The organism is Streptomyces sp. NPDC058459 (genome assembly GCF_042721685.1).
GTDB lineage: Bacteria > Actinomycetota > Actinomycetes > Streptomycetales > Streptomycetaceae > Streptomyces.
In genome coordinates, this window is record NZ_JBHXLV010000020.1 from 1 (window position 1) to 47,690 (window position 47,690).

The window sequence follows — 47,690 nt, forward strand, 5'->3', positions numbered from 1 at the left end:
AAAAAAAACAACAAATCAACTCGCACGAACACACTAATATAAAAAAAAGAAAAACACAAAAAAATATAAAAAAAAAAAATAAAAAAAAAAAACACACCGCCGGCCGCGCTGGTCCCTGAGGTGCTCCGCGATCGGCTTCAGGGACTTGTCGAGGTCCTGGAGGGTGTCGGCGGTGAGGAGGTCGATGAAGTGGCGGCGTACCGAGGCCACGTGGTGCGGGGCGACCTTCCGCATCGTCTCGAGACCGTGCTCGGTCAGGACGGCGAAGAGGCCGCGCCGGTCCGACTCGCAGTTCTCCCGGCGGACCAGGTCCGCGCTCTCCATGCGCGTGATCTGATGCGAGAGGCGGCTCTTGGACTGCATGGTGGCGCCCGCGAGGTCGCTCATCCGCATCCGCATGTCCTCGGACTCGGACAGATTGACGAGGATCTCGTAGTCGTTCATCGTCAGCCCGAACGGCTGTAGATCCTTTTCGAGCTGGTACGTCAACAGCCTGTTGACCTCCAGGTGGGTGCGCCAGGCGCACTGCTCCGCTTCGGTCAGCCAGTGCGTGGCCGTCTCGGTCTCCATGAATGAAGTCTACCTAAGAAGTTGAATGGCGAACTACTCTGGGTGATGTGACGGTGCGCACGCGTTCGACGTCACACTCCGCAGACTACCGCTCACAGCCCGAAGCGACGCTGGAGGTCTCCCAGCTGTCCGGGAAGGCGCGGTACCCCGGAAGCCCCCGTTCCGGGCCCCACCGGCCCTGCCGCGCCCCCTCCCGGTACCCCCGGCTCGGACGGGACGGCCCCCGTGGACGGGTCGGCCATCAGCGTCTCGCTGGACTGGAGCAGCACCGTCCCCGCACCCGTGAACTCGAACTGGTGCTCCTCCCCGGAGGCCCCGCCGATCCCCGTCATCGCACGTAGACCGCCCATCACGCCCGTGAGGTACGCGTGGTCGTAGTGATGGCAGGGGGACGGGCAGTCGGCCCAGCCGACCAGCGCCTGCGGGTCCACCCGGATCGGCGGCTCCATGAAGACCACCGGGCCGTTCGAGGCGGCGACGAACTTCCCGGTTCCGATCAGCGTCAGAAAGCCGGGCACGATCGACTGTTTGAGTGCGAGACTTGGCTGAAAAGCGATCAAGTTGCCCGCGCGAACGGTCAGGTTGCCGTCCTCCAGGTCGTACGAATTCACATCGAAGGCCCGGTCGGCGAGGAGCATCTTGCCCGTGCCCTCCGCCACCACCCAGTCGCTCGCGTGCAGTGGCGAATGGAACGACGTGCGCACCAGCCGGTCCAGCCGGCCGTGCCCGATGCCGTTGAAGTCGACCGACCCGTAGTAGGCGATCATCTTCCCCTTCTGCAGGAACCACTGGGAGCCCTTCAGCTCCACGCAGAAGGTGTACGGGTTCACGTTGTCGTCGGCGGGGAGCGTCACCGGGTCGAAGACCACCGGACCGGCCGCCGGGCCGCCCGCGCTCGCGTAACCGCTCACAGCTTCTCCTCCGACGCCTGGACGTACACCGTGCCGCTGCCGCTCAGCTCCAGCTGGAACGCCTCGCCGGAGCCGCGCCCCACCATGTCGCGCCAGCCCAGCGCGGTGGACAGCTTGTTGCGCACGTCGCCGTGGTGGGCGACGTACGCCTGCGGGTCCACGTGGACCGGGCGCTGCGGGGTGACGGGCAGCTCGAAGACCCCGCCGTGCGCCATCACCGCGACCGCGCCATGGCCCTGCAGGGTGGTGGTGAACAGGCCCTGACCGGTCGCCTGGCCGCGCACCAGGCCCATGACCCCGCCCTGCGAGCCGAGGAACATGGTGCCCTGCCGCAGCGAGCCCTCGAAGGCGAGCAGCCGGTCCGCCTCCACGTACAGGGTGTCACCGGTGAGGGTGATGACATGGACGTGATGGCCGCCGTGCCCGAACAGGACCGTGCCGCTGCCCTCCACCGTCATCAGCGGAGCCGCCTCCCCGGCGACCCGGCGCCCGAGCATCGACATCACCCCGCCCTGCCCGCTCTGGAGGTTCGGGGTGAAGGACACCTCGCCGGTGTACGCCAGCATCGCCCCGCGCTGACTGAACAGCCGCTGCCCCGGCGCCACCCGGGCCTCGACCATCTTGGAGTTGATCTCCCGCAGGCTCATCTCACACATCCCCCGCGATCGTGTTCCGCTCGCTGGGCTGCACATAGACCAGCCCGTCGCCCTCGAAGCGGATCTGGAACGCCTCCCCGCCGCCCTCGCCCAGGAAGGTGCGGAAGCTGACGCCGGACTGGAAGGACTGCCGGACATTCCCCTGGTGCGCGATGTAGGCGCCCGGATCGACGGTCAGCGGATACTGCGGGCTCACCCGTAGCACCACCGCAGGACCGTCGGAGAGGATCGCCGCCTGGCCGGTGCCCTCCACGGTCGTGGTGAACAGCCCGTTGCCCTGCGAGGCGCCGCGCAGCCCGGTGAACGTCGTACCGGTGCGCAGCCCCGCATCGGTCACCAGCAGGTTGCTCGACTCCACGTGCAGCGTCTCGCCGCGCAGGGCGACGAGATTGATCTCCGACGCCCGGTCCGCGAACCAGCAGGTCCCCTGTCCTCTCACCTCCATCACCGTCAGCTGCTCGCCGGTGATCCGCCGCGTCACCATCCCGCGCAGCCCCTCACCGCCGCCGCTCAGCTTCTTGAAGGCCATCTGCCCGTCGTACGCGACCATCGAGCCGTTCTTGGCCTTCACGGCGTCCCCGGTCACGTCGACGGCGAGGACCTTGCTTCCCTGGAGTCGGAACATCGCCACCCTGTGAAAGTAGCCGCACGCCGGGGGGAGAGAACAGGGCCCCCGGGTGGAGAACGACCCTGAGTACACCCCTGGCGGCGTTGTTTGCCACAATGGGGGGACGCTTGTGCTTCTGTTCACAAAGAAGGTGACCCGTGGACCTCAAGACCGCATCCGCCCTCCGCCGCCTCCGCCTGGTCTCGGCGCCGGAAGCCGTGTCCTTCCTCGTCCTGCTGCTGTGCTCGGTGCTGAAGCGGACCACGGACTTCGACGCGGTCCCCGTGATGGGCGCGGTCCACGGCGTGCTCTTCGTCCTCTACGTGGTCTTCTGGGTGTTCGCCTGGCTCCGGACCAGGTGGAGCTTCGGCACCGCCGCCCTCTACCTCGTCCTCTCGGTGCTGCCCACCGGCGGCTTCTTCGCCGAGCGCAGGCTGCGCCGCGAGTCCGAGACCGCCGTCATCGCGGCCCGCGCCCGCCAGGAAGGAACCGTGAACGCATGATCGTCGCCTTCTCCGTGACGCCCCTCGGCGTCGGCGAGGACGTGGGGGAGTACGTCGCCGACGCCGTCCGCGTGGTCCGCGAGTCCGGCCTGCCGAACCGCACCGACGCCATGTTCACCTCGGTCGAGGGGGAGTGGGACCAGGTCATGGACGTCGTCCAGCGGGCCGTGGCCGCCGTCGAGGCCCGCGCGCCGCGCGTCTCCCTGGTCCTCAAGGCCGACATCCGCCCCGGCGTCACCGACGGCCTCACCGCCAAGGTCGAGACCGTGGAACGGCACCTGGGTTCCTGACCAGGGCCTGTTCTGGAAGTGCATCACCGGCGAGCGTGACGTTCGGCCGCGGCGTGCCACCAGCAGGGCGCAGGGAGTGCTGCAACCCGGGTGGTCGGCTGGTCGGCTGGTCGAGGTGCAGTCCATGGCGTCGCAGCGCGACGGCGTAGATATGGACGTCGAACCCGCCATGCCACCGACCGTCGGCACCCACACCACCACGACGAGCCGGCACCGCCAGGCGGTGCCGGCTCCTCGTGGCCGGGGGCGTCGTGCGGAACGGTCAGGTGCTTCGCCGCTCGCGGGGGCGGCGCTTGATGTGGGCGGCGGTCTCGTAGCCGTCCATCCCTGGCATCCGCACGTCCAGGCCGCGACAGCCGCCCGGGTTCCGTCGGTGGGTGCCGTGGGTGGGCCGACGCTCAGGTGACCAGTCAGGCCGCGACATGCTTCCCGGCGGTCAGGCCGCCGTCGATCACGAACTCCGCTCCGGTGCTGTAAGAGGCATCATCGCTGAGCAGGAACGCGATGAGTGCCGAGACCTCTGCCGGGGCGCCGCCCCGTCCCAGCGGCACGCTGTTCAGGACGGCCGGGAGCGCGGCTGCGGCGTCAGGGGCCTCGAGCATCGGCGTGTAGATCACTCCCGGGTGAACGGAGTTGACGCGGATGCCCTGCGGTGCGAGTTCGAGGGCCGCCGACTTCGTCATCCCGCGCACCGCCCATTTGGCCGCGACGTAGGGCAGGACTCCGGGCTGGCCCATCAAGCCGTCGACGGACGAGATGTTGACGATCGAGTCGCCCTGGCCCATGTGCGGGGCGGCCGCGCGCATCCCCAGGAAGACGCCGTCCTGGTTGATCGCGATCTGGCGCCGGTACGCCTCGTACGTGATCTCGCTCATCGGTGCGACCTCGGTCACGCCGGCGTTGTTGACCAGGCCGTTCAGCCCCCCGAACGTCTTGACGGTCAGTGCCACGGCGGCGTCCCACGAGTCTTCGGACGTGACGTCCAGCGAGGTGTAGAGAGCACGCTTCCCGAGTTCCTTCGCCAGCTCCGTGCCCTCTCGGTCCAGGACGTCGGTGAGGACCACGTGGGCGCCCTCCTGGATCAGGCGTCTCGCGTGCGCCTCTCCCTGACCGCGGGCGGCGCCGGTGATCAGGATGGTTCGGCCGTTCAGACGGGTCATGGTCGTCTCCTCAAGGCTTGGGGCGGCCCGGGAGGGCCGGATGCGGGTGGGGCGTGCTCGCCCTCGGGGTCGGCCGGGTCACAGCGTCGGATAGTCGACGAGGCCCTCGGGGCCGTTGGTGTAGAACGTCTCCCGCCTGGGGGCGTTGAGCGGCGCCCTGGCGGCGAAACGGGTCGGCAGATCGGGGTTGGCGAGGAAGGCGCGGCCGTAGACGACCGCGTCGAGCAGCCCGTCGGCCACGGCCTGCTCGCCGTCCTCGCGGGTGAAGCCGCCTGCCGCGAGCAGGGTGCCCGCGTAGTGCTCGCGCACCCATTCGAGCGTGATGCTCTCGTCGGCGCCTGCGGCACGGTCCTCTTCGGTGACCCGGTTGACCTGAAGGTAGGCGAGGTCGATGTCGGCGAGGCGTCCGAGGAGGTAGGCGAACTCCTCCCGGCCGGTCGGGTCGGGGCGCCCGTCCACCGGCCAGACCGGCGAGATCTTCAGGCCGGTGCGGTCGCTGCCGATCTCGGCGGCCACCTCCGCGATCGATTCCAGCAGCAGGCGGACCCGTGCGGGGGCCGAGCCGCCGTACTCGTCGGTCCGGCGGTTGGTCGACGAGCGCAGGAAGCGGTCCATCAGATTGCCGGTCCCCGCGTGCACCTCCACGGCGTCGAAGCCGAGTGCGCGGGCGCGCCGGGCCGCGGTGCCGAAGTCCTTCGCGACCGCCCTGATCTCCTCCGCGGTGAGCTGCTCCGGGCGCAGTTCGTGCTTGATCACCCAGTTCCGCCCCTTACCGGCGCCGTCCTCCTCGCTGCGTGCACGGACGACGTGCCACAGCTGCAGCGCGATGCGTCCGCCCTCGGCGTGGACGGCCTCCACGACCTTGCGCCACGCCGGCTCGTGGCTCTCGTCGAAGAACCCGACCATGGGGCCGTAGCCGGCGCCGAACGGGGTGGCTGCCGCGGCCTCGGTGACGATCAGCCCGGCGGTCGAGCGCTGCGCGTAGTACTCCGCCACCGCCGGCAGCGGGACGTTGTTCTCGTCGGCGCGCATGCGCGTCATCGGCGCCATGACGATGCGGTTGGGGAGCTCGAGCGCGCCGAGCTTCACAGGGGCGAGCAGGTGGTCGTTGCTGGCGGGTATGTTGTCCGCTGCGTTAATGTGCATGAGTACAAGATACGTATCCACCGAAGAAATGCAAGAATTACTCTTATGTATTCTCGGTCACACAAGGACCCCGCATGATCGACTTGAGATTCCCCACGACTCTGTTCACGATGCAGCTGATCGCCGACGCCGCCGAGTCGGGCAGGCCGACCGTGAGCTCGACCGAGCTGGCGTCGAAGCTGGACAACAACCCGAGCTTCGTGCGCGCCCTGGCCGCACCGCTCGTGCGTGACGGGCTGCTGACGTCGGTGCGCGGACGCAGTGGAGGGCTGGGGCTGGCACGGCCGGCGTCGGACATCACGCTGCGCGACATCTACCGTTCCGCGGTCGCGGACAAGCGCATCTGGGACCAGCGTGACGAGATGCCGCACGTCTGCGAGGTCACCGCCAAGGCGTGCCGCTACTTCGAGGCGCTCACCGACGAGATCGAGAACGCAGTCGTCGTGATGCTGGGGGACAAGACGCTGACCGACAGCCTGGCCGACCTCAGGAAACTCCCGTCTGTGCCCAACTGACGGGCGGCGGCGGAAGAATGATCGCGGTCAGGGTTCGCGCAGGCCTATCTGTGCCCGCTGCTGCTCCTGGCGGTGGCCTCGGCCGCGCTGTTCAGGACGCCGACGCGGGGTGCGCCCGCCGCCCGGCGCTGTGTCCGCACCCCGCTCGCCCTCACCGGCACACCCCGGCCGCTGGACCGCCTCCCGTCAGCCCCCTGAGGCCAGCGCCATCCCCAACGGCGTCCGCTCGTACAGCACTTGGTGCCCGTACCGGCGGGCGGTCAGCAGGCCGCTCTCGCGCAGGACCGACAGGTGGGACGAGACCGAGGACGGGGCGAGGCCGAGGCGGTGGGCCAGGGCCGTGGTGGACGCCGGGTCGTCCAGCGCCGCCAGCACCGCCGCGCGGCCCCGGCCCAGCAGCCGTACCAGCGCCTCGGGTGTCCTCGCGCCAGGCTCGGCCCACAGGCCGCCGACACCGCGCGCCGGATAGACGAGGGTCGGCTGCCACGGCGGGTCGAAGCCGGTGATCACGTCCGGCCAGCAGAACACGCTCGGCATCAGCACCAGGCCCCGCCCGCCGAGCCGGCGCTCGTACACCCCGCCCGGCAGGGTCAGCGTGCGGCCGTCCCAGCTCAGCCGGGCGTCCAGCTCGGGCAGCAGGGTGCCGAGCCCGACCTCGGCGAAGCGGCGCGAGTGAAAGGCCACGTCCGCCTCCAGCAGCGCCCGCAGCCGGGGCCACTCCGGCTCCACCAGCACCCGCCAGGCCACCTCCAGGGCGTCCGCCAGCTCCCGCACCATCCCCACCGGGTCCGCCAGCCACGCCCGGCCCCGCTCGGAGGTGAGCGCGCCCGGGGTGCAGGCCAGCGAGCGGGCGGTGTCCTCGCGGGCCGCCGCCGGATCGGCCGCCCGTACCGCCGCGATCTCCTCCTCGAAGGTGGCCGCCGGGCCGATCGGGGGCGCCCCGAGCCAGTCCGGGGAGTGGCCCCGCCGGGGCATCAGCAGCCACAGCGGAGCGAGGTCGAGCCCGGCCGCCGCCGTACGGATACGGCGCAGCCACGGCACGTGATAGCCCTGCCGGTCCGGGCGGCGCAGCGTGCGCACCGCGTCCTGCGTCTCCCACAGCGGGGACACCGCGAACCGGCAGTTCAGGAAGTCGTCCTCGCCGAAGTGCAGGTGCGAGGCCATGGACGCTCCTCCTCCTCTTCCCGCTGGACATTCGGCCGGAGCCGAAACTCTACGCCGCCCGGCACGGCCCCCGGCAGGCTGCCCGTCATGTCCGCACCGCCCAAGGCCCCGGCGCCCGCCCGCACCGGGTACCGCCACGTCCTCTCTGTCCCCGAGTTCCGCGCCGTCTTCGCCGCCCATGTGCTGTCGCTGCTCGGGATGGTCGTCAGCGAGATCGCGCTGTCCGTCCTCGTCTACGACCTCACCGGCTCGCCCCTGATGAGCGCGCTGGCCTTCGCGGCCGGCTTCCTGCCCTACGCCCTCGGCGGCACCCTGCTCGCCCCGGTCGCCGACCGCTTCCCCGCCCGGCGGGTGCTGGTGGTCTGTGACCTGGTGTGCGCGGCGGGCGTGGCGGCGATGGTGACGCCGGGGGCGGGCGTCGGCGTGCTGCTCGGGCTGCGCTGCTGTGTCGCCGTCGTCTCCCCGGTGTTCTCCGGCACCCGGATGGCGACCCTCGCGGACGTCCTCGGTGACGGTGACGCCTTCGTGCTCGGCCGGTCCCTGATCCGGATCGTCTCGCAGAGCGCGCTGCTCGTCGGGTACGGGCTCGGCGGCCTGCTGCTGACCGTCGTCAGCCCACGGCACGCGCTGCTGATCACGGTCGGCACGTTCCTCTCCTCGGCCGTGCTCCTGCGGTTCGGCACCCGGCACCGGCCGGCCCGGCTGCGGCCCGGTCGGAAGCAGGGCGGCGGAATCCTCGCGCTGCTGCGGAACCGGCGGGTGCTGGTGCTGCTGCTCATGTTCTGGGTGCCCTCGATGTTCCTCGTCTTCCCCGAGGCGCTCGCCGCGCCCTACTCCCACGAGCTGGGCGCGGGCTCCACCGGCCTCGGTCTGCTGATGTGCGCGCTGCCCGTCGGCACGGTCGCCGGTGAGCTGTTCGCCGGCGCGCGGCTCGGGCAGGCCACGCGTGAGCGGATCGTGCTGCCGCTGCTCTGCCTCGCCGTACTGCCCTACCTCGGCTACGCCCTGCGTCCCGGACTCTGGCCGTCCCTGCTGCTCCTGGCGCTCGCCGGGACGTGCTCGGCGTACACCCTCGGGCTCGACCAGTGGTTCGTACGGGCGGTGCCCGAGGAGCTGCGGGGGCGGGCGATGACGCTGCTGAGCGCCGGGCTGATGACGATCCAGGGGGTGGGGATGGCGCTGGCGGGCGCGATGGCCGAGTTCATGGGGGTGCGGTCGGCCGTCACGGCGGCGGGGGTCGCGGGCACGGTGTGCTGTGCCGCGCTCGCCGTGGCGTGCCGGGTGACCGAAAGCCGAGACGGGGCTGCCCGCGATATGACCGGCCGGTAGGGTCTGACGACGTGCCCAAGCCTCTCAGTCTCCCCTTCGACCCCATCGCCCGTGCCGACGAGCTCTGGAAGCAGCGCTGGGGAAGCGTGCCCTCGATGGGCGCGATCACCTCGATCATGCGGGCCCAGCAGATCCTGCTGGCCGAGGTCGACGCGGTGGTCAAGCCGTACGGGCTGACCTTCGCTCGCTACGAGGCGCTGGTGCTGCTCACCTTCTCCAAGGAGGGGGAGCTGCCCATGTCCAAGATCGGCGAGCGGCTGATGGTCCACCCCACCTCGGTGACCAACACGGTGGACCGCCTGGTCAGGGCCGGCCTGGTCGCCAAGCGCCCCAACCCCAGGGACGGCCGCGGCACCCTCGCCGTCATCACCGCCAAGGGCCGCGAGGTCGTCGACGCCGCCACCCGCGACCTCATGGCCATGGACTTCGGCCTCGGCGCCTACGACGCGGAGAGCTGCGGCGACATCTTCACCGTGCTGAGGCCGCTGCGCGTGGCGGCGGGGGATTTCGAGGACGCCTGAGCGGCGGGGTCCTCCTGGGGGTGACCCTGGGGCAAGATCTCCCGGAAAACGTGGTTACGCTCATACGCATGAAGAAGAGCGTCCTGACCCGCTACCGGGTGATGTCCTACGTCACCGGTGTGCTGCTGGTCCTGCTGACCCTGGGTGTGATCGCCAAGTACCTGCTCCACATGGACGGTGCCGACGACTTCACACGGATCGTCGGCATCGCCCACGGCTGGCTGTACGTGGTCTATCTGGTCTTCGCCTTCGACCTGGGCTCCAAGGCGAAGTGGCCGGTCGGCAAGCAGCTCTGGGTGCTGATCGCGGGCACGATCCCGACCGCCGCGATCTTCGTCGAGCGGAAGATCAGCCGCGAGCTGGAGGCCAAGGTCGCGCAGCCTGCTCCGGCCGCCGTCAAGGCGTGACCTGAACCGCCGTACACCCGTACGGTGGTTTCCCATCGACATTTACTAGGACGTCCAAGTAAATTCGAGGGTATGGACGCTCACGCGATCGAAGAAGGCCGCCGACGGTGGCAGGACCGGTATGACGGGGCGCGCAAGCGCGACGCGGATTTCAGCACACTGTCCGGCGATGCCGTGGAGCCGGTGTACGGGCCCCGCGCGGGGGACGTGTACGAGGGGTTCGAGCGGATCGGGTGGCCGGGGGAGTACCCGTACACGCGCGGGCTGCACGCGACCGGGTACCGGGGGCGTACCTGGACCATCCGCCAGTTCGCCGGCTTCGGCAACGCGCAGCAGACCAACGAGCGGTACAAGATGATCCTCGCGGCGGGCGGCGGGGGGCTGTCGGTGGCGTTCGACATGCCGACGCTGATGGGCCGCGACTCCGACGAGTCGCGCTCGCTCGGCGAGGTCGGGCACTGCGGCGTGGCCATCGACTCGGCCGCCGACATGGAGATCCTGTTCGGGGACATCCCGCTCGGTGACGTCACCACCTCGATGACGATCAGCGGCCCCGCCGTCCCCGTGTTCTGCATGTACCTGGTCGCCGCCGAGCGCCAGGGCGTGGACCCGGCGGTGCTGAACGGCACGCTCCAGACCGACATATTCAAGGAGTACATCGCCCAGAAGGAGTGGCTCTTCCAGCCCGAGCCCCATCTGCGCCTGATCGGCGACCTGATGGAGCACTGCGCGGCCGGCATCCCCGCCTACAAGCCGCTCTCCGTCTCCGGCTACCACATCCGTGAGGCCGGGGCCACGGCCGCGCAGGAGCTGGCGTACACCCTCGCGGACGGCTTCGGGTACGTGGAGCTTGGCCTGTCCCGCGGGCTGGACGTGGACGTCTTCGCGCCCGGCCTCAGCTTCTTCTTCGACGCCCACGTGGACTTCTTCGAGGAGATCGCCAAGTTCCGCGCCGCCCGCCGCATCTGGGCCCGCTGGATGCGGGAGGTGTACGGCGCGAAGACCGACAAGGCGCAGTGGCTGCGCTTCCACACCCAGACCGCCGGGGTCTCGCTGACCGCGCAGCAGCCGTACAACAACGTGGTCCGCACCGCCGTGGAGGCGCTCGCGGCCGTGCTCGGCGGCACCAACTCGCTGCACACCAACGCCCTGGACGAGACCCTCGCGCTGCCCAGCGAGCAGGCCGCGGAGATCGCGCTGCGCACGCAGCAGGTGCTGATGGAGGAGACCGGCGTCGCCAACGTCGCGGACCCGCTGGGCGGTTCCTGGTACATCGAGCAGCTCACCGACCGGATCGAGGCGGACGCCGAGAAGATCTTCGAGCAGATCAAGGAGCGGGGCCTGCGGGCCCACCCCGACGGGCGGCACCCCATCGGCCCCGTCACCTCCGGCATCCTGCGCGGCATCGAGGACGGCTGGTTCACCGGCGAGATCGCCGAGTCCGCCTTCCGTTACCAGCAGTCCCTGGAGAAGGGCGAGAAGCGGGTCGTCGGCGTCAACGTCGCCACCGGCTCCGTCACCGGCGACCTGGAGATCCTCCGGGTCAGCCACGAGGTCGAGCGCGAACAGGTCCGCGCCCTGGCCGCCCGCAAGGCCGCCCGCGACGACACAGCCGTACGCGAGGCCCTGGACGCCATGCTGGCCGCCGCCCGCTCCGGGACCAACATGATCGAGCCGATGCTCGAAGCGGTCCGTGCGGAGGCGACCCTCGGCGAGATCTGCGGGGTGCTGCGCGACGAGTGGGGGGTGTACACCGAGCCGGCCGGCTTCTGACCCGGCATCCGGAGACGATCGAGTCGGCCTGCCGGTCGAGGGGGCCTCGTTCGCGGAACTCCTGGTGGAGGAAGGGCTTCACCGGGTCTGACACCGGCCCGGCGGGCGACGCGGGGGCGGGGCGGAACGGGATTCCGCCCCTGCGTGTCAGGTCGCCGCGGACGCGGCCAGACCGTTCAGGAGGAGGTGGGAGAAGCCCCGGGCCCACTCCTCGTCCGCCGGTTTGCCGCTGACCAGGGTGCGGTGGACCACCGCGCCCGCCGCCATGTCGAAGATCAGGTCGACCGTGCGCGCGGACTCCTCCGGGTCGGCCTCCGGCGGGAGTTCGCCCCGCTCCTGGGCCCGCGCCCGCCCCGTCAGCACCAGCCGCTTCTGCCGCTCCACGATCGAGGTCCGCACCCGCTCCCGCAGCGCGTCGTCACGCGTGGACTCCGCGACCACGCCCATCAGCCCGCACCTGGCCTCCGGACGCTCCAGGATCGCCGCGAACTGGAGCACCACGCCCTCGATGTCGGCGGCCAGCGAGCCCCGGTCGGGCAGTGCCAGCTCGTCGAAGAGTTCTGCCACCGCGTCCACCACCAGCTCGTGCTTGCCCGACCACCGGCGGTAGAGCGTCGTCTTCGCCACCCCGGCCCGCACGGCCACGTCGGACAACGTCAGCCCGGACCAGCCCAGTTCCACCAGGGCCTCCCGCGTGGCGGCCAGGATCGCGGCGTCCGCGGCGGCGCTGCGCGGGCGCCCGGTACGGCTGGCGGGGGTGCGGCTCTGCATGAAAGGACCCTAGCCGGGTACCTCGCCAAGTGGTGAGAGAGATCACCGGGAACCGCTGTCGCCGAAGCCCTCACAGCTATTACGCTACGACTCGTAGCGAAAGCCCGTGACGGACGTACACGGGCTTTCGGCCACTGGCGCGGGTGGGGACCCGGCGCCGGCCGCGATCACCGACCACGATCGTTTTTTTCCTTCATGCGCCGGAACGGGGGAGGATGGACGCATGCAGCCACGCAACATGTCCATGAGCGGCGTCGTCGACCTCGCCGCGGTGAAGGCGGCCCAGGAGGCCAAGGCCAAGGCGGAGCAGGCGCGCGCCGAAGCCGCCCGCCATGGCGGCGCCGGCGCGGTGTCGCCGGCCGACCTCGTCATCGATGTCGATGAGGCGGGCTTCGAGCAAGAAGTCCTCCAGCGCTCCGCCGAAGTCCCGGTCGTCATCGACTTCTGGGCCGAATGGTGTCAGCCCTGCAAGCAGCTCAGCCCGGTGCTGGAGCGGCTGGCCGTCGAGTACGGCGGGCGCTTCCTGCTCGCCAAGATCGACGTCGACGCCAACCAGCTGCTGATGCAGCAGTTCGGGGTCCAGGGAATCCCGGCCGTCTTCGCGGTCGTCGCGGGGCAGGCGCTGCCGCTCTTCCAGGGCGCGGCCGACGAGCAGCAGATCAGGGAGACCCTCGACCAGCTGGTCCAGGTCGCCGAGCAGCGCTTCGGCCTGACCGGTCTGACCGTCGACCCGGACGCGGCTCCGGGTGCCGCCCCCGCGGCCGAAGCGCCGGCGGGGCCGTACGACGCCCTGCTGGCGGCCGCGGTGGATGCGCTGGACGCCGGCGACCTGGGCGGTGCCGTGCAGGCGTACAAGAACGTGCTCAGCGACGACCCTGCCAACACCGAGGCCAAGTTCGGTCTCGCACAGGCCGAGTTGCTCCAGCGGGTGCAGAACCTCGACCCGCAGAGGGTGCGCGGGGACGCGGCCGAGAAGCCCGGTGACGCCGACGCCCAGATCGCCGCCGCCGACCTGGATCTGGTGGGCGGTCATGTCGAGGACGCCTTCGGCCGCCTCATCGAGACCGTGCGCCGTACCGCCGGTGACGACCGGGACGCGGTGCGCCGCCGGCTGCTGGAGCTGTTCGAGGTCGTGGGAGCCGACGACCCGAGGGTGGTGGCCGCGCGCAGGGCGCTTGCGCGAGCGCTGTTCTGACTCCGAGTCGGACGACGGGACGCGTGGTGCCGGGCTCGCCGGATGGCCGGTCTGATGCCTCAGCGATCACGCTTTACCAAAACTTGGTAAACCTACCCGCTGTTACTACGAGTAAGTCAAAGCCGTTGGTCTGTCCGGCTTCGCCCGGGGAACAACGGCTTTGCTCTGCCCAGTGGTCGCACGGTCCGTCGCCCTCCGAGACCGCTGGGTCGTTGTTCGGTTATCGCGCCGTTACTAGCCGGTAACGGCGCCCCTTGTGCGGGCGGCCAGAATGCACCACGATCGGCCACGCTCGGTCCACTTCCGTACCCCGGCAGCCGGCCGGGAAGCGGGAGACTCTGGGTCCCCACCGAGCAGAGCCGGCGGCAGTGGCGCCGGCTCTGGGACAGGGGGGTCTTCACCCTCCCGGTGAAGCCTGTCCCGAAGGTTGTGCGTGATGTGCGTCAGGCATGACCAGTGGTTGTCGCTCGGGGGTGAACGCCGGTCGTGCGGGCGCGGATTCGCTCCGCCGGACGCCTGGCGCTCCCCTTCCCGAGGACGTAGCACTTCTCCCATCCCTGCCCGGCCGAGCCGCCCGTTGGGGCGATCCCGGGACAGGAGATGTACGTCCGAGAAGGAGGAAATATGGAGTCCCAGGTGCGTGGCGGGACCAGATGGAAGCGCTTCGCCGTGGTCATGGTGCCCAGCGTCGCTGCCGCGGCATGTGTCGGTATGGGTCTGGCGCAGGGTGCCCTCGCGGCGTCCTTCAGCGTCTCCGGCCAGGAGTTCAAGGTCGGCGCCCAGCATCTGCACGGTGACGGCTTCGCCCAGTACGGCGGCATCGACAGCGGCTACACGACGACCGAGGGCAAGGCCAAGACGATCCACCCGGTCGCGATCTCGTCGTTCAAGACGGCCGAGATCACGAAGATGTGCCAGTCGGTCAAGACGGAGATCCCTCTCATAGGGAAGACGGTCTACCTCCGGCTGGACGCCGGTCCGGACGACAATCACAAGGTCACGGCGGAGAACCTCTACATCGACGTCGCTCAGCTCGACGCCACCGCGGAGTTCCACAACATCGACATCGGTGTTGCCGTCAAGGACAAGACTCGTGGCCCGGACGTCAAGGACCAGACCACCCTGCCGGGCGGCTTCGCCCAGCAGGCGGAGTCGGCCGACCTCTACGACGTCGAGCAGACGGCGTGGGCGACCACGGCGGGCACCTTCACGCTCAACGGCCTGAAGATGCGCCTCGGCTTCGACCCGAAGATGGAATGTTACTGACGGCTCCGGCCCTCAGGTCACTCCCAGCCGGCTGAACCGTGGCCGGGAGGGGCGGGGAAGCGCGAGCTTCCCCGCCTTCCGTTCCGCCTCTCCATCCCCGTCCGGTGCCAGGCACCGGGCCCCCGCACCGCAGACTCACACCTTCCGGCTTCTCCACCCGTACGGCCTAGCCGGTATGAACTACCACCGGACCCAGGGAGCTGTTTTCCATGAGTGCCGAGACTCCGGTCCAGAGCGTCGCGACTTTCACCCGGCTGCGCCTGCGATTCCGTGACTGGCGGGGTGGCCGGCCGTTCTGGGCGGGTCTGTTCACCTTGCTCGGCGGACTGCCGATCGCCTACTTCCCCTACGCCACGCTGAAACTGGGCACCATGGCGGTCGCCATGGCGACGACCGCCGGCGCGGGTTCGCTGATCATCGGGATTCTTCTGGTCACCCTTGGCCTGACCATGTGGTTCCAGAAGGCCACCCGGATCTTCGCGGGCGTCGCGGCGATCCTGCTGGCGCTGGTGTCCCTGGTGGTCTCCAACATCGGTGGCTTCGTCGTGGGCTTCGTACTGGCGCTGCTCGGCGGCGCGTTGTCCATCGCCTGGGCACCGGCCAGGAAGGCTGCCCCGGTCACCGGGGACGCCCCGGCCGACACCGGCACGGGATACGTCCCGGCTCCGCTCGCGGGCGACGAGCACGCCCCGCTGTCCGGGGGCGTGCCCGCGCAGAGTGCCCGGACCGACGACTCCAACGGGGGGTACCGTGCAGGCTGACGAGGCCCGCGGTCAGATCGCGGCGGCGACGCCGGAGCGGGAGAGAACCGGCCCGCGTCACGCCGCGCCGCGCAAGCCGCTGCTGAACCGGCTGCACGTGCCCGCCGGCAAGGCCATAGCCATGGCGGCGATGCCGACAGCCGTGCTCATGGGCATGGGGTTCACGCCCACGCTGGCCGCCGCCCGTGACCAGCCCTCCAACGCGAAGCTGGCGGACGAGTACAAGGACTGCGTGGCCGCCCTCGGCGGCGACCAGGCCGAGGACTCCGCCGGCCCGTCGCCGTCCGCGAGCGAGTCCGAGAACGCCAAGGACGACGGCGCCAAGGGCGACAAGGCCACCGACGCCAAGGGCGCCCAGGACGACAAGGGCGCCGGCTCCGACAGCGTCAAGGACGGGAACGCCTCTCCGCCGGATTCAGGTTCCGGCGACGAGGCCGCCCCCGAGCCCGCGCCCGCCTCCTCCGAGCCGGCGGCCGTGACCTCCGCGAAGCCTTATGCCGCCACCGAGTCACCCTCGGCGAGTGCGAAGGACTCCGGGGGCGGCGTGCTCGGCTCAGTCGGGGACGCGATCGGCGATGTGCTGACCGGCGCCGAGAAGTCCCCCACGCCGACCCCGACGCCGACTGCGACCTCGACGCCGACACCGACCGCGACCTCGACGCCGGCTCCGGCACCGGCACCGTCCGAGTCCGAGGCCGCTCCCGAACCGGCGCCCACCGCCTCCTCGTCGTCGGCGCCCGCCGCTCCCGGCGACGCGGGCCAGGGCGACGCGGGCAGGGGCGGGGGCAGGTCCGCCGGCAAGCAGGGCGTAGGGGCCGACGAACCGTCGGACGAGGCCACGCAGAGCCCCGAGGCGTCCGCCTCCGCCTCCGCGTCCGCCACGCCCAGCCCCTCCGCCAGCGCCTCCGCCGATCCGGAGAACTGCGAGAAGGCCACCGACGCCGTCGGCGGCGTGGACAACAAGGTGCTGCTCCCGGACGACCCCTGGTTCCTCAGAGCCAGTTCGCTGAAGCTCCACCAAGCCGACTACAAGGGCATCGTCGAGGTAAGGACCTCCAGCGGCAGGACCAAGAGGGTGCTGAAGTACGTCATCTCGGGCGGTAGCGAGATCGGCGATCTGCACCAGACGGTCACGGACAAGGCCAGCGGCAAGACGTACCACGTCCAGGCCGGCAAGGGCACGACGTCCACGATCAAGGGCGGCCCCACGGTGATGTACACCGAGAGCATCTCGGGGAAGCTGCTCGGTCTGTTCCCGCTGACCTTCACCCCGGACAGCCCGCCGCCGCTGAACCCGCCCGAAATCCTCTTCACCGATGTGACGGTCCGCCAGGCCGGTCAGTTCGGCGGCACGCTGAGCATCCCCCACCTCCACCAGTACATCGACTGAACCGGAACCATGAGCCCGTCCGGGAGCCACACAGCACCGTGGCCCGGTCCCCCTCAAGCGGAGGGAGACCGGGCCACGGTCATGTCGGGCGGAACGTCAGTTGCGGTCGCCGCCGCCCACGTGGTGCACCCGGACCATGTTGGTGGTGCCGGAAACCCCGGGGGGCGAACCGGCGGTGATGACGACCGTGTCGCCGTCGTTGAAACGGCCCAGCTTGGCCAGCTCCTGGTCGACCATGTCCACCATCTCGTCCGTGGTGTTCACGAACGGCACCACGTGCGACTCCACGCCCCAGCTCAGCGTGAGCTGGTTGCGGGTGCCCTCGTCCGTGGTGAAGGCCAGGATCGCCTGAGCCGCGCGGTAGCGGGAGAGCCGGCGCGCGGTGTCACCGGACTTGGTGAACGCGATCAGGCCCTTGCCGCCCAGGAAGTCGGCGATCTCGGCCGCCGCACGGGCCACCGAACCACCCTGCGTACGCGGCTTCTTGCCCGGCACCAGCGGCTGGAGGCCCTTGGAGAGCAGCTCCTCCTCGGCCGCCTTGACGATCTTCGACATCGTCTTGACGGTCTCCACCGGGTACGCGCCCACGCTGGACTCGGCCGACAGCATGACCGCGTCCGCGCCGTCCAGGATCGCGTTGGCCACGTCGGACGCCTCGGCGCGGGTCGGCCGGGAGTTTGTGATCATCGACTCCATCATCTGGGTCGCCACGATCACCGGCTTGGCGTTGCGCCGGCACAGCTCGATCAGGCGCTTCTGCACCATCGGGACCTTCTCGAGCGGGTACTCGACGGCGAGGTCACCACGGGCGACCATCACACCGTCGAACGCCATCACGACGTCCTCCATGTTCTCGACCGCCTGCGGCTTCTCCACCTTGGCGATCACCGGGACCCGGCGGCCCTCCTCGTCCATCACCTTGTGGACGTCCTGCACGTCCCCCGCGTCGCGGACGAAGGAGAGGGCGACCATGTCGCAGCCCATGCGCAGAGCGAAGCGCAGGTCCTCGACGTCCTTCTCGGACAGCGCGGGCACGTTGACGGCCGCGCCGGGCAGGTTGATGCCCTTGTGGTCGGAGACGACACCGCCCTCGATGACGATCGTCTTCACCCGCGGGCCCTCGACGTCCACGACCTTCAGTTCGACGTTGCCGTCGTTGATCAGGATCTGGTCGCCGCGCGAGACGTCACCCGGCAGGCCCTTGTACGTCGTACCGCAGCTGTGCTTGTCGCCCGGTACGTCCTCGGTCGTGATGACGAACTCGTCACCGCGCTCCAGCTCCACCGGACCCTCGGCGAAGGTCTCCAGCCGGATCTTCGGGCCCTGGAGGTCGGCCAGCACGCCGATGGCGCGGCCGGTCTCCTTGGCGGCGGCCCGGACGCGGTCGTACCGCGCCTGGTGCTCGGCCTGGGTGCCGTGACTGAAGTTGAAACGGGCCACATTCATGCCCGCCTCGATCATGGCGACGAGCTTGTCGTGGGAGTCGACCGCGGGGCCGAGAGTACAGACGATTTTCGAACGGCGCATGAGGCGATCCTATCGGTTTGTTTCACTGCGGAATATTCCGGCCGGCGGAGAGACAAATGGGCGGACAGGCGCTCAGGCGTGTTACTGCGGTGTAATGTTCAGCCTTCCTTTCCTGCCGCCGTTCCCGCTGCCGCTCCGACCAGTGCGTAGGTCTGGGTGGCGATCTCCAGTTCCTCGTCGGTCGGCACCACCGCGACCGCCACCCGGGCGTCCCCGGGCGAGACGAGCCGCGGCTCCCCGCTCCGTACGGCGTTCAGCTCCTCGTCCACGGCCAGGCCCAGGCCCGTCAGGCCCGCGACCGCCGCCGAACGCACGGCCGCCGCGTTCTCCCCGACCCCGGCCGTGAACGCGACAGCGTCCACCGAGCCGAGTACGGCGTAATAGGCGCCGATGTACTTCTTGATGCGGTGAATGTAAATGTCGAAGGCGAGAGCCGCCGCTTCGTCGCCCTCGTCCACCCGACGCCGGATCTCCCGCATGTCATTGTCCCCGCACAGCCCGAACAGACCGCTCCTCTTGTTGAGGAGAGTGTCGATCTCGTCCATGGACATTTCCCCGACACGGGCCAAATGGAAGATGACGGCCGGGTCCAGATCACCGGACCGGGTACCCATCACCAGCCCCTCCAGCGGGGTCAGCCCCATCGAGGTGTCCACGCACCGGCCCCGCTCGACCGCCGAGGCGGAGGCGCCGTTGCCCAGGTGCAGCACGATGACGTTCACCTCCTCCTGTGCCTTGCCCAGCAGCCGCGCGGTCTCCCGCGCCACATAGGCGTGCGAGGTGCCGTGGAAGCCGTAGCGGCGGATGCGGTACCGGTCGGCGATCGCCGGGTCGATCGCGTACCGGGCCGCGGACTCCGGCATCGAGGTGTGGAACGCGGTGTCGAACACGGCGACCTGCGGCAGGTCGGGGCGCAGCGCCATGGCGGTACGGATGCCCGTCAAATTGGCCGGGTTGTGCAGCGGGGCGACCGGGATCAGCCGCTCGATCTCGGTGAGCACCGACTCGTCGATGACGGTGGGCTCGGTGAAGAACATGCCGCCGTGCACCACCCGGTGCCCGATCGCGGCCAGTTCGGGCGAGTCCAGGCCCAGGCCGTCGCGGGCCAGTTCCCCGGCGACCGACTTCAGCGCGGTCTCGTGGTCGGCGATCGGGCCGCTCTGCTCGCGGGTCTCGCCGGTGGCCGGCCGGGTGTGCGTCAGCCGGGAGGTCTGCTCGCCGATCCGCTCCACGAGGCCCACCGCGAGACGGCTGCTGTCCCGCATGTCCAGGAGCTGGTACTTCAGCGAGGACGAGCCGGAGTTGAGGACGAGTACACGGGTCGGGGTCACTGCGGGTAAGTCCTTTCGGCCGGCGCCTGCGCCTGGATCGCGGTGATGGCGACCGTGGTGACGATGTCCTGCACCAGCGCGCCGCGCGAGAGGTCGTTGACCGGTTTGCGCAGCCCCTGGAGGACCGGGCCGACCGCGATCGCCCCGGCCGAGCGCTGGACGGCCTTGTAGGTGTTGTTGCCCGTGTTGAGGTCCGGGAAGATCAGCACGCTGGCCTGGCCGGCCACCTCCGAGCCGGGCAGCTTGGTCGCTGCCACGGCGGCGTCCACGGCCGCGTCGTACTGGATCGGGCCCTCGATCTTCAGGTCGGGCCGCTGCTCGCGGGCCAGCTCGGTCGCCTCACGCACCTTGTCCACATCGGCGCCGGAGCCGGACGTGCCGGTGGAGTACGACAGCATGGCGATCCTCGGCTCCACGCCGAACTGCGCGGCTGTCACCGCCGACTCCACCGCGATGTCCGCGAGCTGCTCGGCGTTCGGGTCGGGGTTGACCGCGCAGTCGCCGTAGACCAGCACCTTGTCGGCGAGGCACATGAAGAAGACCGAGGAGACGATGGCGGAGTCCGGCTTGGTCTTGATGATCTCGAAGGCCGGGCGGATGGTGGCCGCGGTGGAGTGCACCGAGCCGGACACCATGCCGTCGGCCAGGCCCTCCTGGACCATCAGGGTGCCGAAGTAGTTGACGTCGGAGACCACGTCGTAGGCCAGTTCCACGGTGACGCCCTTGTGGGCGCGGAGCGCGGCGTACTTCTCGGCGAAGGAGTCGCGCAGCTCGGAGGTGGCCGGGTCGATCAGCCGGCAGTCGCCCAGGTCGATGCCGAGGTCGGCGGCCTTCTTGCGGATCTGGTCCACCGGGCCGAGCAGGGTGAGGTCGCACACGCCCCGGCGCAGCAGCACCTCGGCCGCGTGCAGCACCCGCTCCTCGGTGCCCTCGGGCATGACGACGCGGCGCTTGTCGGAGCGGGCCTGCTCCAGCAGCTTGTGCTCGAACATCATCGGGGTGACCCGGCCGCCGCTGGGCGCCGAGACCCTGCGGGCCAGGTCGGCGGTGTCGGCGTACCGCTCGAACAGGCCGAGCGCGGTCTCCGTCTTGCGCGGGGTGGCGGCCGTCATCCGGCCCTCCAGCGAGAACAGCTGCCCGGCGGTGGGGAAGCTGGTGCCGGCCACCGACAGCACGGGGGTGCCTGGGGCGAGGCGGGCGGCCAGGGTGAGGACCTCCTCGCTCGGCACCTCGTTCAGGGTGAGCAGCACACCGGCGATCGGCGGGGTGCCCGCGCTGTGCGCGGCCAGCGAGCCGACGACCAGGTCGGCGCGGTCGCCCGGGGTCACGACCAGACAGCCGGGGGTCAGGGCGGCGAGGAAGTTGGGCAGCATGGCGCCGCCGAAGACGAAGTCCAGCGCGTCGCGGGAGAGGCCGGAGTCGTCGCCGAGCAGCACCTCGGCGCCCAGCGCGTGCGCGATCTGCGAGACGGTCGGCGCGGACAGGGCGGGCTCGTCGGGCAGCACGTAGCAGGGCACCGGCAGCCGGTCGGCGAGGCGCTCGGCGATCTCGTCGCGGTCCTCGCGGGCGGCCCGGTTGGCGACCATGGCGAGCACGTCGCAGCCGAGGCCGGCATAGGCGCGACAGGCGTTGCGGATCTCGGCGAGCACCGACTCGGCGGACTGCTCGCGGGCGCCGACCACCGGGATCACCGACGCGCCGAACTCGTTGGCGAGGCGCGCGTTGAGCGCCAGCTCGTCGGGGAGCTGGGTGGCGGCGAAGTCGGTGCCGAGGACCAGGACCACGTCGTAGTCGCGTGCGACCAGGTGGAAGCGGTCGACCAGGGCGGAGACGAGTTCGTCGGTGCCGCGCTCGGCCTGGAGCGCTGACGCCTCCTGGTACCCCATGCCGTAGACGGTGCCGGGGTCCTGGCTCAGGCGGTAGCGGGACCGCAGCAGCTCGAACAGACGGTCGGGGCCGTCGTGCGCCAGGGGACGGAACACCCCGACCCGGTCCACCTGCCGGGTCAGCAGCTCCATGACCCCCAGGTCGACGACCTGGCGGCCGTCCCCCCGGTCGATCCCGGTCACGTACACGCTGCGTGTCACGCGTGCTCTCCGATCCTCGCTCGTACGGCGTCCTTCTTCGGGCGTCGCCGCACGCTGTCACAGAAATCGCCCACCCGAGGTGAGCGCAACCCTCTTGACAATACCTGCGCGGCTGGATAAGGCGCCCGTCAGCTCCAGAGACCCCGTACCCGCTGGTGGGCCCGGTGGTCGTCCCCTCTTCGGCGGCCGTGAAAGAATCGGAACGGCTCACCGGTACCCACAGCGAGCACCATGACGGGCAGGAGACGTGGCACGATGCGCATCGGAGTTCTCACCGCAGGCGGCGACTGCCCCGGCCTGAACGCCGTCATCCGGTCGGTCGTGCACCGCGCCGTGGCGCACTACGGCGACGAGGTCATCGGCTTCGAGGACGGCTACCGGGGGCTGCTCGACAGCCACTACCGCTCCCTGGACCTGGACGCGGTCAGCGGCATCCTGGCGCTCGGCGGCACCATCCTCGGTTCCTCCCGCCTGGAGCGCGACCGGCTGCGCGAGGCGTGCGAACGGGCCACCGACATGGCCGAGGAGTTCGGCATCGACGCGCTGATCCCGATCGGCGGCGAGGGCACCCTGACGGCCGCCCGCATGCTGTCCGACGCGGGCCTGCCGGTCGTCGGTGTGCCGAAGACCATCGACAACGACATCTCCGGCACCGACCGCACCTTCGGCTTCGACACCGCCGTGGGCGTGGCCACCGAGGCGATGGACCGCCTCAAGACGACCGCCGAGTCCCACCAGCGGGTCATGGTGGTCGAGGTCATGGGCCGGCACGCGGGCTGGATCGCGCTGGAGTCCGGCATGGCCGCCGGCGCCCACGGCATCTGCCTGCCCGAGCGCCCCTTCGACCCGGCCGACCTGATGAAGATGGTCGAGGAACGGTTCGCGCGCGGCAAGAAGTTCGCCGTGATCTGCGTCGCCGAGGGCGCCCACCCGCTCGACGGCACGATGGACTACGGCAAGGGCGACATCGACCAGTTCGGCCACGAGCGCTTCCAGGGCATCGGCACCGCCCTCGCCTACGAGCTGGAGCGCCGCCTCGGCAAGGAGGCCCGCCCGGTCATCCTCGGCCACATCCAGCGCGGCGGCACCCCCACCGCCTACGACCGCGTCCTCGCCACCCGCTTCGGCTGGCACGCCGTGGAGGCCGCCCACCGGGGCGAGTTCGGCGGCATGACCGCGCTGCGCGGCACCGACATCGCGATGGTCCCGCTGGCGGAGGCGGTGACCGAGCTGAAGACGGTCCCGCTCTCCCGGATGGACGAGGCGGAGTCGGTCTTCTAGGGCCGGACAGGCCCTGGCGGGCCCGCCTCAGCGCCCCCGCCCCCGTCCCTCCTCCTCGGACAGCCAGCGGTAGATCAGTTCCGGGCGGCCCACCTGGCCGTACTGGGGGCTGCGGGCCGCTCTGGCGACGGTGACCAGGTGTTCCAGGTACCGGCGGGCCGTGATCCGGGAGATGCCCACGGATTCGGCGACGCCCGCCGCGGTGAGGCCGGCGGGGGAGTGCCGGAGGGCCGCCGTGACGCGCTGCAGGGTCGGCGCGCTCAGCCCCTTGGGGAGGGCGGCCGGCGCGGGGGTGCGCAGGGCGGCCAACGCCCGGTCGACCTCTTCCTGGCCGCTCGCCTCGCCCGCCGCCGCGTGGTACTCGGCGTAACGCAGCAGGCGGTCGCGGAGGGTGGCGAAGGTGAAGGGCTTCAGCACGTACTGGACGACGCCCAGCGAGACGCCCTCCCGGACCACCGCCAGGTCGCGGGCCGAGGTCACCGCTATGACGTCCGCCTGATGGCCCGCCGCGCGCAGGGAGCGGGCCAGCTGGAGTCCGTGCACGTCGGGGAGGTGCAGGTCGAGCAGGAGGAGGTCGACCGGGGTGCGGTCCAGGACCCGGCGGGCGGCGGCCCCGGTGCCCGCCCGGCCGACGGCCGTGAAGCCCGGCACCCGGCCGACGTAGAGCACATGCGCGTCCGCCGCCACGGGGTCGTCCTCGACGACCAGGACACGGATGGGCGGCTGCTCGGGGGTCATACGCCGCCTCCCGGCGCCGGGGCGGCACCCGTCCTGGCGGGCGGTCGCAGCGGCAGCCGGGCCTCGAACACCGCGCCGCCGCCCGCCGCCTCGGTCACCGTCAGCGTGCCGGTGAGCCGGGTGACCGCCTGCCGGGCCAGCGCCAGCCCCAGACCCCGGCCGCCCGGACCGGCCGGCTTGGTGGTGAAGCCGCGCCGGAACACCAGGTCCGCGTGGGCCGGGTCGACACCGGGCCCGGTGTCCGCCACCCGCAGCAGCAGCGCCTCCCCGATCGCGTACGCCGTCACCGTGACCCGCGCCCCCGCGCTGCCCTGCGCCGCGTCCACCGCGTTGTCGGTCAGGTTGCCCAGGATGGTGACGAGGTCGCGCACCGCGAGGTCCGCCGGGAGCACGCCGTCGTCCAGCCGGCTCTCGGGCGAGACGACCAGCTCCACGCCCCGCTCGTGCGCCTGCGCGGTCTTGCCCAGCAGCAGCGCCGCCAGTACGGGTTCGCCGACCGCCGCCACCACCTGGTCGGTGAGCGTCTGGGCCAGCTCCAGTTCGGCCGTGGCGAACTCCACCGCCTCCTCCGCCCTCCCCAGCTCGATCAGCGACACCACGGTGTGCAGCCGGTTGGCCGCCTCGTGCGCCTGGGACCGCAACGCCTGACTGAACCCGCGCTCGGAGTCCAACTCACCGGTCAGTGACTGGAGTTCGGTCACGTCCCGGAGCGTGACGACCGTACCCCGGTGCTCCCCGCCGGACACGGGTGAGGTGTTGACCACCAGGACGCGGGAGGCGGTGAGATGCACCTCGTCCACCCGGGGCTCGGACGACAGCAGCGCCCCGGTGAGCGGCCCCGGCAGCCCCAGCTCCGCGGCCGAGCGGCCGACGACGTCGCCGACGACCCCAAGCAGCTCCCGTCCGCCGTCGTTGATCAGCGCCACCCGACAGCCCCCGTCCAGCATCAGCAGCCCCTCGCGCACCGCGTGCAGCGCCGCCTGATGGTAGTCGTGCATCCGGCTCAGCTCGGCCGCGTTCATCCCGTGGGTGTGCCGCCGCAGCCGCGCGTTGATGACGTACGTGCCCAACGCGCCCAGCAGCAGCGCCGCGCCCGCCACCCCGAGCAGCGCCGTCACCTGGTCCTGGACCCGCGCGCTGATCGCCTCCACCTTGATCCCGGCGCTGACCAGCCCCACCACCCGGCCCCCGTCCGTCACCGGGGTCACCGCGCGCACGGAGGGGCCCAGCGTGCCGGTGTACGTCTCGGTGAAGGTGTGCCCCCGCAGGGCGGGGCCGGTCCGGCCGAGGAAGCGCCGGCCTATCTCGTCCCGGGTCGGATGGGTCCAGCGGATGCCCGCCGGGTCCATGATCGTGACGAAGTCGACGTCGGCGTCCCGCATCACCTGGAGCGCGTACGGCTCCAGCTCGGCCGAGGGGTCCGGGGTGCGGATCGCCGCGCGGACCGAGGGGGCGTCCGCGATGGACCGGGCCACCGCCGTGACCTGACGCACCGCCGCGTCCCGGGCCTGGCGCTGGTCGTTGACGTAGGTGAACAGCGCGTACCCGGCCACCACCACCGCGACCAGCACCGCCTGCATGGTGAACAACTGGCCCGCCAGGCTGCGGGGTCGGGGGAGGGCGGGGGCGCGCATGCCAGCAGTCTGCCGGTCCGTCCGGGCGTGAACTCGATGACGTGAACTCAATGAACGGAAGGGTGACCGCGCTCACACGGCGGGAGATAGTCTCCGCGATCCCCCGCAACGCCCGGACGTGAGTCGCACGCCGGTCATGCCGACGAAGACGTCAAGGAGAGCAGTCGTGGCCGCCAGCACCCCCGGTACGGCACCAGCCGCCCCCGCCGTGAAGCGGGACCGGACCCATTACCTGTACATCGCCGTCATCGCGGCGGTCGCGCTCGGCATCGCCGTGGGCCTGATCTGGCCCGACGCGGGCGTGGAACTGAAGCCGCTCGGCACCGGGTTCGTGAACCTGATCAAGATGATGATCTCGCCGATCATCTTCTGCACGATCGTGCTCGGTATCGGCTCGGTGCGGAAGGCCGCGAAGGTCGGCGCGGTCGGCGGTATCGCGCTCGGCTACTTCACCGTGATGTCGCTGGTGGCGCTCGCCATCGGCCTCGTTGTCGGCAACGTCCTGCACCCCGGCGAGGGCCTGCACCTGACCGAAGCGCTCCGCCACACCGGGCACGCGCAGGTCGCCGGCGACGCGCTGCCCCCGGTCGACTTCGTGCTGTCGATCATCCCGGTCACCTTCGTGTCCGCCTTCACCGAGGGCCAGGTCCTGCAGACCCTGCTGGTCGCGCTGCTGGCCGGGTTCGCGCTCCAGGCGATGGGCGCGGCCGGGCAGCCGGTGCTGCGGGGCATCGAGCACATCCAGCGGCTGGTCTTCCGCATCCTGGCCATGGTCATGTGGGCAGCACCCCTCGGCGCCTTCGGCGCGATAGCGGCCGTCGTCGGCTCGGCCGGCCTGGACGCGCTGAAGAGCCTCGCCGTGCTGATGCTCGGCTTCTACGTCACCTGTGTGCTGTTCGTCTTCGTGGTGCTCGGCACGCTGCTGCGGATCGTCGCCGGGCTGAACATCCTCCTGCTGCTGAAGTACCTCGCCCGCGAGTTCCTGCTGATCCTGTCCACGTCGTCCTCGGAGTCCGCGCTGCCGAGGCTCATCGCCAAGCTGGAGCACCTCGGCGTCAGCAAGGCGGTCGTGGGCATCACCGTGCCGACCGGGTACTCCTTCAACCTCGACGGCACCATGATCTACATGACCATGGCGTCCCTGTACATCGCGGACGCGCTGGGCACCCCGATGTCCCTCGGCGAGCAGATCCCGCTGCTGCTCTTCCTGCTGCTGGCGTCCAAGGGCGCGGCCGGGGTCAGCGGCGCCGGTCTCGCCACCCTCGCCGGCGGTCTCCAGTCGCACAAGCCGGCGCTGGTCGACGGCATCGGCCTGATCGTCGGCATCGACCGCTTCATGAGCGAGGCGCGCGCCCTGACCAACTTCGCGGGCAACTCGGTCGCCACCGTGCTGATCGGTACGTGGACGAAGGAGATCGACTCGGAGCGGGTACGCCGGGTGCTCGCGGGAGAGCTGCCGTTCGACGAGACGACGTCGCTGGACGAGGAGCGGCCGCCTTCGGCCGAGGAGGAGGGCGGGAAGGAACTCGCCAGGGCGTGAGCCCGTAGCGGGTCCTCCGACCCCGGCCGCCCGACCCCGCCTGAACCGGGGCCGGGCGGCCGGTCCTTCACTCCGTACGGCCCGCCCGTGCCACCAACTCCGTTGCCGCACCGACCGGTACGCCCGCCGCCGTGAGCGCGGTGACCGCCGCAGCGCGGCCCGCCTCCTCGGGCGGGAGCAGACCCTCGTTCACCGACTCCATGACCGCGAAGAGCAGTTGCTCATGTACGAAGGCCAGCGCGGCGGCGGACAGTGGTGAGCTGAACACCCCTTCGTCGAGCCCGCGTTGGAGCACCCGTGTCTTCTCCTCGCGCAGCGGGGCGAGGCGGTCGCGGATGCCCTGGACGGTGACCGTGCGCTGGGCGAGGGCGATCAGCAGGCGGTAGCGGTCGGCGATCTCCCACACCGCGAGCACCGAGCGGGCCACCGACTCCGCCGGCCCGCCCTCGTCGACGCGGGCCCACACGTCCGCGTCGGTCAGCACCCGCACCGCCTCGTCCACGAGCGTGCCGATCAGCGCCTCCCGGCTCGGGAAGTGCCCGTACACCGTGCGCCGTACGACACCCGCCGCGCGCGCGATCTGGTCCATCGAGGCGTCCGGGTCGCGCAGCAGCTCGGTGAGGGCGACATCGAGGATGTGGCGCCTGTTGGCGTCGGCGCGGCTGGTGTTACCCGTGGTCATGGCAGTCATTGTGCACACCTTCTCGACTTGCACGTCACTGTGCAAGACCGTACATTGCACATCGTTGTGCAATTGCACGCCGCTGTGCAAGTTTCTGACTGCGCAGGTGTCTGTCCGTGCGCGCACCTTGCCGCGCACGTACCTGTCATGCCCGCTTCGAGGAAGGTCAGCCGCTGTCATGCGACTCGTCATGAACGAACCGGTCGAGAGGATGGAGCGCCCCTACGCCCGGCGCTGGTGGGCGCTGCTCGTGCTCTGTCTCAGCCTGCTGATCATCGTGATGGCCAACACCGCCCTCACGGTCGCCGCGCCCGACATGACCCGCGACCTCGGGCTGTCCAGCGCCGACCTCCAGTGGGTCATCGACGGCTACACCGTCCCGTACGCGGCGCTGATGCTGCTGCTCGGCGCGATCGGCGACAAGTACAGCCGGCGCGGGGCGCTCGTCCTCGGTCTCGTCGTCTTCGGCGGCGGCGGGGTGTTCGGCAACCTCGCGGACTCCTCGGCCACGGTCATCGCGGCCCGCGCGGTCATGGGCGTCGGCGCGGCGCTCATCATGCCCGCGACGCTCTCGCTGCTCGCGGCGACCTTCCCGCGCGCCGAGCGGGTCAAGGCGATCACCCTGTGGACGGCCACGGCCGGCCTCGCCATCGCCGCCGGCCCGGTCCTGGCGGGCGCGCTGCTGCGCGACCACGGCTGGGCCTCGACGTTCCTCATCAACGTGCCGGTCGCCGCCGTGGCGATCGTGGGCGCGCTGGTCCTCGTACCGCCGTCCAGGGCGGGCCACCACGAGCGCATCGACTACGTCGGCGGGCTGCTGTCGGTGCTGTGGATCGCCGCGCTCGTGTACATGATCATCGAGGGCCCGCACTTCGGTTGGGGCATCAGGGCGGTGACGGCGGCGGTGGTCGCGGGCCTGGGCCTGATCGCCTTCGTCCTGTGGGAACTGCGGCACCCGCGCCCGGTCCTGGACGTACGCCGCTTCGCCGACCGCCGCTTCGCGGGCTCCAACCTCGCGGTCGCCCTGTTCTTCCTGGCCGTCTTCGGCGCGTTCTACTACCTCACCCAGCACCTCCAGTTCGTCCTCGGCTACGACGCCCTGGAGACCGGCGTACGCATGCTGCCGCTGGCCGGCGCCGTCTTCGCCGGCTCCGCCCTGACCGGCTGTCTCACCCCGCGTGTCGGCATGCGCTGGACGGTCGGCGCGGGCATGGTCGCCGGCACGGTGGCGCTGGCGCTGCTGACGCGGGTCGACGCGGGCTCGACGTACGCCGACTTCGTCCCCTCCCTGGTCGTCCTGGGCCTCGCCATCGGCCTCGCCCTGTCCCCCTGCACCGACGCGATCATGGGCGCCTTCCCGGAGTCCGAACTCGGCGTGGGCGGCGCGGTCAACGACACGTCCCTCGAACTCGGCGGCTCCCTCGGCATCGCGATCCTGGGCTCGCTGCTGGCGACGTCGTACGACGACCACCTGACGTCGGCGACGAAGGGGTCCGGCCTCCCGGCCGACGCCCTCACCACGGCGCAGGACTCGGTGGGCGCCGGGTACGCGGTGGCCCAGGCCATCGGCGAGAAGGCCCACTCCCTCGCCGCGAAGGCGGCCGGGGCGGGGGACCCGCAGCAGGCGGCCCAACTGAAGCAGCAGGCGTCGTCCCTGGCGACGGGCGCGCAGCGGATGGCGGAGGCCGTGGGGGCGTCGTTCTCGGACGCGGTGGCCCGTACGAGCCTGATCGGGGCGGTGATCCTGGGGATCGGGACGCTCGTGGTGGCGGTGCTGCTGCCGGGGCGGGAAACGGTGCCTCTGGCGGAGGTCCCCGAGAAGGCGGCCGAGGTTCCGGAGGAGACCCCGGCCGAGGCGACCGCCAACTGACATCGGCTAACGTGCCGCTCCGAGGCTTGACGGAGCGGCACGTTAGCATGTGCGCCCGGCGGAGGAGGGGGGAGGACGGGTGGGGATCACCGTCCCGCGGACCGACATCGATAGCCTGGCCGACACCTGGGACGACATGGGACGGCTGACGCGGCGTTGGCTTCTCAAAGTCCCGAGGGAAGCGAGCGGCACATCTGAGCGGGAGACTTGTGAGGTGGTCGCGCCGGAGTCAACGCCGGACGGCTCGCTCAGCTTGCCAGATGTTTCAGGAAGTCCACCACGAACTTCTCCACGTCCTGTTTGCTGCTGACGTCACGCACATCGATGCGGTCAATCTGCCTGACCCCTGCGTTCCGAAGAAGCCGTTCGCGACTTTGATCGTCCGAGCGTCGACCCTTGTGATGGGGGCCGTCGATCTCGATCGCACCGACCCGACCGCGATAAGTGATCAGGAAGTCGGGTTCGAATGTGTGCTTCCGGACGCGTAGGGCCCCAAGGGGCGCGATTCCGATCGTGTCGTTGTCCGGCAGCTTCACCTGGTGTTCCTTCAGGACTTGGTACACACCGTGCTCCCACTCATTCGTGAAGTGGAGCCCGTCCTCCACGGGATGCTGTGGCTCTGTACGCACGCGCCGCGCCTGATTGGTGGGACGCGGGCCGCCGACCGCCTTGAGCTGCTTCCTCCAGTCAAGTCCCACGCTCGGGAGGATCGGGCGTACAAAGAGGCCCTTGATCTCAAACTTGTCCTTGCGTGTGGCAGCCCGCATCTCTCCCTCGATCCGGTCAAGGCTCTCCTGGGTGAACTGTGGGACGAGATGAGGCTCCACTTCCAGGTACGCGTCGTAGAAATCCACGCCCCAGTCCGTTTCGCTGTACTCCAGGTCCAGCGTCACAAGCTCAGCGAGCATGGCGGCCAACTCAGAGGCCTTGGCGTCTCCCTCTTGATGAAGGAGGATCGCAGTGGTGCCGAGTACTTTCTCGCTACGAAGTCGGTGAACCTCGTCAGCACTCATACCGTCGGAGTTGGCCAGCATGTCGTCCAGAGAGCGCAGCGCATCGGGCATGCGACTGATTGTCGCACCGCACACCGACAGTCGGGTTTGATCTCAGGTGAGTTAGGAAGGGCTGGAGGCCCGGATGGCTTCCGCGATCCGCTCGGCGGCCTCGGCGCGCACCATGCCCAGGTGCACGTACGGCTTGCCGCTATGGGTCACCATTGGGCGCACGCTGCCCCAGACACTTTCCGGAAGCCCCAGATCGACCAAGGCTGCCTTGATGGCGTCCGCCGCGTTCGAGGCCGCTCTATTGCCGTCCCGGTATGTTTGCATGTCCGTCGTCACCGGTGGCCTCCGGAGTGATCGCGGATGTTCGTGGCGTGCTTGGCGGCCAGGTCGATGTCTCCAGTCGCCTCGGTGGCCTTGAGGCTCTGCCATTCGGTCTGGCACGTCGCACAGTCGGCAACCGGCGCGCAGTCCAGCAACCATGCGTTGAAGCCCATCGGCAGGTCTACCGGCGGCCCCTGAGTCGTCTTGTGGCGCATCGCGTCTCCCCGGAGTTGTGACAACCGCCTGACGACGGTAGAGCGCGGGCAAGCAGCCGGTCCAAGAAGTTGCACGTGGTTGCACGTGCCCCCTGAGCAGCCTTGACGCCCGAGCCGGAACGCCCTGAGGCTGCGGGCAACCAATCGCAACCCAGCTCGACTTGAGGAGGGGCTATGCGTCTACGGTTCGTCGGGAAAGACCCTGAGTCCGGAGATCACGGCTGCCCGGCCGTGTGGGTGGACGAGGAGAGGAAGGAACTCGTCATTCAGGGCGTGACAGCCGACGCCGACACGACCACCCGGACCCTCCAGGACAGCCCGCTCCCGGCGCACGAGAGCGTGGTACGGCTGCCGCAGCGCATGATTCCGTTGCTGAGGGAGGCACTTGATGGCGCAGAGCCTGAGTAACTTCACCGACTTGATCCGGTCGGCCGAGCGGTCCGCCGTTCATCTCGAGATGCGCGACGTGTACGCCATCCCTGACGAGGACGAACGCTTTGTGGCCTGGCGACAGGGCAACCGACTGGATCCGGACGACCGTAAGTCCTGGTGGCGCCCCTGGCTCGATGTCGTTCAGGAGATCACCGCCAAGGGCGTCCGCCTGCGCCGCGCCCGCATCGTGAGCGAACCGCCGAGCGAGTACATCCGCTACGAGCACTCGTTCACCTTCACCAACATCGCGGCGGGCGAGGAAATCCGCTGGCTCCCGCGCCGACTTGCCTCGGGGCTCTCCCTGCCGGGCAACGACTTCTGGCTGTTCGACGGAAGGCTCGTTCAGTTCAACATTTTCGATGGTGAGGGGCATTGGGTCCACACCGATCAAACCGATGATCAAGCAATAGCCGGCCTCTGCTCGGACGCTTTCGAAGCCGTCTGGGAACGAGCCATCCCGCACGACAAGTACAGGGCCTGACAAGCAAGTTCATGCCCGAAACACCACTCTCCACCGCCCAGGCCGCCCGTGAGACCATCGCTTCCCGTCTGGACGGGATACGGCGGGACGCCGGGCTCACCGGGCATGAGCTGGCCGTGCGGTGCGGCTGGCACAAGTCGAAGGCCTCCCGCATCGCACGCGCCAAGACGGCCCCCTCCGACTCTGACATTCGGGCGTGGTGTGAAGCCTGCGGAGCGCCGGGGCAGGCGGCTGACCTGATCGCCGCGTCCCGAACCGCCAAATCCATGTACGTCCAGTGGCGACAGATCCACCGGGACGGGATGCGGCGGGTACACGAGAGCACCGTCCCGCTGTACGAGCGGACGACTCACTTCCGGGTCTACGCGTCCAACGTCCTGCCCGGAATGCTCCAGACCTCCGGGTACGCAACGGGGATTCTGCGGTCCATCACGGCCTTCCAAGGCACCCCTGACGACGTGGCCGACGCCGTACAGGCCCGGCTGGCCCGCTCCCGTGTTGTCTACGAGGGCAACCACCGCTTCGCCCTGCTGGTCGAAGAGGCCGTTCTTCGCTACCGGGTCTGCGACGGGCCCGAGCTGGTCGCACAGCTCCGGTACCTGCAAGAGGTCATGGGCAGGCAGAACGTGTCTCTGGGGATCATCCCGTTCGGGGCTCGGCGTACCGTATGGCCGTTGGAAGCCTTCTACACCTTCGATGAGGCCCAAGTGGCCGTGAAAACCCTGACGGCCGAGGTGAACATCACCGCACCCAGTGAAGTGCACACCTACCTGAAGGCGTTCGCGGAGCTGTCCCGGATCGCCGTTTACGGGGCGACTGCACGTGACCTCATAGCGAAGGCGCTGAACGCAGTTCTCTCCTAGCCTCGATCTTGCATGGCGGTTCGCCGTCGGAGTCGGTGGACCGTTTTGGGTTGTGGGGGTGAGGGCGGGCAGCTCGACGGCCCGGTTGTCGTGCCGGGTGGGCGCCGGGTTCCACTGCTCCGGGTGGGGTGGTGCTGCTCGTCGGGACGGGCGAACGTCTGGTCAGCCGGGGGTGGGGAGTGGGGCGAGCCGGTCGAGGGCAGCGGTGATGTGTCCGGTCCAGGGCCACGGGTGTGAGTAGTTGCGGTACAGGAAGTGCCGTTGAGATTGATCATGGTCGGCTAGCACATGGGATGTGCCTGCCGCTGGGGTTCGTGGAAAGGGCGCCGGGCGGCTGTTGGCCCTGGCTACGGTCCGGTTCGTGCCGGTGGAGTTTCTGACTGATGAGCAGGCCGAGGCGTACGGGACGTTCACCGAGGTGCCCACGCGCCCGGAGCTGGAGCGGTTCTTCTTCCTCGATGACGACGACCGCGACCTGATCGCGCTGCGGCGTACGAACGCGCACCGGCTGGGCATGGCGGTGCAGATCTGCACCGTCCGCTACATCGGCCGGTTCTTGGGCGACGATCCGCTGGCGGTGCCGTGGGAGGTCGTGGAGTACCTGGCCGGGCAGCTCGGCATCGAGGACGCCTCGTGCGTGAAGCGGTACCCCGAGCGGCGCAGGACTCCGTACGAGCACGCACAGGAGATCCAGGAGCGGTTCCAGTACGGCGACTTCACCGACCGGCGGTGGGGGCGGGAGTTTCGCGGGTTCCTGTACGGGCGGGCGTGGACGCATGCCGAGGGGCCGGTGGCTCTGTTCAACCACGCGGTGACGTGGCTGCGGAAGAACCGGGTGCTGCTGCCGGGGGTGTCGGTGCTGGCCCGGCAGGTGTCGGAGGCCCGTACGGCGGCCGAGCGGCGCCTGTACGAGGCGGTGGCCCGCGCCGCGCACCGAGCCGATCCCGCGCTCGCGCCGGCGCTGGCTGAACTGCTTGCGGTGCCGGAGGGCAAGCGGGTCTCGGAGCTGGAGCGGCTGCGCACGCCGCCGGTGAAGTCGACGGGCACCGCGATGGTCCGCGCGATGGAGCGGGTGGAGGAGATCTCCGCATTCGCGCTCGGGCGGGTGAACCTGTCGCGGGTGCCGGTGAACCGGCTGTCCACGCTGGCCCGGTACGGGCAGCTGAGCAAGGCGCAGACGATCGAGCGTGCGCCGGAGCCCCGGCGCACCGCGCTGCTGACGGCGGTGGTGCGGCAGTTGGAGGCGCAGGCGGTCGATGACGCCCTCGACCTGTTCGCGGTGCTGATGGCGAACCGGCTGATCAGCCCCGCCCGACGGGCCTCGGAGCGGGAGCGGCTGGCGATGCTGCCGCAGCTGGAGAAGGCGGCGCGCATCCTGGCGAAGGTGTCGAAGATCCTCACCGAGGAGCTGGACCTGGTCGCCGAGCACGACGCGGACCTGGACGTCGCCGCGCTGTGGGCGGCGGTTGAGGAGGCCGTGCCGCGTACGGCGGTGGCCAGGGCCGTCGCGACAGTGGAGGTCTTGGTGCCCGAGGACGACGGGTCGGCCGAGGCCGCGATGCGCGAGAAGCTCGGCCTGCGCTACAACACCGTGCGCCCGTTCCTGTCCCTGCTGGGCGAGTCGGAGGCGCTGGACGCGGCGCCGGCCGGGCGGCGCGTCCTGAAAGCGGTGCGCCGTCTGCCCGCGCTCTCGCGCCGCCGGGTCAAGGACCGGCCGCTGCTGTCCCGCGAGGTCGACGCCGACCTGGTGCCCGCGATGTGGCGCCGGGCGGTGTTCTCCAACCCCAAGCTGCCCCAGGGCGCAGTGGACCGGGACGCGTATGTGGTGTGCGTGCTGGAGCAGCTGCACCGCGCGCTGAACCGGCGTGACGTCTTCGCGGCCCCCTCGAACCGGTGGGCCGACCCGCGTGCCCGACTGCTGGACGGTCCGCGGTGGGATGCGATGCGCCCGGACGTGCTCGCGGGCCTGCCCCTGACCGAGGACGCGACCGAGCACCTGGCCCAGCTGACGCGCGGGCTGGATGCGGCATGGCGGCAGATGGCCGACCGCCTGGAAGAGGCTGGCGCCGACGCGAAAGTGGAGATCGTCGTCCCCGAGGGCGGGGGACGTGCCCGGCTGAGCGTGGACAAGCTCGGCGCGGAGGGCGAGCCGGAGTCGCTGACCTGGCTGAAGGCCACCACGGAGGCCATGCTGCCCAGGATCGACCTGCCGGACCTGCTGTTCGAGGTGCACTCCTGGACTTCGTTCCTCGACTTCTTCGAGCACGTCTCCGACCGGCGCACCCGCATGGAGGGCCTGCTCGTCTCCCTGATCGCCCTGCTGGTCTCCCAGAGCTGCAACATCGGCCTGACCCCGGTCATCGACCCGAACAGCAAGGCGCTGACCCGCTCGCGTCTCTCGCACGTCGACCAGAACTACGTGCGCGCCGACACCATCGCCGCGGCGAACGCCGCGCTGATCGGCGCGCAGTCCCGCATCGAGCTGGCCCAGATGTGGGGCGGCGGGCTGCTCGCCTCCGTCGACGGTCTGCGCTTCGTCGTCCCGGTCAAGAGCATCAACACCGGGCCCTCGCCCAAGTATTACGGCTACAAACGCGGCGTGACCTGGCTCAACGCCGTCAACGACCAGGTCGCCGGGATCGGCGCGATGGTCGTGCGCGGCACCCCGCGCGACAGCCTCTACACCCTGGACACCCTGCTGAACCTGGACGGCGGAGTGAAGCCGGAGATGGTGGCCACCGACAACGCCTCCTACTCCGACATGGCGTTCGGCCTGTACAAGATGCTCGGCTTCCGCTTCGCCCCGCGCTTCCGCGACCTGAACGACCAGCGGTTCTGGCGGGCCGATCTGCCCGACGGCGAGGAGCCGGCCGACGGGTACGGCCCGCTGGAAGACGTGGCCTGCAACAAGGTCAACCTCAAGCGGATCACCACGCACTGGCCGGACATGCTCCGGGTGGCCGGGTCACTCATCACCAACCAGGTGCGGGCCTACGACCTGCTGCGGATGTTCGGCCGCGAGGGGCACCCGACCCCGCTGGGGGCGGCGTTCGCCGAGTACGGGCGGATCGACAAGACCATACACCTGCTCGCCCTGATCGATCCCGTGGATGACACCTACCGGCGGCTGATGAACCGGCAGCTCACCGTCCAGGAGTCCCGCCACCGGCTCGCCCGCGCGATCTGCCACGGCGGCCGCGGCCAGATCCGCCAGGCGTATCGCGAGGGCCAGGAGGACCAGCTCGCCGCGCTCGGGCTGGTCCTCAACGCCGTGGTGCTGTGGAACACCCGCTACCTCGACGCCGCCGTGGCACAGCTGCGCGCCGAAGGCCACGAGATCAAGGACGAGGACGTCGCCCGGCTCTCCCCGCTCAAGGACCGGCACATCAACTTCCTGGGCCGCTACCTGTTCAACATCACCGCCAGCGCCCCCGGCCAGGGCCTGCGTCCCTTCCGCGACCCAGACGCGCCCGAGGACGGTGACGAGGAGGAGTGACCCGAGCCAGTCCGGACCGGTGCCCATTCAAGCTATGAGCAGGCGGAGGCCGAGGTCTGCCGTGTCGAGGTGGGTGAGGTCGCTGTTGCGCTCGGCCCACCGGCCGGAGTCGAGGTCGTCGCGGAGGCTTCGCACCGCCCGCTGCTCGGCATCCGGCCCGACCCTCGTCCACACCGACATCGCACGGCGGACGTGCTCCTCCAGATACGCCCCCGGTCTGCGCCAGTACGCCTCGAACAGGCCGTCAGTGCAGTCCCACGGGATAGGCACGGGCTCAGCGCGGGCGCCGATCGCGTCGGCCATCCCCGCAAGTGAGGGAAATTCTGCGAGGACGGTGGCGAACTCGGGCAGGTAGTCGCGGGTAAGCCAGAACCGGTCCTGCCATCCGGGCTCGTCGGTGTCGAACGTCAGCACCACCACGCGGCGGGCCACGCGCCGCATCTCGCGCAGCCCCGCTATCGGGTCCCCCCAGTGGTGAACAGTCGAGACGGCCATCGCGACGTCGAAGGAGTGGTCCTCGAACGGCAGGCTCTCCGCGGCGGCAGCCACGCACGGCGCCGAGCCGGCAGGCCGCTGACGCCGCATGACCTCCGACGGCTCCACCGCGGTCACCTCGCGATCAGCCGGCTCGTAGGAGCCGGTGCCGACACCGACATTCAGCACCGTCCGCGCGTCCCCGAGCGCGTCCAAGATCTGCGCTGCGATCCGCGGCTCGGTACGCCGCGTCGCCGTGTAAGCGCCGCCGATCGCGTCGTAAAGCCGTGCACCAAGCATTCCCAGTTGCTCCTCCGGTGTCACCATCAGTCCCCTCGCCCGTGCCTCAAGTTCCCTGTCAATGGCCGCCACCATGGCGTCAGCACGATCACGCCGCTCCACCAGCAGGCCACGCAGTCGGCGCAGGTGCGCGACCGCGTCGGCGGACGAGTCGCCGACCAGTTGCGCAACCTCCCGCAACCCGAAGCCCAGCCGCCGGTAGGCCAGCACTTCCCTCATCCGCTCGACGTCACCCGCCGAGTAGGCCCGGTAGCCACCTGGGGTCCGCGCCGACGGACGCACGAGCCCGATCTCGTCATAGTGATGCAGCGTGCGGACGCTCACGCCGGCCAGCTCGGCCACGCGCCCCACGGTCCAGTGATCTTCCACGGCACCGACTATGCAGCCTGACGTCACGTGAGGGTCAAGAGCCGCACTCATGACCCACGAGAGCCGACGCGGAGGCCATAGCTGCACGCCGCGTTACTATCAGAAACGGTCCTTTGCCCGAGCAAGACCAAAGACGGCGGCCTGGTGATCGCAAACCGGCGGTTCGGTTCGCAGAACTCGTTCTCACCCAAGGGTGGGTTCGGGGTACTTCTGGGAATCGTTTGTGACAGTCTCCGGTGCCATGACGGTCGCTCAAGAGGCTTCCACGAGCGACGCGGACGATGTCGAGCGCCACCCCTGCCCGCGCTGCCGGGCCGAGCCCGGCTCGCCGTGCCGCTCGCGCTCCGGGGCGGTCGCCGGTACGTACCACACCGGCCGCTTCACCAAGGTGCCCCGGTTCGCCAAGCTCCTGCGCGTGCCCACCCCCGCCGACCGCGGGCCCGGCCAGCCGTGGCGCCCCGGCACCCCGGTCCCGCTCGCCCTCGCGCCGGACACCCCGAGCGCCGACATCCGCATCGGGTACGCGCGCTGCTCGACGCTCACCCAGGAACTCCAGTCGCAGCTCGACGCGCTGGCCAAGCACGGCATCCCGCGCGACAAGGTGTTCTCCGAGAAGATCAGCACCCGCGTACGCGTCCGCCCGCAGTTCGAGGCCGCGCTCGCGCTCGCCCGGCAGATCAAGGCCCACGCCCCGCACTGCCGGGTCATCTTCACTGTGTACGAGATGAAGCGCCTCGGCCGCGACGCGGCCGAACTCACCGCGCTCGCCGACCACCTGACCGCCCACGGCTTGGTCCTGGAGATGCTCGCCGGGCCCCTGCCCGGCCTGTACGCCCCCAGCGGGCCGGGCCGTCTGCTGTTCGCGTTCTTCGCGGCGATGGCGGAGACCGAGCGGGAGAACATCCGGGAGTCGACCCTCGAAGGGCTCGACGCGGCGGCCCGCAAGGGCAAGCACGGCGGCCGACCACCCGTCATCACCGAGGACATGCTGCACACCGTGCTGCGGCGCCGGGCGAACGGCGAGTCGGTCGAGCAGATCCAGCCCGACCTGATCATCCCGACCGGCGCCCGCAAGGGCCGGGCCCCGAGCGTCGCGAGCGTCTACCGCGCGCTCGCTGAGCACGAGAAGCAGGAGGCGTACCCCGAAGCCGTCGCCCAGGCGCACGCCGACTTCGCCGACCTCCAGGACGCCGACGACATCCCCCGCCCCCGCCGAGTCCGCATCCGACGCCCGGACGACCCGCTCACCCCGACACCAGCCGAACCATGATCAATCTCAACGGCACTTCCTGTACCGCAACTACTCACACCCGGGCCAGTGCGCTGCGAGGCGCAGAATCCTGCGGTGGCCGGTGGTGACGAGCTGGGTGGCTGTGGTGAACAGGCGGAGGCGAAGGCGGCGGGGTTCCCGGAGCCGTGCTTTGCCGGCCAGGGCGAGTACGGGCATCCAGGCGAGCAGGTCGAGCGCGATCTGGACGATCTCCAGCCAGACCTGATGCTGTGCGGTGCTGTGAAGAGGCAGGTTGCGCAGGCCGGTGGCCCGGGGCGGCCCGGATCCGGTCCTCCGCGCGGGCCCGTAGCCGGTGACGGAGTTCGAGCTCGGCGACGGACCGGCCGGTGGTGTTGGTGGCGAAACAGGTGATCCGCATGCCGTGGGCGTCCGTGATCCTCAACTGAGCGCCGGGGTGCGGCCGTTCTTTACGGATGACGAGCCGCATGCCCTTGGGCCAGCCGTCGAGCGGGTGGCCAGCGTGTTCGGCGACCCGGACGCCGTCGCGGATCTCGCCGTCCTTCTCGACGGCCGGACTCCAGGCCGAGGCCGGGATCTTCAGCACCTGTCGGTGGATGGTGTCGGTGATGGTCATGCCGACCGAGTAGGACAGCCGCCGTCCCCGTTTCGCGAGCCACGCGACGAACTCGTGGGTGCCGTCGCCGGAGTCGGTGCGGATGAGGGTCTGCCGTCCTCGCCGGTACTTCTTCGGGATCTGGGTCAGGGCAAGGCGGGCGGTGGTGATGTGGTCGGCGGCCGTGTTCGAGCCGGCGTTGCCCGGCCGTAGCAGGGCGGCCACCGGCTCACCGGTCCCGCCCGTCCCGTGATCGACGAAGGCCGTCAGTGGGTGATGGCCGTGGGTCTTCTTCCAGGTCACGGCAGCGTCCTGCTTGTCGGAGTGCGCGATGACGAGCACCCCGTCGAGGTCCACGGTCACGTGCCCGCTCGCGTCCGGTGCCGCATCACCGGCCGGCCCCTGCGCTCACGCACGTCGGCGCGGGCGGTTCGGATTGGGGCAAGGGCCCTGTTGCCGCTTGCGGCAAGTGTGTCGATGAGGCGGGAGACAGTCGGGTCGGAGGCGACGGGCCCCAACCTTCGGCGATGGCAGGAACAAGGACCTCGGCAATCCTCATTTTTGCTGGTCAGAGGCACTTCTCGCTTACCTGGCCGCCTACTGGACACCGCACGTCGCGAAAGCGCGAGGGTAGCCTCCACGGGGCATCTCCGCCCCGGCCCTCCACTACCCATTTGGCGACGGCACCGATCCCGCTCCCTGGACCGCGGTCCAGGTGCTCTCCGACCATCTCCGGGCCGGTCCCTCCGCCTGACCGCCTTGACCGCCTTGCCATGACGTCCACGTCACCCCCTACCGTCGAGGACATGCGAATCGGTGAGCTGGCCGAGCGGGCCGGGACGACCGTGCGGGCGCTGCGGTACTACGAGACACGGGGGCTGCTGCCCGCGCGCCGGGACGCCAAGGGGCATCGGCGGTACGACGAGGGCGACCTCACGCTGCTGAGGCAGATCCGCACGCTGCGGGACTTCGGGTTCGAACTGGAGGAGACGCGGCCGTTCGTGGAGTGTCTGCGGGCCGGGCACCCGGAGGGGGACGCGTGCCCCGCCTCGCAGGCCGTGTACCGGCGCAAGCTGGACGAGCTGGACGCGCTCATCGGGCAGTTGGTGGCGGTGCGGGCGACGGTCGCGGGTCAGCTGCGGCGGGCCGAGGAGGCGCGGGCCGGGCTGGCCGCCGAGGCGCTGGTTCCGGGGGGTCCGGAACCCGGGTGCGAGCTGGGAGGGACGAGGACATGAGCGTGGTCAGCGGAGTGGACGAGGTCACGGACGCGGATTTCGAGGCGGAGGTACTGCGCTGCGAGCTGCCGGTACTGGTGCAGTTCACCGCCGACTGGTGCGGGCCCTGCCGGCAGCTCGCGCCGGTGCTGAAGGACATCGCCTCCGAGGAGGGCGACCGGCTGCGGGTGGTCCAGCTCGACGTGGACCGCAGTCCCGGCACCACCATCGCCTACGGGGTGCTCGCCACCCCCACCCTCCTGGTCTTCCAGGACGGTGAGCCCGTGCGCTCCATGGTGGGCGCCCGTCCGAAGCGGAAGCTGCTGGAGGAGCTGGCCGACCTGCTCTGAACAAGGCGCCGCAAGCGAAGAAATCCCCCGGGCATTGGCGCCCGGGGGATTTCTTTCGGTATATTGGACCGTTCACGACTTCTTTATGATGCTTGAGCGAAGAGGTCATGCGGAAGCTTGATGTGAACAGTGTATGCGGGCGGGAGTGGAATTGTCAAACACCGAATTTCCGGACGATGAATTGCGGTTCGAGCAGGAATTCATCGACGGACTCTACGAGCGCGTGGACGAACTGCGCGGCGACGCCGAGACCGGCGTCCAGGACGCCCTCGCCCAGGGCGACAAGCCCCAGCAGGCACGTCTGGAGCGGGACATCCTGGTCGCCGAGCGCTCCGGGCTGCTCGCCGCGCTGAACTCCGTCGACGGTTCGCTCTGCTTCGGCCGGATCGACCTCGCCGACGGCACCACCCACCACATCGGCCGTATCGGCCTGCGCCGCGAGGACGCCGAGCGCACCCCGGTCCTCATCGACTGGCGTGCCGACGTCGCCCGCCCCTTCTACGTGGCCACCGGGCATACCCCGATGGGCCTGCGCCGCCGCCGGCACATCACCAGCGACGGCCGTACCGTCACCGCGCTGCACGACGAGATCCTGGATCTCGGGGACGAGACCCGCACCGGACACGAGGACCCCACCGGCGACGCCGTCCTGCTCGCCGCGCTGAACACCGCGCGCACCGGCCGCATGAACGACATCGTGCGGACCATCCAGGCCGAGCAGGACGACATCATCCGGGCCCCGCACCGGGGCGTCATGGTGGTCGAGGGCGGTCCCGGCACCGGCAAGACCGCGGTCGCCCTGCACCGCGCCGCCTACCTGCTCTACGAGCACCGCGAACTGCTCGCCCGGCGCGCGGTACTGATCGTCGGCCCCAACCCCGCTTTCCTCGGCTACATCGGCGAGGTGCTGCCCTCGCTCGGTGAGACCGGCGTCCTGCTGGCCACGGTCGGAGAACTGTTCCCCGGGGTGAAGGCCACCGCCACCGACACCCCGGAGGCGGCCGTGGTCAAGGGCCGCGCCGGGATGGCCGACGTGCTCGCCGCCGTCGTCGCCGAGCGGCAGGCGCTGCCGGACCCGGTGATCGCCATCGAGCACGACCGCGAGGTGCTGATGCTCGACGAGGGCCTGGTCGCGACCGCCCGCGAACGCACCCGCGCGGCGGGGCTCCCGCACAACGCGGCCCGCGAGCACTTCGAGGGCCACATCCTGAACACCCTCACCGACCTGTACGCCGAACGCGTGGGCACCGACCCCTACGACGGCAGCAGCCTGCTGGACCCCTCCGACATCACCCAGATCCGCGACGAACTCGCCGAGAACCCCGAAGTCTGGTCCGCCATCGCCCAGTTGTGGCCCCGGATCACCCCCCGCCGCCTGCTCGCGGACTTCCTCGCGGAGCCGGACGGCCACCTCTCGCCGAAGGACGCAGACGCGGTACGCCGCCGTGTGACCCGTGCCTGGACCGTCGCGGACGTGCCCCTGCTGGACGAGGCCGCCGAACTCCTCGGCGAGGACGACCGGCTGGCCCGCGCCCGCGCCGACCGGGACCGGGAGACGCAGATCGCCTACGCGCAGGGCGTGCTGGACGTGTCGTACGCGTCCCGCACCTACGAGTTCGACGACAAGGAGGAGGACGACCCGGAGTCCTCCGAGGTGCTCTCCGCGCACGACATCATCGACGCCGAGCGGTTCGCGGAGCGACACGAGGAGGACGACCACCGCAGCGCCGCAGAGCGGGCGGCGGCCGACCGGACCTGGGCGTTCGGGCACATCATCGTGGACGAGGCGCAGGAGCTGTCCCCGATGGCGTGGCGGCTGCTGATGCGGCGCAGCCCGACCCGCTCGATGACCCTGGTCAGTGACCCGGTACAGACCGCCGATGCGGCCGGGGTCGGCTCCTGGTCGGACATCCTTCAGCCGTACGTCGAGGACCGCTGGGAGCACACCCGGCTCGGGGTCAACTACCGCACCCCGTCCGAGATCATGGACCTGGCGGCGGCCGTGGTCCGCGCCGAGCACCCCGACTTCGAGCCGCCCAGCTCGGTCCGCTCCACCGGCGTACGCCCCTGGGTGCGCGACGCCTCCGGCGACCTGCCCGGCGCGGTCGCCCAGGCCGTGGCCGAGCTGACCCCGGCCGAGGGGCGGCTCGCGGTCATCGCACCGCGCGCCCTGCACGACACCCTCGCCGCCCGGCTGGACGGCGTCACGGCGGGCGGCGAGCCCGACCTGACCCGGAACGTGGTCCTGCTCGACCCCCGCCAGTCCAAGGGCCTGGAATTCGACTCGGTCCTGGTCGTGGACCCCGCCGCCTACGGCACCAGCGACCTGTACGTGGCCCTCACCCGCGCCACTCAGCGCCTCGGCGTGCTGCACACGGGCGAGGTCCCGGCGGCGCTCAAGGGGTGACCGGGGTCCGTCCTGGGGCCGGCCGGCGGGCCCCCGGACGGTCGCGGTCTCAGGCCGGCCGCAGCCACACCGTCGCCAGTGGGGGCAGGGTCAGGCTGATGCTGGCCGGGCGGCCGTGCCAGGGCTGGGGTTCGGGCTTGACCGTGTCGTGGCCCGCGATGTCACTGCCGCCGTAGCGGGCGAGGTCGGTGTTGAGGGTCTCGTGCCAGGCGGGGACGTCGTCGGGGACGCCCAGGCGGTAGTCGTGGCGGGCCAGCGGGGAGAGGTTGGCGACGCACAGCAGCGGGCCGCCCTCGGCGTCGCGGCGCAGGAAGGCGAAGACGTTGTCCTCCGCCGCGTCCCCGACGATCCACTCGAACCCCGCCGGATCGGTGTCCCGCTCCCACAGGGCCGGGGTGGCGCGGTAGGCGGTGTTGAGGTCGCGGACCAGGTCGCGTACGCCCCGGTGCTCGGCCTCGGCACCGTAGGCCGGGTCGAGCAGCCACCAGTCCGGGCCGTGTGCCTCGGACCACTCGGCGCCCTGCGCGAACTCCTGCCCCATGAAGAGGAGTTGCTTGCCGGGGTGGGCCCACATGAAGCCCAGGTAGGCCCGGAGGTTGGCGCGCTGCTGCCACCAGTCGCCCGGCATCTTCGACACCAGCGACCGCTTGCCGTGCACCACCTCGTCATGGGAGATGGGCAGCACGTAGTTCTCGCTGTACGCGTACACCATGGAGAAGGTCATCTCGTGGTGGTGGTACTTGCGGTACACCGGCTCGTGGCTCAGGTAGTCCAGCGAGTCGTGCATCCAGCCCATGTTCCACTTCAGCCCGAAGCCCAGCCCGCCGAAGCCGCTCGGGCCCCGGTGGTGGGTCGGCCGGGTCACGCCGTCCCAGGCGGTGGACTCCTCGGCGACGGTGACCACGCCGGGGCAGCGCCGGTAGACGGTGGCGTTCATCTCCTGGAGGAAGGCGACCGCGTCCAGGTCCTCCCGGCCGCCGAACTCGTTCGGCGTCCACTGGCCGTCCTCGCGCGAGTAGTCGAGGTAGAGCATCGAGGCGACGGCGTCCACCCGGAGCCCGTCGATGTGGAACTCCTCGCACCAGTACACCGCGTTGGCGACGAGGAAGTTCCGCACCTCGCGCCGCCCGAAGTCGAACTCCAGCGTGCCCCAGTCCGGATGGGCGGCCCGCAGCGGATCGCCGTGCTCGTACAGCGGACGCCCGTCGAACTCGGCCAGCGCCCAGTCATCGCGCGGGAAATGGGCGGGCACCCAGTCCATCAGCACCCCGATGCCCGCCTGATGCAGCCTGTCCACCAGGTACTTGAAGTCGTCGGGGGTGCCGAGCCGGGCCGTCGGCGCGTAGAAACCGGTGACCTGATAGCCCCACGAGCCGCCGAAGGGATGCTCGGCCACCGGCATCAACTCGACGTGGGTGAAGCCGAGATCGGCGACATACGCGGGCAGTTGCTCGGCGAGCTGCCGGTAGGTCAGTCCCGGCCGCCAGGACGGCAGGTGCACCTCGTACACCGAGAACGGTGCCTCGTGCACCGGCCGGTCCGCGCGGTGGGCCAGCCACTCGGCGTCACCCCACTCGTGGTGCGAGACGTCCACGATCGAGGACGTGGCCGGCGGCACCTCCGTACGGCGGGCCATCGGGTCCGCGCGCAGGGTGTGCGAGCCGTCCGGGCGGGTGATCTCGAACTTGTACAGCTCACCCTCCCCGACCCCCGGCACGAACAGCTCCCACACCCCGGACGAGCCCAGCGAGCGCATCGGGAAACCGGTCGCGTCCCAGAAGTCGAAGCCGCCCGCGACCCGCACCCCGAGCGCGTTCGGCGCCCACACCGCGAAGCGGGTCCCGGTCACGCCCTGCCGGGTCAGCACGCGCGCCCCGAGCGCCCGCCACAGCTCCTCGTGCCGCCCCTCACCCAGCAGATGCAGGTCGAGCTCACCGAGCGCGGGCAGGAAGCGGTACGGGTCCTCCGTCTCGTGCACCGCGCCGTCGTAGGTGACCAGCAGCCGGTAGACCGCGACCTCGGTCAGCGGGAGCAGGCCGGAGAAGAAGCCCTCCCCGTCGTCGCGCAGTTCCGCCCGCACGTCCTCGAAGACGGCCGTGACCGCCTCCGCGTGGGGACGGAACACCCGCAACGCCACCCCGCCGGGCACCGGGTGGGCGCCCAGCACGGTGTGCGGGTCGTGATGGGTGCCCGCGAGCAGCCGCTCACGGTCGGCCGGGCCGAGGGCGGGGGAGACCGCGGGCACCTCGGGGGTGCGCGCCTGGGGGATCGCGGGCGCGTTCTCCGGCGCGTTCTCCGGGGGGTCCGCCTGCCTGCCGGGTTTCGCCCGGACCTGCTGCGCCGGGGCCGCCTGCGAGGACGTGGCCTGCTTCTTGCCGGACTTGCTCTTCGGGCCGGCTGACTTCTTGGGCGTCACGGACGAGTCTCCCGGTCGGGGTCAGGTCGGGGTCAGGTCGGGTCGGGCGTGGCGAGGCGGCGCACCGCCGACAGCGGGACCGACAGCCACTCGGGGCGGTGCCGTGCCTCGTAGACGACCTCGTAGATCGCCTTGTCGGTCTCGTACGCGCGCAGCATCACCGGGTCGGTCCGGGGGTCGCGACCGGTGACCTCGGCGTACCCGGTGCAGTAGGCGGCCCGGCAGGCGTGCGCCCAGTCGGGTGCCGGGGTCTTCGCGGAGTGGGCCGCGTAGTCGAAGGAGCGCAGCATGCCCGCGATGTCGCGCACCGCGGGCTGCGGCATGCGCCGTTCGGCCAGCGGGCGGGACGGCTCGCCCTCGAAGTCGATCAACGACCAGCCGCCGGACGGCGGACGCAGGCACTGGCCGAGGTGCAGATCGCCGTGCACCCGCTGCGCGGTCCAGGTCTGCCCCTCGCGGGCCAGGTCGGCCAGCGCCTCGAAGGCCGAGTGCAGCCCGTTCTCGTAGGGCCGCAGCGCGGGCACCGCCTGTACGGCCGCCGTCAGCCGTTCGGTCATGCCGGCCACCAGCAGCTCCAGTTGGGCATGGCCGAGGGTGACCGTCGGCAGGGCGCGGGCGAGGGCGGTGTGCACCTCGGCGGTGGCCCGGCCGAGCGCCCGCGCGTCGCCGGTGAAGTCCTCGCCCTTGGCCAGCTCGCGCAGCGCCAGGTCCCAGCCGTCGGTCGCGCCGTTCATGAAGGGCTGGAGCACCGCCAGGACGTACGGCTCGGTGTCCAGGTCCGCGCGCAGCCAGGCGACCGGCGCGGGCACCCGGGCGCAGCCCTCGCGGGCCAGTGCGAGCGGCAGCTCCAGGTCGGGGTTGACGCCGGCGGTGACCCGGCGCAGCAGCTTGAGTATGAACGTATCGCCGTACACCACCGAGGAGTTGGACTGCTCGGCGGTCATCAGCCTGGGCACCAGCTGGTCCCGGATCTCGTGCGCCGGGTCCCGCTCGAAGCTCAGCGCGCCGATCCGGGCCCCGGTGCGCAGGGCCTCCAGCAGCACTTCGGCGGGCCGGGGGTCGTACAGGGCGTCGTAGACCGTGCGCCCGTCGAGCGGGCCGTCCACGACATGGCCGATCAGCGCGGGCGCCAGCCGGGGGGGCAGCGCCTCGCGCACGCCTATCAGCAACTGATAGCAGTCACCGGGCTGCGGGAGAGCCCCGGGCGCCGGTGGTTGACGCACGCGCACGAGCAAGTGATAGAGACCCAGCCTTCCGTCCGGAGGCAGGAGTTCAGTGGCGGCCACCAGATCGAAACCGGTGACCGCGCGCCCCTTCCCGGCGAACCAGCGCTGCCGGGGCAGCCATTCGCGCAACAGGGGATCGAGAGATTCGAGCAGCTCGGCTGTGGTGCTTGACGTGCTGGAGGGGGTGACCGTTTCCGCCATGGGCGTCGCGTCCTTTCCCCGGTCGTCCGGGTGTTACTGAACGGTGCCCCGAGCGGGGCGGCGGAAACCGGCGGCCGCCGCCCCACCCGGCCGCACTACGCGGCGTCCTCGCGCAACCGGAACCAGTAGAAGCCGTGCCCCGCCAGCGTCAGCAGGTACGGCAGCTCGCCGACGGCCGGGAAGCGCACCCCGCCGAACAGCTCCACCGGATGCCGCCCGGTGAACCGGCGCAGATCCAGCTCGGTGGGCTGCGCGAACCGCGAGAAGTTGTGCACGCAGACCACGATGTCGTCCTCGTACACCCGCAGGAACGCGAGCACCGCCGGGTTGGAGGACGTCAGCTCGGTGTAGGAGCCGAGTCCGAAGGCGGGGTTCTGCTTGCGGATCTCGATCATGCGCCGGGTCCAGTGCAGGAGGCTGGACGGGGAGGACATGGAGGCTTCGACGTTGGT

The 47,690-nt window shown here is 70.6% G+C and carries 42 protein-coding genes and 3 pseudogenes; 22 read left to right on the forward strand and 23 right to left on the reverse strand.

Annotated elements, in window-relative coordinates; translation table 11 throughout:
- Positions 1-99 precede the first annotated feature (99 nt).
- The 4 genes and pseudogenes from ACFWN1_RS06595 to ACFWN1_RS06610 form a co-directional block, all read right to left on the reverse strand.
- A pseudogene (locus ACFWN1_RS06595) lies at positions 100-570 on the reverse strand (MarR family winged helix-turn-helix transcriptional regulator); the annotation flags it as partial.
- Between the two features lie 92 nt (positions 571-662).
- Complete coding sequence (locus ACFWN1_RS06600; RefSeq protein ID WP_384358870.1) at positions 663-1,481, reverse strand: AIM24 family protein; 819 nt, start codon at positions 1,479-1,481, stop codon at positions 663-665.
- Positions 1,478-2,128: an AIM24 family protein gene (locus tag ACFWN1_RS06605; protein ID WP_384358872.1), complete on the reverse strand. Its 651-nt coding sequence runs from the start codon at positions 2,126-2,128 to the stop codon at positions 1,478-1,480. The genes ACFWN1_RS06600 and ACFWN1_RS06605 overlap by 4 nt, the downstream gene beginning before the upstream one ends.
- A gap of 1 nt (position 2,129) precedes the next feature.
- Entirely contained in the window at positions 2,130-2,762 is a 633-nt protein-coding gene (locus tag ACFWN1_RS06610; RefSeq protein WP_384358947.1) for an AIM24 family protein, read from the reverse strand.
- Between the two features lie 140 nt (positions 2,763-2,902).
- Between ACFWN1_RS06610 and ACFWN1_RS06615 the strand changes: the two genes are divergently transcribed.
- Positions 2,903-3,247 (forward strand): DUF3817 domain-containing protein, encoded by a 345-nt coding sequence (locus ACFWN1_RS06615; RefSeq protein WP_384358874.1) that lies wholly within the window; start codon positions 2,903-2,905, stop codon positions 3,245-3,247.
- Positions 3,244-3,537 carry an MTH1187 family thiamine-binding protein gene (locus ACFWN1_RS06620; protein ID WP_384358876.1) on the forward strand — a complete coding sequence of 98 codons (294 nt, stop codon included), beginning with the start codon at positions 3,244-3,246 and terminating at the stop codon, positions 3,535-3,537. The genes ACFWN1_RS06615 and ACFWN1_RS06620 overlap by 4 nt, the downstream gene beginning before the upstream one ends.
- A 274-nt stretch (positions 3,538-3,811) precedes the next feature.
- Here ACFWN1_RS06620 and ACFWN1_RS06625 read toward each other — a convergent pair.
- The 3 genes and pseudogenes from ACFWN1_RS06625 to ACFWN1_RS06635 form a co-directional block, all read right to left on the reverse strand.
- A pseudogene (locus ACFWN1_RS06625) lies at positions 3,812-3,883 on the reverse strand (response regulator); the annotation flags it as partial.
- A 64-nt stretch (positions 3,884-3,947) separates the two neighbouring features.
- On the reverse strand, positions 3,948-4,697 hold the full coding sequence (locus tag ACFWN1_RS06630) for a glucose 1-dehydrogenase (RefSeq protein WP_384358878.1): 750 nt from the start codon (positions 4,695-4,697) through the stop codon (positions 3,948-3,950).
- A 78-nt stretch (positions 4,698-4,775) separates the two neighbouring features.
- Positions 4,776-5,843, reverse strand: coding sequence for an alkene reductase (locus ACFWN1_RS06635; protein ID WP_384358880.1), 1,068 nt, complete (start codon positions 5,841-5,843; stop codon positions 4,776-4,778).
- Positions 5,844-5,917: 74 nt separating this feature from the next.
- Between ACFWN1_RS06635 and ACFWN1_RS06640 the strand changes: the two genes are divergently transcribed.
- Positions 5,918-6,358, forward strand: coding sequence for an RrF2 family transcriptional regulator (locus ACFWN1_RS06640; protein ID WP_384358882.1), 441 nt, complete (start codon positions 5,918-5,920; stop codon positions 6,356-6,358).
- A gap of 186 nt (positions 6,359-6,544) precedes the next feature.
- Here the strand turns inward: ACFWN1_RS06640 and ACFWN1_RS06645 are convergent, their stop codons facing one another.
- Positions 6,545-7,522, reverse strand: a complete 978-nt coding sequence (locus ACFWN1_RS06645; RefSeq protein WP_384358884.1) for a DUF5937 family protein — start codon at positions 7,520-7,522, stop codon at positions 6,545-6,547.
- Between the two features lie 87 nt (positions 7,523-7,609).
- Here ACFWN1_RS06645 and ACFWN1_RS06650 point away from each other — a divergent pair, with 87 nt between their 5' ends.
- The 4 genes from ACFWN1_RS06650 to ACFWN1_RS06665 all read left to right on the forward strand — a co-directional run bounded on the left by ACFWN1_RS06650 (position 7,610) and on the right by ACFWN1_RS06665 (position 11,552).
- Complete coding sequence (locus ACFWN1_RS06650) at positions 7,610-8,851, forward strand: MFS transporter (RefSeq protein ID WP_384358886.1); 1,242 nt, start codon at positions 7,610-7,612, stop codon at positions 8,849-8,851.
- 11 nt (positions 8,852-8,862) lie between these two features.
- Positions 8,863-9,372: a MarR family winged helix-turn-helix transcriptional regulator gene (locus ACFWN1_RS06655; protein WP_384358888.1), complete on the forward strand. Its 510-nt coding sequence runs from the start codon at positions 8,863-8,865 to the stop codon at positions 9,370-9,372.
- A 68-nt stretch (positions 9,373-9,440) separates the two neighbouring features.
- On the forward strand, positions 9,441-9,779 hold the full coding sequence (locus tag ACFWN1_RS06660; protein WP_384358890.1) for a DUF3817 domain-containing protein: 339 nt from the start codon (positions 9,441-9,443) through the stop codon (positions 9,777-9,779).
- A gap of 72 nt (positions 9,780-9,851) precedes the next feature.
- Positions 9,852-11,552, forward strand: coding sequence for a methylmalonyl-CoA mutase (locus tag ACFWN1_RS06665; protein WP_384358891.1), 1,701 nt, complete (start codon positions 9,852-9,854; stop codon positions 11,550-11,552).
- Positions 11,553-11,699: 147 nt separating this feature from the next.
- On the opposite strand, the gene ACFWN1_RS06670 is transcribed toward ACFWN1_RS06665, so the two are convergent.
- Positions 11,700-12,323 carry a TetR/AcrR family transcriptional regulator gene (locus tag ACFWN1_RS06670; protein WP_384358893.1) on the reverse strand — a complete coding sequence of 208 codons (624 nt, stop codon included), beginning with the start codon at positions 12,321-12,323 and terminating at the stop codon, positions 11,700-11,702.
- A 223-nt stretch (positions 12,324-12,546) separates the two neighbouring features.
- Between ACFWN1_RS06670 and ACFWN1_RS06675 the strand changes: the two genes are divergently transcribed.
- The 4 genes from ACFWN1_RS06675 to ACFWN1_RS06690 all read left to right on the forward strand — a co-directional run bounded on the left by ACFWN1_RS06675 (position 12,547) and on the right by ACFWN1_RS06690 (position 16,935).
- Positions 12,547-13,518, forward strand: coding sequence for a tetratricopeptide repeat protein (locus tag ACFWN1_RS06675; RefSeq protein ID WP_384358895.1), 972 nt, complete (start codon positions 12,547-12,549; stop codon positions 13,516-13,518).
- Between the two features lie 624 nt (positions 13,519-14,142).
- Positions 14,143-14,784: a DUF6230 family protein gene (locus tag ACFWN1_RS06680; protein ID WP_384358897.1), complete on the forward strand. Its 642-nt coding sequence runs from the start codon at positions 14,143-14,145 to the stop codon at positions 14,782-14,784.
- Positions 14,785-14,993: 209 nt separating this feature from the next.
- On the forward strand, positions 14,994-15,545 hold the full coding sequence (locus ACFWN1_RS06685; protein ID WP_384358899.1) for a DUF6114 domain-containing protein: 552 nt from the start codon (positions 14,994-14,996) through the stop codon (positions 15,543-15,545).
- Positions 15,535-16,935: a hypothetical protein gene (locus ACFWN1_RS06690; protein WP_384358901.1), complete on the forward strand. Its 1,401-nt coding sequence runs from the start codon at positions 15,535-15,537 to the stop codon at positions 16,933-16,935. The genes ACFWN1_RS06685 and ACFWN1_RS06690 overlap by 11 nt, the downstream gene beginning before the upstream one ends.
- A 96-nt stretch (positions 16,936-17,031) precedes the next feature.
- Here ACFWN1_RS06690 and pyk read toward each other — a convergent pair whose 3' ends face one another.
- From pyk to pta, 3 genes are all read right to left on the reverse strand, one after another.
- Positions 17,032-18,462 (reverse strand): pyruvate kinase, encoded by a 1,431-nt coding sequence (gene pyk, locus ACFWN1_RS06695; protein WP_384358903.1) that lies wholly within the window; start codon positions 18,460-18,462, stop codon positions 17,032-17,034.
- A 98-nt stretch (positions 18,463-18,560) separates the two neighbouring features.
- Positions 18,561-19,793 (reverse strand): acetate kinase, encoded by a 1,233-nt coding sequence (locus ACFWN1_RS06700; RefSeq protein ID WP_384358905.1) that lies wholly within the window; start codon positions 19,791-19,793, stop codon positions 18,561-18,563.
- Complete coding sequence (gene pta / locus ACFWN1_RS06705; RefSeq protein WP_384358907.1) at positions 19,790-21,880, reverse strand: phosphate acetyltransferase; 2,091 nt, start codon at positions 21,878-21,880, stop codon at positions 19,790-19,792. The genes ACFWN1_RS06700 and pta overlap by 4 nt, the downstream gene beginning before the upstream one ends.
- A gap of 255 nt (positions 21,881-22,135) precedes the next feature.
- Here pta and ACFWN1_RS06710 point away from each other — a divergent pair, with 255 nt between their 5' ends.
- A complete protein-coding gene (locus ACFWN1_RS06710; RefSeq protein ID WP_384358909.1) occupies positions 22,136-23,161 on the forward strand; it encodes an ATP-dependent 6-phosphofructokinase in 1,026 nt (341 codons plus the stop codon).
- Positions 23,162-23,188: 27 nt separating this feature from the next.
- On the opposite strand, the gene ACFWN1_RS06715 is transcribed toward ACFWN1_RS06710, so the two are convergent.
- Positions 23,189-23,899, reverse strand: a complete 711-nt coding sequence (locus ACFWN1_RS06715; RefSeq protein ID WP_384358911.1) for a response regulator — start codon at positions 23,897-23,899, stop codon at positions 23,189-23,191.
- Entirely contained in the window at positions 23,896-25,533 is a 1,638-nt protein-coding gene (locus tag ACFWN1_RS06720; RefSeq protein ID WP_384358913.1) for an ATP-binding protein, read from the reverse strand. The genes ACFWN1_RS06715 and ACFWN1_RS06720 overlap by 4 nt, the downstream gene beginning before the upstream one ends.
- Positions 25,534-25,669: 136 nt before the next feature.
- Here ACFWN1_RS06720 and ACFWN1_RS06725 point away from each other — a divergent pair, with 136 nt between their 5' ends.
- The gene (locus tag ACFWN1_RS06725; RefSeq protein ID WP_384358915.1) at positions 25,670-27,073 is read left to right on the forward strand and encodes a cation:dicarboxylate symporter family transporter; all 1,404 of its coding nucleotides are present in this window, start codon (positions 25,670-25,672) and stop codon (positions 27,071-27,073) included.
- 67 nt (positions 27,074-27,140) lie between these two features.
- Here the strand turns inward: ACFWN1_RS06725 and ACFWN1_RS06730 are convergent, their stop codons facing one another.
- Complete coding sequence (locus ACFWN1_RS06730) at positions 27,141-27,764, reverse strand: TetR/AcrR family transcriptional regulator (RefSeq protein ID WP_384358917.1); 624 nt, start codon at positions 27,762-27,764, stop codon at positions 27,141-27,143.
- Between the two features lie 169 nt (positions 27,765-27,933).
- Here ACFWN1_RS06730 and ACFWN1_RS06735 point away from each other — a divergent pair, with 169 nt between their 5' ends.
- Complete coding sequence (locus ACFWN1_RS06735) at positions 27,934-29,625, forward strand: MFS transporter (protein WP_384358919.1); 1,692 nt, start codon at positions 27,934-27,936, stop codon at positions 29,623-29,625.
- 248 nt (positions 29,626-29,873) lie between these two features.
- Here the strand turns inward: ACFWN1_RS06735 and ACFWN1_RS06740 are convergent, their stop codons facing one another.
- Genes ACFWN1_RS06740 through ACFWN1_RS06750 form a run of 3 tightly spaced genes read right to left on the reverse strand, consistent with a single transcriptional unit; the run spans position 29,874 to position 31,165 of the window.
- Positions 29,874-30,689, reverse strand: a complete 816-nt coding sequence (locus tag ACFWN1_RS06740) for a hypothetical protein (protein ID WP_384358921.1) — start codon at positions 30,687-30,689, stop codon at positions 29,874-29,876.
- A gap of 51 nt (positions 30,690-30,740) precedes the next feature.
- Entirely contained in the window at positions 30,741-30,965 is a 225-nt protein-coding gene (locus ACFWN1_RS06745; RefSeq protein WP_384358923.1) for a hypothetical protein, read from the reverse strand.
- Positions 30,962-31,165 carry a hypothetical protein gene (locus tag ACFWN1_RS06750; protein ID WP_384358925.1) on the reverse strand — a complete coding sequence of 68 codons (204 nt, stop codon included), beginning with the start codon at positions 31,163-31,165 and terminating at the stop codon, positions 30,962-30,964. The genes ACFWN1_RS06745 and ACFWN1_RS06750 overlap by 4 nt, the downstream gene beginning before the upstream one ends.
- A gap of 174 nt (positions 31,166-31,339) precedes the next feature.
- On the opposite strand from ACFWN1_RS06750, the gene ACFWN1_RS06755 reads away from it, so the two are divergent.
- The 4 genes from ACFWN1_RS06755 to ACFWN1_RS06770 all read left to right on the forward strand — a co-directional run bounded on the left by ACFWN1_RS06755 (position 31,340) and on the right by ACFWN1_RS06770 (position 36,437).
- Positions 31,340-31,573, forward strand: a complete 234-nt coding sequence (locus tag ACFWN1_RS06755) for a hypothetical protein (RefSeq protein ID WP_384358927.1) — start codon at positions 31,340-31,342, stop codon at positions 31,571-31,573.
- On the forward strand, positions 31,554-32,078 hold the full coding sequence (locus tag ACFWN1_RS06760) for a DUF6879 family protein (protein ID WP_384358929.1): 525 nt from the start codon (positions 31,554-31,556) through the stop codon (positions 32,076-32,078). Before ACFWN1_RS06755 ends, ACFWN1_RS06760 begins: the two co-directional genes overlap by 20 nt.
- Positions 32,079-32,089: 11 nt before the next feature.
- Positions 32,090-32,941 carry a helix-turn-helix domain-containing protein gene (locus tag ACFWN1_RS06765; RefSeq protein ID WP_384358931.1) on the forward strand — a complete coding sequence of 284 codons (852 nt, stop codon included), beginning with the start codon at positions 32,090-32,092 and terminating at the stop codon, positions 32,939-32,941.
- 361 nt (positions 32,942-33,302) lie between these two features.
- Positions 33,303-36,437, forward strand: coding sequence for a Tn3 family transposase (locus ACFWN1_RS06770; protein WP_384358933.1), 3,135 nt, complete (start codon positions 33,303-33,305; stop codon positions 36,435-36,437).
- A gap of 27 nt (positions 36,438-36,464) precedes the next feature.
- Here ACFWN1_RS06770 and ACFWN1_RS06775 read toward each other — a convergent pair whose 3' ends face one another.
- The gene (locus tag ACFWN1_RS06775; protein WP_384358949.1) at positions 36,465-37,562 is read right to left on the reverse strand and encodes a MerR family DNA-binding transcriptional regulator; all 1,098 of its coding nucleotides are present in this window, start codon (positions 37,560-37,562) and stop codon (positions 36,465-36,467) included.
- Positions 37,563-37,821: 259 nt separating this feature from the next.
- Here ACFWN1_RS06775 and ACFWN1_RS06780 point away from each other — a divergent pair, with 259 nt between their 5' ends.
- Positions 37,822-38,850, forward strand: coding sequence for a recombinase family protein (locus ACFWN1_RS06780; protein ID WP_384358935.1), 1,029 nt, complete (start codon positions 37,822-37,824; stop codon positions 38,848-38,850).
- Between the two features lie 30 nt (positions 38,851-38,880).
- On the opposite strand, the pseudogene ACFWN1_RS06785 reads toward ACFWN1_RS06780, so the two are convergent.
- Positions 38,881-39,787: pseudogene (locus tag ACFWN1_RS06785) on the reverse strand (IS1380 family transposase).
- A 443-nt stretch (positions 39,788-40,230) separates the two neighbouring features.
- Between ACFWN1_RS06785 and ACFWN1_RS06790 the strand changes: the two are divergent.
- The 3 genes from ACFWN1_RS06790 (at position 40,231) to ACFWN1_RS06800 (ending at position 43,395) form a co-directional block, all read left to right on the forward strand.
- Positions 40,231-40,659: a MerR family transcriptional regulator gene (locus ACFWN1_RS06790; RefSeq protein WP_384358937.1), complete on the forward strand. Its 429-nt coding sequence runs from the start codon at positions 40,231-40,233 to the stop codon at positions 40,657-40,659.
- Positions 40,656-40,988 carry a thioredoxin family protein gene (locus ACFWN1_RS06795; RefSeq protein WP_384358939.1) on the forward strand — a complete coding sequence of 111 codons (333 nt, stop codon included), beginning with the start codon at positions 40,656-40,658 and terminating at the stop codon, positions 40,986-40,988. The genes ACFWN1_RS06790 and ACFWN1_RS06795 overlap by 4 nt, the downstream gene beginning before the upstream one ends.
- A gap of 133 nt (positions 40,989-41,121) precedes the next feature.
- Positions 41,122-43,395 (forward strand): HelD family protein, encoded by a 2,274-nt coding sequence (locus tag ACFWN1_RS06800; protein WP_384358941.1) that lies wholly within the window; start codon positions 41,122-41,124, stop codon positions 43,393-43,395.
- Positions 43,396-43,444: 49 nt separating this feature from the next.
- Here the strand turns inward: ACFWN1_RS06800 and glgB are convergent, their stop codons facing one another.
- The 3 genes from glgB to ACFWN1_RS06815 form a co-directional block, all read right to left on the reverse strand.
- Positions 43,445-45,664 carry a 1,4-alpha-glucan branching enzyme gene (glgB, locus tag ACFWN1_RS06805; RefSeq protein ID WP_384358951.1) on the reverse strand — a complete coding sequence of 740 codons (2,220 nt, stop codon included), beginning with the start codon at positions 45,662-45,664 and terminating at the stop codon, positions 43,445-43,447.
- Positions 45,665-45,843: 179 nt separating this feature from the next.
- Positions 45,844-47,238 carry a maltokinase gene (locus ACFWN1_RS06810; RefSeq protein ID WP_384358943.1) on the reverse strand — a complete coding sequence of 465 codons (1,395 nt, stop codon included), beginning with the start codon at positions 47,236-47,238 and terminating at the stop codon, positions 45,844-45,846.
- Between the two features lie 95 nt (positions 47,239-47,333).
- On the reverse strand, positions 47,334-47,690 hold a 357-nt coding region (locus ACFWN1_RS06815), incomplete at its 5' end, for an alpha-glucosidase C-terminal domain-containing protein (RefSeq protein ID WP_384358945.1).

Excerpts from the sequence above, each read along its gene's own strand:
- ACFWN1_RS06605 (WP_384358872.1), bottom strand. The coding sequence starts at position 2,128 with ATGAGCCTGCGGGAGATCAACTCCAAGATGGTCGAGGCCCGGGTGGCG.
- ACFWN1_RS06610 (WP_384358947.1), bottom strand. The coding sequence starts at position 2,762 with ATGTTCCGACTCCAGGGAAGCAAGGTCCTCGCCGTCGACGTGACCGGG.
- ACFWN1_RS06620 (WP_384358876.1), top strand. The coding sequence starts at position 3,244 with ATGATCGTCGCCTTCTCCGTGACGCCCCTCGGCGTCGGCGAGGACGTG.
- ACFWN1_RS06630 (WP_384358878.1), bottom strand. The coding sequence starts at position 4,697 with ATGACCCGTCTGAACGGCCGAACCATCCTGATCACCGGCGCCGCCCGC.
- ACFWN1_RS06635 (WP_384358880.1), bottom strand. The coding sequence starts at position 5,843 with ATGCACATTAACGCAGCGGACAACATACCCGCCAGCAACGACCACCTG.
- ACFWN1_RS06640 (WP_384358882.1), top strand. The coding sequence starts at position 5,918 with ATGATCGACTTGAGATTCCCCACGACTCTGTTCACGATGCAGCTGATC.
- ACFWN1_RS06645 (WP_384358884.1), bottom strand. The coding sequence starts at position 7,522 with ATGGCCTCGCACCTGCACTTCGGCGAGGACGACTTCCTGAACTGCCGG.
- ACFWN1_RS06650 (WP_384358886.1), top strand. The coding sequence starts at position 7,610 with ATGTCCGCACCGCCCAAGGCCCCGGCGCCCGCCCGCACCGGGTACCGC.
- ACFWN1_RS06660 (WP_384358890.1), top strand. The coding sequence starts at position 9,441 with ATGAAGAAGAGCGTCCTGACCCGCTACCGGGTGATGTCCTACGTCACC.
- ACFWN1_RS06665 (WP_384358891.1), top strand. The coding sequence starts at position 9,852 with ATGGACGCTCACGCGATCGAAGAAGGCCGCCGACGGTGGCAGGACCGG.
- ACFWN1_RS06670 (WP_384358893.1), bottom strand. The coding sequence starts at position 12,323 with ATGCAGAGCCGCACCCCCGCCAGCCGTACCGGGCGCCCGCGCAGCGCC.
- ACFWN1_RS06675 (WP_384358895.1), top strand. The coding sequence starts at position 12,547 with ATGCAGCCACGCAACATGTCCATGAGCGGCGTCGTCGACCTCGCCGCG.
- ACFWN1_RS06680 (WP_384358897.1), top strand. The coding sequence starts at position 14,143 with ATGGAGTCCCAGGTGCGTGGCGGGACCAGATGGAAGCGCTTCGCCGTG.
- ACFWN1_RS06685 (WP_384358899.1), top strand. The coding sequence starts at position 14,994 with ATGAGTGCCGAGACTCCGGTCCAGAGCGTCGCGACTTTCACCCGGCTG.
- pyk (WP_384358903.1), bottom strand. The coding sequence starts at position 18,462 with ATGCGCCGTTCGAAAATCGTCTGTACTCTCGGCCCCGCGGTCGACTCC.
- ACFWN1_RS06710 (WP_384358909.1), top strand. The coding sequence starts at position 22,136 with ATGCGCATCGGAGTTCTCACCGCAGGCGGCGACTGCCCCGGCCTGAAC.
- ACFWN1_RS06715 (WP_384358911.1), bottom strand. The coding sequence starts at position 23,899 with ATGACCCCCGAGCAGCCGCCCATCCGTGTCCTGGTCGTCGAGGACGAC.
- ACFWN1_RS06720 (WP_384358913.1), bottom strand. The coding sequence starts at position 25,533 with ATGCGCGCCCCCGCCCTCCCCCGACCCCGCAGCCTGGCGGGCCAGTTG.
- ACFWN1_RS06725 (WP_384358915.1), top strand. The coding sequence starts at position 25,670 with ATGCCGACGAAGACGTCAAGGAGAGCAGTCGTGGCCGCCAGCACCCCC.
- ACFWN1_RS06730 (WP_384358917.1), bottom strand. The coding sequence starts at position 27,764 with ATGACTGCCATGACCACGGGTAACACCAGCCGCGCCGACGCCAACAGG.
- ACFWN1_RS06735 (WP_384358919.1), top strand. The coding sequence starts at position 27,934 with ATGCGACTCGTCATGAACGAACCGGTCGAGAGGATGGAGCGCCCCTAC.
- ACFWN1_RS06740 (WP_384358921.1), bottom strand. The coding sequence starts at position 30,689 with ATGCCCGATGCGCTGCGCTCTCTGGACGACATGCTGGCCAACTCCGAC.
- ACFWN1_RS06750 (WP_384358925.1), bottom strand. The coding sequence starts at position 31,165 with ATGCGCCACAAGACGACTCAGGGGCCGCCGGTAGACCTGCCGATGGGC.
- ACFWN1_RS06755 (WP_384358927.1), top strand. The coding sequence starts at position 31,340 with ATGCGTCTACGGTTCGTCGGGAAAGACCCTGAGTCCGGAGATCACGGC.
- ACFWN1_RS06760 (WP_384358929.1), top strand. The coding sequence starts at position 31,554 with ATGGCGCAGAGCCTGAGTAACTTCACCGACTTGATCCGGTCGGCCGAG.
- ACFWN1_RS06765 (WP_384358931.1), top strand. The coding sequence starts at position 32,090 with ATGCCCGAAACACCACTCTCCACCGCCCAGGCCGCCCGTGAGACCATC.
- ACFWN1_RS06780 (WP_384358935.1), top strand. The coding sequence starts at position 37,822 with ATGACGGTCGCTCAAGAGGCTTCCACGAGCGACGCGGACGATGTCGAG.
- ACFWN1_RS06790 (WP_384358937.1), top strand. The coding sequence starts at position 40,231 with ATGCGAATCGGTGAGCTGGCCGAGCGGGCCGGGACGACCGTGCGGGCG.
- ACFWN1_RS06795 (WP_384358939.1), top strand. The coding sequence starts at position 40,656 with ATGAGCGTGGTCAGCGGAGTGGACGAGGTCACGGACGCGGATTTCGAG.
- ACFWN1_RS06800 (WP_384358941.1), top strand. The coding sequence starts at position 41,122 with ATGCGGGCGGGAGTGGAATTGTCAAACACCGAATTTCCGGACGATGAA.
- ACFWN1_RS06810 (WP_384358943.1), bottom strand. The coding sequence starts at position 47,238 with ATGGCGGAAACGGTCACCCCCTCCAGCACGTCAAGCACCACAGCCGAG.